Origin of the sequence: Gilliamella sp. G0441, assembly GCF_050589305.1 — a bacterium.
Taxonomy (GTDB): domain Bacteria; phylum Pseudomonadota; class Gammaproteobacteria; order Enterobacterales; family Orbaceae; genus Gilliamella.
This window is the reverse complement of record NZ_JBNRJF010000009.1, coordinates 1-57,671: the sequence shown is the minus strand read 5'-3', so window position 1 is coordinate 57,671 and position 57,671 is coordinate 1. Positions and strand designations below refer to the sequence as shown.

The following is a 57,671-nucleotide window of genomic DNA, read 5'->3' as shown; positions in this document are numbered from 1 at the left end:
TGGACAGCGGCATCAGCGGTTGAATGCTTGCTTTGTATACGAGAGATAACTTCTTGTTCTAAATCCTCATCTTCTAAAAGCATGATATGCCCTTCAAAGATAGCAGCTTTATCTTCGCCTAATGTGGATTTTGCTCGTTCCATTATCGCATTTAATTGCTCGCTGGATTTTTGACGAGCGTCCTTAAAACGTGCAATTTCAGCATCAATTTTGTTATCAAGAATTGGTCTACTGTTAACAACAATAGGTTCTTCTTTTAATAATAGCGCTTTTGCAAAAGCGATACCGGGGGAAACAAGTATACCTGATACCATAACATTTAATCCTTATTCAATTTTAAATCTGTTCTTTATCGCATTTTGAATCTAATTATTCCAACTCAGGGATTAATTTAACCAAATGATTTACTGCTTCTTTTTCATCTTCGCCTTCAGCTGAAATGGTAATGGTAGTACCTTGTGTTAGACCAAGTGTTTGTAATTTGAATAGACTTTTAGCACTAGCACTTTTTCCGTTAGAAGTTACAGTAATTTCAGCATTAAAATTTTTAGCTTCTTTTACAAATTGTGCGGCAGGGCGGGTATGGAGACCATTCGGTGCGGTAATGGTTACATCTTGTTTATACATAATAATTCTACTCCTAAAAAAATTTTCATTTACGCGACCAATATAAATAAAAACCGCCTGAATGGCTAGTAACATTTAATCGATCTTTGGAATTAGTTAAACTTTTTATATATCAATATATAGTTATGTCTATATTTATTAATAACGATAAATTCGAGTGATTCTATCACTACATTTTTTAAACTCTACTTCTCCACGTATACCACGCTTTATGTTTTCAAAGACAATTTCTTCGCTGCCATCAAGTTGTGATTTTTGTATTTCTTCACTACAAAATGTTTCAAATTGTTGAAGTTCGTGTTCACCATTACCTAGTTTATAGTAATGGGGCAAGTCTTGGCTTGTTACAAAAGTTTGGTTTTTATTTTGTACATCGAGAATAATGATACCTTTGTTAGAGAACCATGAACTACAAGCAGTTAATGATACAACAAAAGCTAAAATGAGAAGGGAAAATTTCACCACAAATCTTACAATATTCAAAATAATTCCTTTATAAAGCCCAGTAACCTGTTTATTATTTATAGCTAGCTGTGGATTATATACTAATAATTAATGAAAGTGCAGAGTGCTTTTTATTGATATGACAAAATCAGGGTGACATTAATGACCAAAACTGTAAATTATGATGAACTTAATCATGAATTAAACTTAAATAAAATGGGTATTACAGCTGCTGAATTACATGGTTTTATTTCGGGTATTTTAGCCGGAGGCAATCATGATGAAAGTTGGCGCCCTTTAGTTGAAGATATGCTCAATAATGGGCAAAAAATCCCAGAACCTTTAAATAAGAAAATGGTTGAGCTTTATTGTGTTACCAAGCAACAATTTTTGGATGATGATTTTGAATTCCAATTGTTACTTAACGAACATGATCTTTTTTCTCAAATTGATGATTTAGTCGGTTGGGTTAACCATTTTTTATTAGGTATTGGATTGGTTCAACCAAAATTAAATCATATTAAAGGCGATGTGGGTGAAGCAATTTATGATTTGAGACAAATTGCGAAGCTAGGCTACGATGAAAACGAAGATGAGCAAGAGTTAGGATTCGCATTTGAAGAAATTAAAGAGTATGTTCGCATGACTTCGATTCTCTGTTTTGATGAATTTAATGAGGCTGATATCACACCAACCATTCATTAATATTAACTTGTTTTAAAAAGGTTATCACTATGCAAAATATCGATACCAAAAAAGAGCTTTTTTCTCGTCGAGAAAAATTTCTTTCGCAAATGCAACCTAACAGCGTCGCACTTTTTTTTGCCTCACCCGAAGTCGTCAGAAGCAATGACACGCATTATCCTTATCGGCAAAATAGTGATTTTTGGTATTTTACCTGTTTTGATGAACCCGAAGCCGTATTAGTGATGATTAAACAACAAGATAATCATGTTCGATATGTGCTGTTTAATCGTAAAAAAGACCCTCTGGCTGAAACATGGACAGGCTATCGTTTAGGGCAGCAAGCTGCGTTAGAAACCCTTGCCGTTGATGAAGCGCATCCTTTTGATAAAATTGATACTATTTTGCCTGAGTTGTTGAATGGTAAGCAGGCAATTTATCATGCTGATCTGCAATATGATTATGCTGACACGATTGTCAAAAAAGCCCTTACGATTTTAAAACAAGGTGCAAGATTTAAGCTTTCAGCACCCAGTAGTGTGATTGATTGGCGTCCTATTGTGCATGAAATGCGGATGTTTAAATCTAATTTTGAAATAGACATTTTACGTCATGCGTGCAAAATTAGTGCCCAAGCCCACTGTCGAGCAATGCGTAGCTGTAAACCTTCGATGTATGAATATCAGTTAGAGGCAGAAATTTTACATGAATTTGCCTGGCTGGGTGCTCGTTCTCCTTCCTATAATACGATTGTAGGAGCCGGTAACAATGGTTGTATATTACATTATGAAAATAACAGTGCGCTTTTAAAAGACGGTGATTTGGTGTTAATCGATGCTGGCTGCGAATATCAATATTATGCAGGGGATATAACAAGGACTTTTCCTATCAATGGTCAATTTAGCCAAGCACAGCGCGATATTTATAACATTGTTTTAGCTGCTCAATATCAAGCAATTGATCTGTTAAAACCTGGAACATCGATTATGGAAGTAAATGATCATGTTGTGAAAACTATGGTGACGGGCTTAGTTAAATTAGGCATTATGCAAGGGGATGTCGATTCGCTCATTGCTGATAAAGCTTATACCGCATTTTATATGCATGGTTTAGGGCATTGGCTCGGTATTGATGTACATGATGTGGGGAGTGGTAGGGATCGTATTTTAGATCCGGGTATGGTATTGACTGTTGAGCCAGGGCTTTACATCAATCAAGATGCTGATGTGCCTGAGTGTTATAAAGGTATTGGTATTCGTATTGAAGATAATATTTTAATCACAGCATCGGGTAATGAAGTATTGACCAGTGATGTGCCTAAAGAACCAGAGCAAATTGAAAAATTAATGTTACTGGCTCGTTAATCTTTTCGATAAGGCAATAATCTTCTTATTGAGATTATTGCTTTTATTGTCATTATGGATAAAGCAATATTGTTCTAATGTGTTGAGAAATTAATAGGATGATTAATTATCTAAACTTATTGATTTATCACGATTAAAAATTATTTTTATTTTTAAATCTTTTGCTATTTTACGTTCATATTTCCACGTTTTCATCGCTGTGATAACTGAACGATTAAAAATATTGTTCGGTTTAGTTTCAATAATGCGAATATTCTCGACACGTCCATTACTGTTGATATCAAAGAGTGCAACGACATGACCTTCTAAGCGCATATCAAGCGCTCGACGAGGGTATTCAGGTTGATTACGACTGATTGGAGCTGGATTACCCGAATATTGACGGCTATCAGAAATAGAAGACGCTACCGCAGTTTTAGCAAAGTTATCCGATATCACTTCTTGTCTAACTTGCTGACGTGACTCTTTTTGAATTGGTTTTTGCTTCGTTTTAGGTTTGGGTTTCGGCTTTGGTTTCTGTTTTTGCTCTATGACAAGTTTATTTTCAGGAATGATCTCTGGTTTTTTTTCAGGAATGATTTGGGTTTCAGTAACAGGCTCAACTATTGGTTCATCTATTGGATTATTTTCAATAATATCACTTTCTTTAACACCTTTGATATCAGGCGCATTTTCAACTAATGATTGTTCAGGCGCTGCTATTTGTGTTACATCAATCATGATTGCCTTAATTGAGTTATCACCTTCGTTAACGACAACATTTTTAGCCAAGATCATTGGACTGAAAAGTAAAGCCAATAAAAATAGGTGCGATATGATCGAAAGTGAAGTTGAAATATATTCACTCTCTTGTTTGATAAGTATTGGCGATTGAGGTTCTTTTTCGTTACTAATGTCTATATCAAAATTGATTTTCATAACAATTATCATTTTTAACTTAAGGTGAATATTCTAAATGAAAATGCTTATCATTTGTAGTTTTTTTTGAAATAAGCTAATTCAATATCTTGTTGCATGGCAATATTTATCAGATAATAGCAGGCAACTATCTGTTATTTTTAGTGGTTTGGATGATGAAAAATCCTTCAATGAGTCAAATTCTTAATCTTGTAAAAGATGACTTAGTTAAAGTCAATGAGGCAATTCAGGCGGAGCTTAGCTCGGATGTTGTGCTAATTAATCAATTAGGTAATTATATTATTAGTAGTGGCGGTAAGCGAATTCGTCCTATTATTGCATTGCTAGTTGCCAAAGCCCTTAATTATCAAGGTGATAAGCACATCATTGCTGCTGCGTTTATTGAATTTATTCATACAGCTACATTATTACATGACGATGTTGTTGATGAATCTGATCTCAGGCGTGGTAAATCAACGGCTAATGCATTATTTGGTAATGCGGCAAGTGTTTTAGTTGGCGATTATATTTATACGCGTTCTTTTCAAATGATGGTACGGACTGAATCTTTCAAAGTTTTAACTATTATGTCGGCAGCAACAAATGTGATTGCTGAAGGTGAAGTGCAACAATTAATCAATTGTAATGATCCCGATATTACTAATGAACAGTATTTAGAAGTCATTTATCGTAAAACCGCTCGTTTATTTGAAGCAACTTCGCATTCGGCAGCGGTGTTAGCCGGCGCCAATGCAGAGCAAGAATTTGCCTTACAAGAATATGGAAAATATTTAGGTACGGCCTTCCAAATTATTGATGATTTATTAGATTATAGTGCTGATAGTAACCAAACCTTAGGTAAGAATTTGGGTGATGATCTTAATGAAGGCAAACCAACTTTACCTTTATTACATGCGATGCGTCATTGTCAAAATGCTGAGGAAGCTAAGTTGATTCGTCAAGCTATCGAGCAAGGGAATGGGCGACATTTGTTAGATCGTATTTTGCAGATCATGAATGAGTGTGGTTCACTTGAATATACTTTACAAATAGCACAGCAAGAAGCCCGAAAGGCTTTTGATGTGATTGCTATCCTGCCGGACTCTCCCTATAAAAAAGCATTGCAAGATCTCGCATTGCTCTCAGTAAAAAGAGAAAATTGACAGGAGTTAAATCGAAGTATGGATTGAAAACATTCCTACTCGTACTTATATGGACATTTTATATTAAATCATCATTAGCAATGATCAAAAATTGATTTCTTTATATTTCATCGTATGTTGTGAAATGACGAGCAATTTTTTCTGATTATATTAACAAGGTAATTAGGCATGTTTAAACGATCTTGGCCGGTCTTTATTATTTTTATTTCTATGATTTCGTTACAATCAAGTGCATCTATGGCCAAATATCTTTTTCCGGTATTAGGCCCTGAAGGGATGACCGCTTGGCGATTAACTTTTTCATCCTTGATGCTTATCATTATTTTCAAACCATGGCGTAAACCCATTACTAAACAAGCTTTTAAGTATGTGTTTTTATATGGCGTAGCAACCGGTTGCATGAATTTGGCTTTTTATAGTGCCATCGCCAGAATCCCACTTGGTATTACTGTGGCGATAGAACTTACTGGGCCGATAGTTGTCGCAATGTGTTATTCTCGTCGGTTAGTTGATTTTATTTGGTTAGGCGTTGCGGTTATCGGGCTTGCGATACTTTTACCGATTCATCAAGCTTCTGGTGATTTAGATCCCGTTGGCATATTGATGGCTTTATTAGCCGGTTCAGGTTGGGCATGTTATATTGTCTTTGGGCGTAAAGCTGGGGCATTATATGGTTCATCAAGTGTTGCGATAGGGTCTTTAATAGCATCTTTATTTGTATTTCCTATTGGTGTGTGGGATAGTGGGAGTGCTATGTTTTCTTTGGAACTTCTTCCTTTAGTGTTTGTGGTTTCATTATTGGCGTCGGCCATTCCTTATGGATTAGATATGATAGCGTTACCAAGATTACCCGCTCAAACATTTAGTACTTTAATGAGTTTGTCACCGGTTTTTGCTGCATTGTCTGGCTTCATAGTTTTACAAGAGCAATTAACACGTTATCAATGGTTGGCGATTACATTTATTATTGTTTCATCAATCGGTACGGTATTGACAATGAGCCGACCAACTAAAATAAAATCGGTTAACCCATAACTTGCTTGACTGTATTACGCAAATAAATGTAATACTTATATAAATGTCGCTAGTTATGCATTGTTCAAAGTATAACAATAATGCATAACAAGCTGATTGATTGTATCTTATTAACGATGAGGGAAGCCCATACCGCCACCCATTAGTCCTTTCATTTGGCGCATCATTTTCATCATGCCACCGCCTTTCATTTTTTTCATCATTTTTTGCATATCTTCAAACTGTTTAAGTAGTTTGTTGACGTCTTGTACTTGAGTACCTGAACCATTCGCAATTCGACGTTTTCGAGATCCTTTGATGATTTCAGGATTAGCTCTTTCTTTTAACGTCATTGAACTTATAATCGCTTCCATTTTAACGGTGATTTTATCGTCCATTTGTGCTTTAATGTGTTCAGGTAGTTGCCCTGCACCGGGTAGTTTTGCCAACATTGCTCCCATCCCACCCATATTTCGCATCTGTTGAAGTTGATCTTGGAAATCATTAAAATCGAACTTGTCACCTTTTTTTAACTTTTTGGCAATTTTTTCTGCTTTTTCACGATCAACATTTTGTTGCAACTCTTCGATTAAGGAAATGACATCTCCCATACCTAATATTCGTGAAGCAATACGATCTGGGAAGAATGGCTCTAAAGCATCTGTTTTTTCTCCCATTCCTAAGAATTTAATGGGCTTGCCAGTAATATGACGAATCGATAACGCCGCACCACCACGGGCATCACCATCAACTTTGGTTAAAATCACACCGGTAAGTGGCAAGGCATCATTGAAGGCTTTTGCAGTATTGGCGGCATCTTGCCCTGTCATTGCATCAACAACAAATAACGTTTCGATTGGGTTGATAGCCTGATGCAGTTCTTTGATTTCATCCATCATGTTGCTATCAATATGTAAGCGTCCCGCTGTATCGACAATTAACACATCGAAGAACTGAAGTTTGGCATGAGAAATGGCTTTATTAACAATATTCACTGGTTTTTCATGAATATCCGATGGGAAAAATTCCACATCAATGGCTTTTGCAAGCGTTTCTAATTGTTTAATTGCAGCCGGACGATAGACGTCAGCAGACACAACCAGCACTTTCTTTTTTTGCTTTTCTTTTAGAAATTTAGCTAATTTAGCAACGCTGGTGGTTTTACCTGCCCCTTGCAAACCAGCCATCAAAATAACAGCGGGGGGCTGTGTTGCCAGATTTAGGGTACTATTAACTTCACCCATAGCCGATGTAAGTTCAGCCTGCACTATTTTGATAAATTCTTGACCCGGTGTTAAGCTTTTAGAAACGTCCAGACCAACGGCTTTTTCTTTTACTTGATTAATAAATTCACGTACAACAGGAAGTGCTACGTCGGCTTCAAGTAAAGCCATACGTACATCACGTAGTGCTTCTTTAATATTATCTTCAGACAGTCGCCCTCGACCACTGATATTACGAAATGTCTGCGATAAACGGTCGGTTAAATTCTCAAACATATTAACTCTCAATAAACAAAAAAATTGTGATTATCATAACAGAAAATCTTAAGAAGTCCCATGATCATAATTTTGTTCTTACTTGACACCAAATAGTGTTCCTGTTCAAATGTTGAAAATTAACTTTGCATAATATTCCCCCTTATTATTTTTTAGCTAGGGAAGATGAATACAGGAGATATTGAGATGAAAAAAATCATTAATACAGATAACGCACCTGCTGCAATAGGCCCTTATGTACAAGGCGTTGATTTGGGTAATATGTTATTTGCATCAGGACAAATACCGTTAGATCCGGTTACTGGTAAAATGTCAGATTGTGTCAAAGAACAAGCTAAACAAAGTTTAGCAAATGTAAAAGCTATTATCACGGCAGCGGGTTATCAAGTTAGTGATATCGTTAAAACCACCATTTTTTTAGCTGATATGAATGATTTTGCGGCCGTTAATGCAATTTATGAAGCCTTTTTTACAGAACATCATGCTGGGTTTCCTGCTCGTTCTTGCGTACAAGTCGCCCGAATCCCCAAAGATGCTAAGGTTGAAATTGAAGTCATTGCTGTAAAGTAAACGCAATATTTAACAATGAGTTACTTTAAAAGTTTAAAGTTTTAAGCTCAATAGATCCTTTACCATTAAAGATTTTAGACTTATGCCTATTGCATCAAATTGAATTAGTGTAGTCACTTGGTGACTACTTTTTAATTGCATCAAATTTTGCCCTACATTTCTGCTTTTTTAGATAATCCTATAAAGTGGTAGTTATACTTGTCTAGGGAGGCTAACATCTTTTATTATCCGCAATATCTAAAAAATTATCGTTTAAGCCTTGCCATGTTTATCTTTTTTTACATTAATCATTCAAGTAAATGATTAATCATATCCAGAACGTGTAAACTTCTATTTAATGATTGATTGCCGATGGAGTTGATGCAATAATCTACAATTATTTATTATTAGTTGCCGTGTAATTAGGTTGCAAATATGTTTGAAAAAGTTGAGTCGTACGCAGGGGATCCTATTTTATCATTAGTTGCTGAGTTTAATCAGGATAACCGGATGAATAAAACAAATTTAAGTATCGGTTATTATTATGATGAAAACAGTATTGTACCTCAATTAGCATGTGTAAAAGCTGCACGTGATTTTATCTATCAGAATGATAAAACTGCATCACTTTATTTACCGATGAGTGGATTACCTGAGTATTGTCGAGCTATTCAATGTTTGCTATTTGGTGAAGCACACAGCGCGTTTAAAGATAAACGCATTGCAACCATTCAAACTTTAGGTGGTTCAGGTGCATTAAAAATAGGTGCTGATTTTTTGTTTCGCTATTTTCCGAAATCAGAAGTTTGGGTCAGTGATCCAACATGGGAAAATCATATAGACATTTTTCATGGTGCTGGATTTAAGGTAAATAAATATCCGTATTTTGATTCACAAACTTGTGGTGTTAAGTTTGATGCAATGCTTGAGACATTACATCAATTACCGGCTAAAACTATCGTTTTGCTACACCCTTGTTGTCATAATCCAACCGGTGCCGATTTAACACATGCACAGTGGGATCAGGTTATTGATATATTAAAAACACGCGATCTTATTCCCTTCATGGATATTGCTTATCAGGGATTTGGTAAGAGTATCGAAGATGATGCATATGCAATTAGACGAGTGGCAGAGTTAGGGATATGTGGTTTTGTGTGTAACTCTTTTTCAAAAACATTTTCGTTATATGGTGAAAGGGTGGGTGGTTTATCCGTTTTATGTGATAACAGTGAAGTGGCAAATCGTGTACTTGGTCAGCTTCAAGCAACCGTACGTCGAAATTATTCAAGTCCTGCGGCCTATGGTGCTCATATTGTTAGTCATGTTTTGAATAATGTTGAACTCAAAGCCCAATGGGTTGACGAAGTTACAGTTATGCGTGAACGTATTATCTCAATGCGAACTAAACTAGTAGAATTATTGAATAAGGCAGTACCTGAAAGTAATTTTGATTATTTAATCAAACAGCGAGGCATGTTTAGTTATACTGGGTTTTCTCAAGAACAAGTCGCACATTTAAAAAATAACTTTGCTGTTTATTTGGTGGGCAGTGGACGGATGTGTGTGGCGGGTTTAAATCACCATAATATCCATCGAGTAGCGGAAGCGTTTGCTACATTAAAATAACCATGTAATTAATAAGAGGAGTATTTAATATGTTCCGAAAAATGTTAATGTTAATGCTAGGGTTAGTTATGGCAACATTTGTTGTGGGTTGTAATACGGTCAGTGGTGTGGGTAAAGATGTTCAATCTGGTGGTAAAGCAATTACTCATACGGCTGATGAAGTAAGTGATAAATTATAAATGGAGCGTTGAGTCGAAATATAACTAATTTATTATCTACATTTACTTCAAAAATTAATCTATTTTTTTATAAAGGCATAGTTCGTCAAGTTGACGAGCTGTGCCTTTAATTAGGATAACATTTAACAATATTCAGTGATTCATATTACGTTGGATCTTAGATTTTTTCACAGTTTGAAATGAATATTTTCGCAAAAACAATTTATTAATTTGGGATAGGCTAATACAATGACAAATACAAATACAAAAAAATTGGAAGGATTAGGTGGCTGGTTAATTGTAGTCGCTATAGGTTTGTTTGTAACTTTTTTTTTGGTTGGTCGTCAAATTTATGATTTATTAGATATGATGTTTTTTAGTGGTACTCTGGAGGAATTTATTAATATAAATTCAGATTATTATATTCCGTATATTGATAAATTGTTTTTATTTGAACTAATTGGGAATACGCTGTTAATTAATGTAAATATCTATCTAACTTACTTATTTTTCAAAAAAGATTATAAATTTGTTAACACATTTATTTTTTTAGAGATTTTCAATATTATTATTATAGTATTCGATCAAATTCTATACCAAAAACTATTGGCTCAATTTTTTGGATCTAGTGATCTAAAAGATCTATTTAGAGCATTAATTCATGCAGGTATTTGGATACCTTATATGTTAAAGTCTGAAAGAGTTAAAAATACCTTTATTAATGGTCGTCCAACGGATGCAAATTATGATAGTATTAGCCGTTAAATTTTTTAAGGAATGATTATGTCATTTAATTTTGAAAATTCCCTAAAGGGTAAAGTAAAAAAAGCGGTTATCCCTGTTGCTGGTCTAGGAACACGCATGTTACCAGCAACGAAAGCAATTCCTAAAGAAATGTTGCCAGTTGTCGATAAACCGCTTATTCAATATGTCGTTAAAGAGTGTATTGCTGCAGGTATCACTGAAATTATTTTTGTCACACACTCATCAAAAAATTCAATTGAAAACCATTTTGATACCAGCTTTGAATTGGAAGCGATGTTAGAAGCACGAGTGAAGCGTCAATTGTTGCAAGAAGTACAAAGTATACTTCCTAAACATGTAACAATTACAAGTGTTCGTCAAGGTTTAGCCAAAGGGCTTGGTCACGCAGTTTTATGTGCCTATCCTTTAGTGGGTGATGAACCTTTTGCTGTGGTATTACCAGATGTGATTATTGATGAATATGAAAGTGATTTGACTTGTGACAATTTGGCAGCCATGATTCATAATTACCAAGAATCTAAACATAGTCAAATTATGGTTGAACCTGTGCCTAAAGAATTAGTTTCTTCATATGGTATTGTTGATTGCCGTGGAGAGGAGCTGTCAGCAGGAAATGTAGTACAAATGTATAGTGTGGTCGAAAAACCGTCGGTTGAGGATGCGCCATCAAATCAATCCGTGGTAGGGCGTTATGTATTATCTGAGAAAATTTGGCCATTACTTGCTAAAACGCCATTAGGTGCTGGCGGTGAAATTCAATTGACCGATGCTATTGCAATGTTACTTGAAGAAGAGCCGGTTGATGCCTATTGTATTAAAGGACAAAGTCATGACTGTGGCAATAAACTTGGATATGTACAGACTTTTGTTCAATATGCTATGCGTCATAAAACATTAGGTAAAGATGTTTCTGATTGGTTGAAAACACTTTAATTGGTTTAAGATGTTTTATTAACCTAAAAAGGACGCTTAATTGCGTCCTTTTTATCATTGAATATATATTGTTGTTACTTAAGCTTCGGCGTTGTCATTATCCAGAGTGACATTCGGATCGTTAAAGACATTCATATTCATCAATCCTACTTCACGATCTGTGGCAACCGCTGCGGTCATTGCACCCGATACGTTAGCTAAAGTTCGAGCCATATCAATAATTGGATCGACAGCGAGTACCATCCCAATTAATGGGAAGTATTCAACCATTCCCATTCCAGATAAAACCACCGTCGCAGCAACGGTTGCCGTCCCTGGAATACCTGCGATTCCTATTGATCCTATGACCACGACTATCACAAGCATAATATAAAATTGAATATTGGTATCTATCCCAACCATATGGGCGACCATTACCGCTAATAATGCAGGAAAAAATCCAGCACAACCATTCATACCCATGGTGCTGCCAAGTGAGCCAACTAAGTTTGCTGTACCGGTGTTGACGCCCATTCTGACGGTTAATGTTGAAATAGTCATCGGTAAGGTACCCACTGATGAGCGACTTGTGAAAGCTAATAGCCATGTACCTAATGCTTTTTTGATAAACATTACTGGTGAAATACCATGAATTAAGACAATTAATACATGTACAACAAGCATAACGAGAGTTGCAATATAAACCGCTGCAACAAAACTTGATACTTCAACAATTGCAGGAATACCATTAGATATAATTGTACGGGCGAGTAACGCAATGACGGCATACGGCATATATTTAATTACGGTCATTGCAATTGACATAACAATTTTATATAGCGCTTCAATGAATGTTTTAAACAAGGCAATTGGTTGAGGTTTTTTCTTTTCCATTCTATTGGCGGCAAGCCCCATTAATGCTGAAAAGATAACTAATCCTACAATATTTTCTTTTGCCATGGCACCGATAATATTGCTAGGAATCAGATTAACGAAGGTATCAATAATATTGGTATAATGTTTAGCTTGAGCTTGGTGTAATGATGTTGAGCTTATTTCACCGAGTTCAAAAACGTTAGCTAAAACAATGCCGACTATACAAGCGATTGCCGTTGTAAAAAGTAACCAAAAAATTCCACGGAATGCAATTTGAGGTAAATTCTTTTTTCCCGAAAAATCAATAATAACTTTAACTATTGAGACAAATACCAGTGGAATCACTAGCATACGTATAAAGGCAATAAAGGCACGCCCAAAAAGACCATACCATGTTGCAATCTCTTGCATCCAAACCATCGAACTTTTAGGAAAACCTGCCGACCATTGGATTCCCAGACCAAGAACTGCCCCAAGTATCAAGCCAACTAACATGCGAATTGAAAAATTAACTTTTTTGTCTTGTAATGGTTTCATTATGACAAAAAAACAAATAAGTAATAGCCCAAGACCAATTAATGTTTGGTAATGAGTAATGGATAGGAATTTTTCAAAAAAAATCCCGTGAAAAATGGCATCTGACATAATCGATCCTCGCCCTTTTAGAGGGTATATAATTAAATAATTATCAATAATGCTTTAATTTTATTTATTAATCAATTTGTTAAATGCTTTAAAAGTTTGTTTTAATACTGAAGCAATTGATTAACAAATTTAATTTTTTATTGACTATTTTTGAGTGATTAGTAAACACTCTTTTCATCATCTCTATTTGGCAATGGAACCTGCAATATTTAAAATATCCCAAGGCCGTGAAAAAGGTGGTGCATACAGAAAATCTAACATTGTAAGTTCGTCAATCTTCATTTGTGACCATATTGCTGTTGCTAATACATTTATTCTCAATGCAGAACCAGTGCCGCCGACTAATTGTCCCCCCAAAATCTTGCGTGTTTCAGCATGATAAATAAGTTTAGCCGTAACGGGTGATTGACCTTCGACATAATTACTGTGGTTTTTATCGTTTACTAAAACCGTTTTATAGGGGATACCTAATTTGATGGCTTCATTTTCAGTTATTCCTGTTCGTCCTGCTTCAATATTAAATACTCGGAGCGCTGATGTGCCTAACGTACCAGGAAATTGACAATTGCCACCTGCAATGTTTTCACCTGCAATTTTCCCCAATTTGTTTGCGCCAGTTGCTAATGGAATATAGACTTTAGTTTGGCTGACTTTATGGAACAGCGTGGCACAATCTCCAGCGGCATAAATATCAGTGATATTTGTTCTACCTAAATCATCGGTAATAATGGCACCATTATTTAGGGTATTAATGCCAATGTTTTTGTAGATTTGACTATTTGGTCTAACGCCGGTAGCGATAATAACCAGATCAGCAGGATATAGTCCTTTATTTGTAATAACCTGCGTCACTTTATCTTGACCAACAAAACCTTGGACACTTTCTTGTAGATGTAAGTCACAATGTTGCTCAAGATTTTCCTGAATAATGTCAGTGAGTTGCTCATCAAATGCTTCGACTAATACTCGATTATCTAATTGAATTAATTTTACTTTCTTTTTTAATGCAACCAATGATTCGGCTATTTCCAATCCAATATAACCAGCTCCAACAATAATAATATTTTTGCATTCCGGTTTTGACAGCGCTTCTTTGATTGCTAATCCATCATAAAGATTGCGTAACGTAAAAATATTTTCCAGCTGATCATTCGCCAGTGTTGGAATAATTGGACTTGCACCTACAGCAAATAGCAATTTGTCATAGCTATCTTCAATGTTTTCACCGTTACTTAAATCTTTAATAAGTAATTTTTTTTGTTTAACATCAACAGATATCACTTCATGTCGTGTTTTTATTTCAATACCATCTTTTTGAAATTGTTCAGGTGTTCGGGATATCATTTCATTAGCATCAGTAAAATGATTGCCAATATAATAAGGTAAGCCACACGCACCAAATGAAACAATATCCGATTTTTCATAGATACGAATTGTTGCATTAGGGTTTATTCTTTTGGCTTTAGCTGCAGCACTCGCCCCAGCTGCTTGAGCTCCAATAATGATTATTTTCATCTATTATTCTCCTTTGTGCGCCTATTTTGAACACTTATCTGCTCATTGTTCAAGGTAAAGTAACAAAGCATATCGATAAGTATTCATAATTGTCCATTTTAATTGTAATAAATGTACAATGATGTGTTAAATTTAACATTTCACTTGCAAATATAGTTTTAATCTTATTTTAAATCAAATTAATCGAAAAAAAAGTCGGATCGGTTTTTAAGATTCCGTCTGATGTATGAGATCGATGATAGTATTAATATGTTGTTGTGAATCATTTAATGCAGGGATGTAATGAAAGTGTTTTCCTCCTGAATTAAGGAATATTTCTCGATTTTCTTGATCTATTTCATAACAAGTTTCAATACAATCCGCAGAAAATCCTGGGCACATCACATGAACACGAGTCACGCCATTTAAAGCTAAATTTCTAAGTATGTCACTCGTGTTTGGTTCAACCCATTTTCCTTTTCCAAATTTTGATTGATAGGCCATTTGTATTGGCAGCGTGACGCCGTTCGCTAAACACTTTTCAATTAATAATAAGGTGGTGAGTTCACATCGCTCGATATAATCATCATGGCGTTTAATAATATAGCGCTCAGGCATACCATGATAAGAAAGGAGTAAAACATCAGGTTGTCCTTGCTCTAAAAAAGCCTGTTTTATCTGTAAATAGAGTGCATTAATGTAACTTGGGTGATCAGCATAGTCTCGAATATAGTGAATATTACTTCTTATAATATTGGTATCATTTAATTGTTTGATTTTATCCAGAACGGCAAGTGTTGTGGTTGTAGAATATTGCGGGAATAGGGGTAACAACGTAATTTTCTTACAGGATTTTAAGTTATTTAAGGCTGCTTGAAGACTCGGTTCACCATACGTCATGGCAAGCTCACATTTTATATTGGGTAAGTGTTGCTGCAATTTTTTGTGTAACAATTTACTGTAATGTAACAAGGGGGAACTACCCTCTATCCAGATTTTTTGGTAATGCTTGAGAATGTACGGAATACGTTTAGGTAAAATAAAATATTTTAAAATTGGATACCAAATAAAGCTGGGCAGATCAACAACATGTCGATCAAGCAAAAACTCTGTTAAATATTGTTTTATAGCTTCAGGCGTTGTTGCGCTTGGTGTACCTAAGTTAACTAATAATAAACCGTTTTTTTTATTCACAGCTAAGCCTCATTTGATATAAAGATAATGGTTTATGACTGTTAATAGTCTACTTAGTGCTCCTTGATTTTGTTTTAAAACGAGATAGGCATTTTCGCCAAGTTGGTTTCGGCTACTATTGTCATTTAATAAACAATCTATTGATGAATATAAATCATCTGCTGAGTTTGTGCAAACAATCATTCCTTGCGCTTCAATCAATTGTTCACAAATCACTTGGAAATTAAAAAAATATTCACCGGTAATAATAGCAATATGGTGCAGTGCAGGCTCTAAAGGATTATGTCCACCCTGTTTTACTAAGCTGCCACCAACAAAAGCGATATCTGCCATCGCATAAAGCTCTAGTAGTTCGCCCATTGTATCGCCCAAAACTATTTGTGTTTGTTCTGTAGGTATTTGATTTGTACTACGCTTTAGATAATTAAAACCACTATCACTAATGAGTTTTTCAACCGTTTTAAAACGTTCAGGATGACGTGGTACCAGAATTAACAATAAATTAGCATGTTTAAGTAGTAATTTTTTAAATGCAGTTAAAATAATTTCATCTTCGCCACTATGGGTACTTGCTGCAATTAACACAGGTCTATTTAATTGCCATTGTTGTTTTAACTGGTTTATTTTCTGTCGCTGCTCATTGGATAAGTTAATATCAAACTTGATGCTGCCGGTAATTGCTAAATGATCTGTAGGTAAACCAAGTGAAACAAATCGTTCACCATCATGCTGATTCTGAGCTGCCACCATACTAATTTTCGAAAATATTTGTTTGACCGCTTTACCTAATTTACCATAGCGAGCAGCTGATCGTTCAGATAATCTAGCATTTGCAATAATTAAAGGAATTTTTTGTTTATAACATTGGCTAATTAAATTAGGCCAAAGTTCAGTTTCCATAATAATGACAATTTTGGGCTTTGTGGTTTTCAAAAATCGTTTTATGGCACCAGGTAGATCATAGGGTAGATAAACATGACTGACACTGTCTTTTAATAACGTTTTTACTCGCTCAGAACCTGTCGGCGTCATGGTGGTAACAGTGATTGGTAACTGTGGATATTTTTGTTGCAATGCTTTAATTAGCGGAATCGCCGCTATTGTTTCACCTACGGATACGGCATGCACTAAAATACCATTTGGTTTGACTTTATTTTTGCAAAAACCATATCGTTCTAACCATCGCTGACGGTAGGCTGGCGCTTTACGACTGCGCCATAATAGTTTTAGCCAAACAAATGGCTGAATTAGATATAATAAAAGGGTATAGATAATTTGCATGCACGTTAATGATCTAGATTAAAAAAATGCTGACGATAATAGACAAGTTCTGAAATGGAATCACGAATATCGTCAAGTGCTTGATGGGTACCTTGTTTTGTAATGCCTTTCAGAATTTCGGGTTTCCAACGTTTTGCTAATTCTTTAATAGTACTGACATCTAAATAACGATAATGAAAATATTTTTCTAACTTCGGCATATAGTTAAAAAGAAAACGACGATCTTGACCAATCGTATTGCCACATATTGGTGAACAGTTTTCAGGTACCCATTGTTGTAAAAATGCTAATGTTATCTCTTCAGCTTGCTGTTCTGAGAAAGAACTTTGTCGAACGCGTTCAATTAATCCTGATTTGCCATGGGTATTTTGATTCCATTCATCCATGAGTGCTAATTGTTCATCTGATTGATGAACAGCAATAACTGGACCTTCAGCAAGAATATTTAGGTCAGAATCAGTTACAATGGTTGCAATTTCAATGATACGATCAGTTTTTGGATCGAGACCCGTCATTTCGAGATCAATCCAAATAAGATTACTACTATTAATTTTAGTGTGTGTGATCATAATTTGCTGTAGAAATTTTCTTTTTGATGCTGAGTAGTGTAGCATATCTGACAAATTGTATAGTAAAAAATTCTTAATTGTGGCAAAAAATAAACTATCCCAAAATCAAAAAAGGCGTGTAGCTGCTAAACATCAGCAACGATTAGAGACAAGACACGATGATAACTTGTCAAATTTTTCGTTACCGCGTGAAGGTGTCGTCGTGAGTCGTTATGGTAAATCTGCCGACGTCGAAGATGATACTGGACTAATTTATCGTTGCAGTATTCGCCGTACATTACCGTCGTTGGTTACCGGTGATAAAGTAATATGGCGAGAGAGTTTGGAATCCAATACTAATGGTATTATTGAGGCGGTGCACCCTCGACATTCAGAATTGGTACGTCCGGATTTTTATGATGGTGTAAAACCCGTCGCAGCTAATGTTGATCAGATTGTTATCATATCGGCAGTTTTACCAGAATTATCCTTGAATATTATTGATCGTTATTTAGTGGCTTGTGAGGCAACCAATATTCATCCCATTATTGTGCTAAATAAAATTGATTTACTTAACCCTGATCAGCGTGTTGAGATTGAAAAGCAGCTATCAATTTATCGGGATATTGGTTATCAGCTATTGTTTGTTTCTTGCCAAAATCAACAAGGGCTGGCCCCTTTGCAAGATGCATTACAAGGAAAGGTGTCTATTTTGGTTGGTCAGTCTGGTGTAGGTAAATCAAGCATTATTAATCTGTTATTGCCTGAACAGGCACAATCAGCTTTAACGGGCGATATCTCTGAATTATCGGGTCTTGGTCAACATACCACAACATCTACACGGCTCTATCATTTACCCAATGGTGGCGATATTATTGATTCGCCGGGGATTCGTGAATTTGGATTATGGCATCTTGAACCTGAACAGGTTATTCATGGCTTTATAGAGTTCGGTGATTATTTAGGCGGGTGCCAATTCCGTGACTGCAATCACTTAAATACACCAGGGTGCTTGTTACAAAAAGCGGTACAAGAAGGAAAAATAGCACCATCGAGACTTGATAATTATCATCGTATTTTACAATCCATGAAGGATGTGAAAGCTAAAACAAATAAAAGCTATAAATAGCCTGATTTTCAATACGTTCAGAAAATGACAGTGAGCTTGAATGAGTTAGAAAACATTGCTCATAATCTCAAAACACATGATTATGAGCAATCAGATTAGCTATTTTAACTATTGGCGTTTTTTTAGTGCAAAACCGATAGCGACATACGCCCAACCTTGGAAAATAAGGTCAATTCCTAAAAACATGCCCAATACCCATAGGCTATCGTATGGCCAGCCGGCAATAATCATTAAACCTAAAATTAGCGTAATAATCCCCGATGCTAAAATCCATCCCCAACGTGGTATTTCTCGGTTATTTAATGATGCAAATATTTGCGTAAACCCACTGATAACCAGTAAGAGTGAAATTAGTAATGTAAATGCAGAAGAAACGGCAATAGGTTGGAAATACGCCATTAATCCAATAAAGATATACAAAATCCCCATCACTGCCCATAAGGCTGTTTGACCAAAACCTTTAATATTAAAGGCATGTATTATTTGCGCAATACCTGCAATTAAAAGTAATGAACCGATAAAGTAAACAGAAAAGACAGTTGCAATAAACTGGTAGCCTAATGCTAAGCATCCCAAAATAATTAAAATCACACCGATAAAAATAAACCAGCCTGTTTTTTGTTTAAGATCTTGAGTATTATTTTCAGTAGATATCATATTAAATTCCTATTTTATATGGTTAACTTTCGGTTGTAATCAACATAGCCTTTCAATTCAAACTTGCCAGACGTTTTTAGCGAGCGAAAAGAAGGCATGACGGAGGTAATGCTAAATATGCAAAGAAAATGCGTACCATTTCCTTTGCGTATAATAATTAATCAATATAATAAAACTAATTGTCCTTTTAATTTTTATCTTTCAGTGCTTCGTCTAATGTTGAATAAAACATTAATTTATTCGAAATCGGTATAAACTTGGCTCTGGCTAATGTTTTCAATGGTTGGAATTGTAATTCACAAATAGATAAATCTACTTGTTCTGGCAATTCATCAACAAAATGGCGTAATGCATTAAGCCCACCCGCATCAAGAATAGGCACCGCATCCCACTGTAATACGATGTGCTCATAGCCATTTATTTTCTGATAGATTTCAGAAAAGGTACGTTCAGCGGCGGCAAAAAATAGTGGTCCATTAATGCGAAGTACTAATGTTTTTTCACTGCTTCGATTGAGTTCAACCAATCGTGTCATGTGTGCAATACGACGCATAAATAGGATTGAAGCTAAGACTATGCCAAGTGTTATAGCAATAACCATATCAAATAATACGGTTAAAGACATGCAAATAAGCATGATTAAAATATCATCTTTAGGTGCACATTTAATTATATATATCACTCGTTGCACAGCGCTCATATTCCATGCCACAATTAATAACAAGGCTGCCATTGCTGATAAAGGGATATAGGATAATAATGGTGCAAAACAAATGAGTGCAAGCAATACTACAATCGAATGCAGCACGGCAGCAATAGGTGATGTTGCGCCTGCTTTGACATTAGCAGCGGAACGGGCTATAGCGGCTGTTGCTGAAATCCCTCCAAAAAACGGCGCAATGATATTGCCTAATCCTTGTCCGATAAGTTCACTATTTGAGTGATGTTTTGTATGGGTCATTTCATCTAATACGACGGCACATAATAATGATTCAATCGCGCATAGCATTGCCATTGTAAGCGAAATTGGAAGCAGAGCGGATAACATTGACCAATCCCATTTAAAATCAGCGTGCTGCCAAGGTAAGATAAATTCGGGTAAAACGGACGGGATACCATGACCGATGCTATTATCAGGTAAAATATAGGTAAATCGAGAACCGATAGTTTCAATTTCATAGCCAAATTGATTCAAAATAAACATGACCAAAATACCCGTTATTAATGCAGGTAAATGCCCGGATACTTTTATTCGAAGTTTCGGCCACACAATCAGTACTATCAGTGTTACAATCCCTACTAAAGTATCGGCAAAATTAATAGTTGGAAAGGTTTTAACTAAAGCGGTTACCTTGCTAATATAGCTTTCCGGCATGTGTTCAAGTGTTAAACCAAAAAAATCTTTGATTTGCATGGTGGCGATAGTTATTGCAATGCCAGAGGTAAAGCCTAAAACAACAGGTAAAGGAATATATTCAATTAATCGACCAAGTCGAATTACTCCCATAATAATTAGAAAGACACCGGATAATAAGGTCGCAACAAGTAATCCAGACAAACCAAATTGTAATGAAACGGGATATAAAATCACGACAAATGCCGCTGTTGGGCCCGATACGCTGAAGCGTGAACCTCCGGTTAATGCAATGACAAAACCTGCAATTATTGCGGTGTAAAGCCCATGTTGTGGTGGAACACCACTCGCTATTGCTAAAGCCATGGCTAATGGTATAGCAATAATACCAACCGTAATACCAGCAATTAAATCCTTAAAAAAACGGGTAGATGTGTAACGATCTTTTATGCACGCTGCGATAAAAGCGCAACAAATTTTGGTGCCAGTTATGCCATATAATTTCATTATTTTTATTCGACTAATAGAAGTTTTTTGAAATGCTTACTAAGATAATCTTTTTTACAAAAATTAAAAGAGTGTTATCAAAATAATTTATATCGTCATTAAATTGCGTTAGGCAATTTTCCAATTGCGGTATAATGAATTTATCAAAGATGATTCTATAAATTGTTGCTAATATGCTTTTTCTATTGATTTGATACCGGTAACGTTTAAAAATAATGTCGTAGACCCATTCGCTTTTCTTGATATGGTATGATTAGCAGGAGCAATGTATGGTAGTAATTAATCAAAACGTGTTTATTCATTCTTTTAGGGGAATAGGTGCAATTATGTTACTTGCTTTCTCTTCATTTTGTTTTGCATTACCACAACTAGCAGGCTCAAAAACCGCCTATCATTATGATACTAAGCAAACCATTACCCCTGCTCCAAAAGGCTATCAAGCATTTTATATTAATCATATTGGTCGTCATGGTTCTCGCTATATTAGTAAATCAAAATATGAAGAGATTGCCTATCAAACATTATTATTAGCCGACAAAGATAATCAACTCACTGATGAAGGAAAATCGTTACTCAAGCAAGTTTTGTATATTAAACAGTTGAATAATAATCACTATGGAGAGTTAACCGATTTAGGGCGTCAAGATATTGGTCTCATCAGTCAGCGAATGTTAAAAAATAATCCAACGGTCTTTAAAGGACATAACATTGCGGTGATTTCATCTACGTCGCCTAGAGCTAAAGAGACGGCTGAAATTTTTGTTCAACCCTTTAAAGCAAAATATCCTCATATTCAAGTCACCACCCAGCCCGAAAATGGACAAACATTGTTACGCTTTTTTAACTATTCGCCTGCTTATGATAAATATAAACAGAGTAAAGTGGTTAAAAATGCTTTAAAAGAAATTAAATTTTCACCTAAAACTATCGCACTGAGTCAAACAGTTGCTATGAAATTTTTTACCCTTGATTTTATTGAAAAATTAAATGTTGGAATGGATATTGGTGAATATAATTCGATTAAAACCGAAGATTTTAGTCTGGCCGTTTATCAACTCTATCAAGAGTTACAGGCATTACCTACTGAGGTATTAGTTAATCATCAACTTAATTTTGATGATTATTTTTCAGAGGAAGCAAATGCGTGGTTTAATACAGTTGTCACCGCCAAAAATTATTTACAAATCGGTCCGGCATTTGATGCCAATGGTATTCAAATTAAAATCGCTGCACCCTTATTAAGGGATATGCTAATGACAGCCGATAACGCAATTACCAATAATAATGTTGATGCTAATTTGCGTTTTGCTCATGCAGAGACGCTTTCTCCGTTTGCAACGCTAATGGAAATAGAGGGTACAACAAAAGTTGCTAAGACGCTATTTGATTATCCGACTGTCTGGCATGCAGAAAAAATTATTCCTATGGGCGCCAATATACAATGGATTTTTTATAAAAGTGAACAACCACATCATCCGATACTAGTTAAAATCTTATTAAATGAACAAGAAGTCCATCTACCAATTAGCACCCAACAATATCCTTATTATCGTTGGCAGGATGTTAAACAGTTTTATACCAATAAATTAAATCAATTAGGTTTAAATGAAAATCAACCCGATATCGATATGCTTAAAAAATTAAAATGATTTTAGATTGAGCATATTGTAAATGACTGTATTGCTGAATTAGGGGAAGTAGAAACTATTCCTGCATAAGACTATGATCCGTTAAATGACTAAACCTGAAGCCAGAAGGTTACCGGTCCATCATTAATTAATGATACTTGCATATCTGCTGCAAACTGACCGGTTTGCGTCTTAATATTTTTTTTGCATTGCTCAACAAAGAATTGATACAGTCTATTGGCATCTTCTGGTTTAGCTCCTTTGGTAAAGCTTGGACGCATTCCTTTTTGGGTATCTGCAACTAAAGTAAATTGGGATACAACAAGAACTTCTCCTTGAGCTTGATTAACATTAAGGTTCATCTTACCGTCGCTGTCACTGAAAATACGGTAGCCAAGAACTTTTTCACATAATCGAATTGCTTTTTGTTCATCATCATCTTGCTCGACGCCGAGTAATATCAACAACCCATGATTAATTTTTCCAATAATCTGATCTTCAACAGTGACAGAAGCTTTTTTAACACGTTGGATTAAGGCAATCATAAAAATATTACTCCGGTTGAGTTTGGTTATCCGATATTCGTTTTTTAGTGCGGTTAAATTCGGTTAATGTTGCTGCAAATTCAGCGCCAAATAAGACAATACACCAAGAACAGTAAATCCAAACAAGCATGATTGGAATGGAAGATACTACGCCATAGATTAACTGATAAGTTGGAAATGAACTTACATAAAACGCAAAGGCACGTTTACCTATTTCAAACAATATTGCTGCAACAATGGCACCAATGAATGATTCTTTAAAAGGAACGGATTCAGTAGGTATAATACTGTAGAGTAGCCAAAATCCAACGACAGAAATAATAAACGGTAAACTACTCAACATAATATTTCCTGTTGTGCCAGTTGATAACCAGTTTAACGAAAATATATATGAACTGACCGCTACACTTGAGCCCGCTAAAATAGGTCCCAAAGTCAATATTGTCCAGTACATGGTTAGATTATACATAAATGAGCGTTTACGTTTCGTTCTCCAAATATGATTAAGCGCACTATTAATTGAGTTAATAAGCAATAATGAGGTAACGATTAATCCAACTATGCCTACTACCGTCATCTTCTTCGTATTGGCAATGAATTGTTCTAAGTAATTTTGGATGGTATCACTTGCGGTAGGAACAAGATTACTGTAAATGAGCTGTTTTAGCGATAGGCTAATTTCATCAAACATTGGAAAAGCGGATAATAATGAAAAAATAACAGTAATAAGCGGAACGAGTGCCAGTATTGTGGTATAGGCAAGGCTGGCAGAGGATGTGGTCAACTGATCTTGATTGATTTTAGCCCACAACATTTTTAAGAACAACGTTATCTGCTGAAATGTTTTCATGGTTTTTTCTATTTGTTAGAAAGAATACAATTATTGATCCCACTATTTTTTAGTGAGCTCAACGCTTTATCAGCTTCGCTTTTGCTAGTATAGGGTCCAGCTGTAACACGATATAACTGACCAGAAGAAATATTACCATTTATACCTACCATAGCAAGTTGAGCTTTTAGAGTGTCTGCATTGGCTTTTTCCTTAAAAGCACCACATTGTAATGTCCATTTTGTTGTTGTCGATGATGTTTGATTGGCATTCGATCGTGTATTGGTGTTATTCGCAAAACTGTCTAAAATTTGTTGTCGTTCACTTGCAACTGAATTCGATGTTGCGTTTGAACTGGCATTGGGCGTTTCTAACGCTTTAAGGTATGTCCAACGTTCCTGAGGCTGCTCTGGCAAGGTAACGGCAGGTGGAGGCGTTTTGACTTTTGGTTGTTCAGCGGGTTTGTTAGGTTTATTATTGGTAATAAAATAAAGAATGGCAGAAAATAAGACAATAAGGGCAATTGCCATAAATATCATAAATTTTGGCATAAAGCTTGATTTGTTTTTTTTCGGTCGACTTTTTCTTCTTACATAATCACGCTGAACCACAATATACTCTCTTGTTTTTTTTATTGATATGGAATAACTGATTAGTATACAAATAAAAAAAGTGGCTTACACCACTTTTTAGCATTTTTTAACTATATAGTTAACAGATGAGGGCATTAAGCCAATGCTTTAATCTGTTTAATTAAATTTGCTTTATGACGTGCAGCTTTATTTTTGTGGATTAAGCCACGAGCCGCTTGACGGTCAACAACTGCTTGCATGTCTTTGAATGCTACTTCAGCTGTTTGTTTATCACCAGCTGCAACAGCTGCGTAAACTTTTTTGATATAAGTACGCATCATTGAACGGTTACTAGCATTATGTTTACGGCGTTTTTCGGATTGAACCGCACGTTTTTTAGCTGATTTGATATTAGCCAAAGTCAACTCCCAAGTTTAAATAAAATTACATATTAATAAGGCGGCAAAATATGCCTGATTTTCTGCCAGTTGTCAATGCCGTTACATAAAAAATTTGCAATTTATAAATTACACATTGATGACAAACGTTTACTATTTGAACAATAATCGCTATAACCTAAAAAGAATTTTTATGTTAGAATACATGAAGTTTATTTTTATTTATATTTTTTTATTAAGAGGAAGTCTCATGTCTGTTATTAGAATGCAAGATCTTGATCTAAAAGGGAAACGTTTATTTATTCGTTCAGATCTTAATGTACCAGTCAAAAATGGTAAAGTCACTTCTGATGCACGTATCAAGGCATCATTACCGACAATTGAAGAAGCAATCAAAAAAGGCGCTAAAGTGATGGTGACTTCTCACATTGGTCGTCCAACAGAGGGAGAATATAACCCTGAATTCTCATTGCAACCAGTCGTTGATTACTTAAAAGAACATGTTTCATTTCCTGTCCGTCTTGTTAAAGATTACCTTGATGGCGTAGATGTTAAAGAAGGCGAATTAGTGGTTCTTGAAAATGTACGTTTCAATGTAGGTGAAGGTAAAGATGATGAAACGTTATCTAAAAAGTATGCCGCACTTTGTGATATCTATGTAATGGATGCATTTGGAACAGCTCACCGTGCTCAAGCTTCAACGCATGGTGTGGGTAAATTTGCACCTATCGCATGTGCTGGTCCTTTATTAGCTGCGGAACTTGATGCATTAGGAAAAGCACTTGATAACCCAGCTCGTCCAATGGTTGCGATTGTTGCGGGTTCTAAAGTATCAACTAAACTTACTGTACTTGATTCGCTTTCAAAAATCGCTGATCAAATTATTGTCGGTGGCGGTATTGCTAATACTTTCATTGCGGCTGAAGGTTATAATGTAGGTAAATCGCTATATGAAGCGGATTTAATCCCGGAAGCGAAAAAATTGATGGCTAACTGCCATATTCCTGTTCCAACTGATGTACGTGTTGCGACTGAATTCAGTGAAACAGCAACGGCTACAGAAAAATCAGTTTCTGATGTTAAAGAAAATGAACAAATTCTTGATTTAGGTGATAAATCAGCTGAAGCATTAGCTGATATTATTAAAAAAGCGAAAACCATATTATGGAATGGTCCAGTTGGTGTATTTGAATTCCCTAATTTCCGTCGTGGGACTGAAATTGTTGCTAAAGCAATTGCTGATAGTGAAGGTTTTTCAATTGCCGGTGGTGGTGATACGTTAGCTGCAATTGACTTATTTGGAATTGAAGATAAAATTTCTTACATCTCAACTGGTGGAGGTGCCTTCCTTGAGTTTGTTGAAGGTAAAAAACTTCCTGCTGTTGCAATGTTAGAAGCGAGAGCAAAAGCATAATATAGATTCAGTAAAAAGGATGAGATGATTACTCATCCTTTATTTTTTATAATAATTAAATCATAGGTAATAAAATGGCTACAAAGATTTCTGATGTCGTTAAACCCGGTGTTGTAACTGGTGATGATGTTCAAAAAGTATTTCAAATCGCTCGTGAAAATAACTTTGCTTTACCAGCAGTTAACTGTGTTGATACCAACACAATTAATGCGGTAATTGAAACAGCGGCAAAAGTAGGTTCTCCTGTTATTGTTCAATTCTCAAATGGTGGTGCACAGTTCATCGCTGGTAAAGGTCTTAAATTAGAAGGACAAGAATGTGCAGTACTAGGCGCTATCTCTGGTGCAAAACATGTTCATTTAATGGCTGAAAAATATGGTGTACCAGTGATTGTTCACACTGACCACTGTGCAAGAAAATTACTTCCATGGGTTGATGGCTTACTTGATGCTGGTGAAACTCACTTTGCTAAAACTGGTAAACCACTATTTTCTTCACATATGATCGACCTGTCAGAAGAAACATTAAAAGATAACATTGATATTTGTTGTCAGTATCTTGCTCGTATGTCTGCAATGAAAATGACATTAGAGTTAGAATTAGGTTGTACTGGTGGTGAAGAAGATGGTGTGGATAACAGCCATATGGATAGTTCAGCACTTTATACTCAACCTGAAGATGTAGCTTATGCTTATGAGCGTTTAAGCGAAATTAGCCCTCGTTTCACTATCGCAGCATCATTTGGTAACGTGCATGGTGTTTACAAACCAGGTAATGTTAAATTAACACCAAAAATTTTAGATAACTCACAAAAATACGTATCAGAAAAATTCAACTTACCTGAAAAATCACTGAATTTTGTATTCCATGGTGGTTCAGGCTCAACACCTGAAGAAATTGCAGAAGCAGTTAGTTATGGTGTTATCAAAATGAATATCGATACCGATACTCAATGGGCTAACTGGGCGGGTATTTTAGATTACTACAAAGCTAATGAAGCTTATTTACAAGGTCAATTAGGTAATCCTGAAGGACCTGATGCGCCAAACAAAAAATACTATGATCCACGTGTTTGGTTACGTAAAGGTCAAGATTCTTTAGTTGCTCGTTTAGAACTTGCATTTAAAGAACTTAACGCTGTTAACGTACTTTAATTAACATTTTCATTTTTAATACAAAGTGGGGAATCTCCTACTTTGTATTAATTGTTCATAAAATAAATCTTGCATTTGTATATCAATTGTAGGATAATTCTGCCCTCATTTAACTTAGGGGAGCTGTCTATTTATATAATAGAAGCGTTTGCACCCGAGAGAAGGAAACCAAAAAATGGCAAAAAAAGTACAGGCTTACATCAAGTTGCAAGTTGCAGCTGGTGCAGCAAATCCTAGTCCACCAGTTGGTCCAGCACTTGGTCAACATGGTGTTAATATCATGGAATTCTGTAAAGCATTTAATGCGAAAACAGAAAGCATGGAAAAAGGTCTACCTATTCCAGTTGTTATTTCAGTCTATTCAGACCGTTCATTCACCTTTGTTACTAAGACTCCTCCTGCGGCAGTACTATTGAAGAAAGCTGCTAAAATCAAGTCTGGTTCAGGTGAGCCTAACAAGAAAAAAGTAGGTAAAGTAACGAGTGCTCAAATTCGCGAAATCGCTGAATTAAAAGCTGCAGATATGAATGGTGCTACCATTGAATCAATGATGCGTTCTATTGAAGGAACTGCTCGTTCAATGGGCTTGGAAGTGGAGGGTTAATCGATGGCTAAATTATCTAAGAAAGCTAAACTTATCCGCGAAAAAGTGAATGCAACTAAACAATATGAAATCAACGAAGCAATTGCTTTATTAAAAGAGCTTGCGACTGCTAAATTTACTGAAAGCGTTGATGTTGCTGTAAATTTAGGTATTGATTCACGTAAATCAGACCAAAATGTTCGTGGTGCAATTGTATTGCCTCATGGTACTGGTCGTAGCGTTCGTGTAGCTGTGTTTACACAAGGTGCAAATGCAGAAGCAGCTAAAGAAGCGGGTGCTGAATTAGTTGGTATGGACGATCTTGCGGATCAAATCAAAAAAGGCGAAATGAATTTTGATGTCGTTATCGCATCGCCAGACGCTATGCGTGTAGTTGGTCAATTAGGTCAAATTTTAGGACCACGTGGTTTAATGCCAAACCCTAAAGTTGGTACTGTAACGCCTAACGTTGCTGAAGCAGTAAAAAATGCGAAAGCAGGTCAAATCCGTTACCGTAACGATAAAAATGGTATTATCCATACTACTATCGGTAAAGCTGATTTTGATGCAGCTAAACTTAAAGAAAATTTAGAAGCATTACTTGTTGCGTTAAAACGTGCAAAACCAGCATCTTCTAAAGGTGTCTTTGTGAAGAAAGTAAGTCTTTCTACTACTATGGGCGCTGGTGTTGCTATCGATCAAACAACATTGAATGCATCTGTTTAATTAAACATATTAATTAAACAAAAAAATCGGTTGGTGTCTGGCCTTAACCAGACCCCGTCCAAGACCGTAGGTGTAATTGACGTTTAATTACTTAATTTTCCTACGTAGACGGTGACAGAACCTGATAAGATATAATACAGGAATTCTGCTCATCGTGGTTGTGCTAACTATATTGTTATAGTTAGTTTAAATAAGTCTAGGCTTTGCCTAGTTTTAATCCAGGAGCAAAACCAATGGCACTAAATCTTCAAAATAAACAAGAAATTGTTGCTGAAGTTAATGAAATCGCCAAAGGTGCGCTATCTGCAGTTGTTGCCGATTCTCGTGGCGTAACTGTAGAAAAAATGACTGCATTACGTAAATCTGCTCGTGAAGCGGGTGTTTATATGCGTGTTGTTCGTAATACGCTATTACGCCGTGTTGTAGAGGGCACTCAATATGAGTGTTTAAAAGATACGTTTGTTGGTCCTACTCTAATTGCGTTTTCAAACGAGCACCCAGGTGCTGCTGCGCGTATTTTTAAAGCGTTTGCAAAAGAAAACGATAAATTTGAGATTAAAGCCGCAGCCTTTGAAGGTGAGTTAATTACTGCAGCGAACATTGATCGCTTAGCAACATTACCTACTTATGAAGAAGCATTAGCTCGCTTGATGTCAACCATGAAAGAAGCCGCAGCTGGCAAATTGGTTCGTACTCTTGCAGCTGTTCGTGATCAAAAAGAAGCTGCTTAATTAGCAGTATGATGACGAATTTTATTAATTAAAAATTGTAAATTTGGGAAACTATATTATGTCTATCACTAAAGAACAAATTTTAGATGCAGTTGCTGAAATGTCTGTAATGGACGTTGTTGAACTAGTATCTATGATGGAAGAAAAATTCGGTGTTTCTGCAGCAGCAGCTGTTGCAGTTGCAGCAGCAGGTCCAGCTGAAGCAGCTGAAGAGAAAACTGAATTTGATGTAATCTTAAAAGATGTTGGTGCAAATAAAGTAGCTGTTATCAAAGCAGTTCGTGGTGCAACTGGTTTAGGCTTAAAAGAAGCTAAAGATCTTGTTGAATCAGCTCCTGCAACAGTTAAAGAAGGTGTTAGCAAAGCTGATGCTGAAGAACTTAAAAAGGCACTTGAAGAATCTGGTGCAGCTGTCGAACTTAAATAAGTTAATCGATAGCAAGCTAAATGGCTGGGGGTTTTACCTCCAGCCTTTTTGCGCTGTAAAAAGTCGAAGAATTTTATTTGAAGACTATCAATAAAAAGCAATAAAGAAATAGTATATTTATTAAGCCTAATCAATTGATATTTATAGATATTTTCGATGAGGTGTCAGGCGTTATTATTCGATTGAAGTGCTCCTGATGAATATTTAATCATGCTAAAATAGCAGATAAGCAAGTTGAGGAACTAATGGTTTACTCTTATACCGAGAAAAAACGAATTCGTAAGAATTTTGGTAAGCGTCCACAAGTCTTGGATATACCGTATCTTCTTTCTATTCAACTTGATTCGTTCCAGAAATTTATTGAGCAAGATCCAGAAGGTCAGTATGGTTTAGAAGCCGCTTTTCGTTCAATATTTCCGATAAAAAGTTATAGTGGTAATGCTGAGTTACAATACGTGAGCTTTAAGATGGGCGAACCTGTGTTTGATGTAAAAGAATGTCAAATTAGAGGGATCACTTACTCAGCACCGTTGCGCGTAAAATTACGTTTAGTTATTTATGATAAAGATGCACCAGAAGGAACTGTAAAAGATATTAAAGAGCAAGACGTCTACATGGGCGAAATTCCTTTAATGACGGACAATGGAACATTTGTAATCAATGGTACCGAACGGGTAATCGTTTCACAATTACATCGTAGTCCAGGTGTGTTCTTTGATAGTGATAAAGGTAAAACACACTCTTCTGGTAAAGTTTTATATAATGCTCGGATTATTCCTTATCGTGGCTCTTGGCTTGATTTCGAATTTGATCCAAAAGACAATCTTTTTGCTCGTATTGACCGTCGTCGTAAACTTCCAGCAACAATTATTTTGCGCGCATTAGGTTATGAAACAGAAGAAATTTTAAATATCTTCTTTGAGAAAACCATTTTTGAAGTTGGCAAATCCAAATTAAAAATGGATTTAGTCCCAGAGCGTTTACGTGGTGAAACAGCCTTATTTGATATTGAATCAAAAGGTAAAGTGTACGCTGAAAAAGGTCGCCGTATTACTGCACGTCATATTCGTGAATTAGAAAAAGATAAAGTAAGCAAAATTGATGTACCTGTTGAATACATCGTTAATAAAGTGCTTGCTAAAAACTATGTCAATGACGCGACAGGTGAAGTCATTGCATTTGCTAATACACCAATTTCATTAGAATTGTTATTAGAATTAACGAATGCAGGCTACAAAAAAATTGAAACATTATTCACCAATGATCTTGATCATGGGGCGTTTATCTCTGAAACATTAAATGTTGATTCAACGCGCGATCGTTTAGGTGCATTAGTTGAAATTTATCGCATGATGCGACCAGGTGAGCCACCAACAAAAGAAGCTGCAGAAGCGTTATTTGACAACTTATTCTTCTCTGATGAACGTTATGATTTATCAGCGGTTGGTCGAATGAAATTTAATCGTTCTTTAGGTCGTGATGATATTGAAGGTCAAAGCGTCTTAACTAAAGATGATATCGTTGACGTTATGAAGAAATTAATCAGTATTCGTAATGGTCATGGTGATGTTGATGATATCGACCACTTAGGTAATCGTCGTATTCGTAGCGTTGGTGAAATGGCAGAAAACCAATTCCGTATTGGTTTAGTGCGTGTTGAAAGAGCCGTAAAAGAGCGTTTATCTTTAGGTGATCTTGATTCATTAATGCCACAAGATATGATTAATGCTAAACCAATTTCAGCGGCAATCCGTGAGTTCTTTGGTTCTAGCCAGTTATCTCAGTTTATGGATCAAAACAATCCATTATCTGAAATTACGCATAAACGTCGTATTTCTGCATTAGGTCCGGGTGGTTTAACTCGTGAGCGAGCAGGCTTTGAAGTCCGTGACGTACATCCAACTCATTATGGTCGTGTATGTCCGATTGAAACGCCTGAAGGTCCAAACATCGGTTTGATTAACTCGTTAGCGGTCTATTCTCGTACTAATGAGTATGGTTTCTTAGAAACACCATATCGTCGAGTGATTGACGGTGTTGTGACTGATGAAATTAATTATTTATCAGCAATTGACGAAAGTGAATTTGTTATTGCACAGGCGAACTCAAACCTTGATGAGGAAGGTCGCTTTAAAGAAGATTTAGTGACTTGTCGTTTAAATGGTGAGTCGGGCTTATATAGTCCTGAACAAGTTCATTATATGGACGTTTCAACACAACAAATCGTGTCAGTTGGTGCGTCATTAATTCCATTCTTGGAACATGACGATGCGAACCGTGCTTTGATGGGTGCAAACATGCAACGTCAAGCAGTTCCGACATTAAAAGCGGAAAAACCATTTGTTGGTACCGGTATGGAACGTGCGGTAGCTGTTGACTCAGGTGTAACAGCCGTTGCTCGTCGTGGTGGTACTGTTCAATATGTTGATGCGTCACGTATCGTAGTCAATGTAAATGCCGATGAAATGTATGCGGGTGAAACAGGGATTGATATTTATAACTTAACTAAATATACCCGTTCTAACCAAAATACCTGTATCAATCAAATTCCATGTGTGGAATTAGGCGAAAAAGTTGAACGAGGTGATGTACTTGCAGATGGTCCATCAACTGATTTAGGTGAACTTGCATTAGGTCAAAACATGCGCGTGGCATTTATGCCATGGAATGGTTATAACTTTGAGGATTCTATTTTAGTTTCTGAAAAAGTGGTACAAGATGATCGTTTCACCTCGATCCATATTCAAGAGTTATCTTGTGTATCTCGTGATACTAAATTAGGTGCTGAAGAAATCACTGCTGATATTCCAAATGTGGGTGAAGCTGCGCTTTCTAAATTAGATGAATCAGGTATTGTTTATATCGGTGCTGAAGTTAAAGGTGGTGATATTCTTGTTGGTAAAGTGACGCCTAAAGGTGAAACACAATTAACACCAGAAGAAAAATTACTACGTGCAATTTTTGGTGAAAAAGCATCTGACGTTAAAGATACGTCTTTACGTGTACCAAATGGTGTTTCTGGTACGGTTATTGATGTCCAAGTCTTCACTCGTGATGGTGTACAAAAAGATAAACGTGCACTTGAAATTGAAGAGATGCAACTTAAACAAGCAAGAAAAGATTTAACTGAAGAGCTTAAAATCTTAGAAGCAGCTTTATTTGCGCGTATTCGTGATGTGTTAATTTCTGGTGGTATTAAAGCTGATAAATTAGATGCCTTACCACGAGAAAAATGGTTAACAATCGGTATTTCAAACGAAAGCAAACAAGCACAGTTAGAGCAACTTGCTGAACAGCACGAAGAAATTAAACTTGAGTTTAACAAAAAGCTTGAAGCTAAACGCATGAAGATTACCCAAGGTGATGATTTACAACCTGGTGTGCTCAAAATTGTTAAAGTTTACTTAGCGGTTAAACGTCAAATTCAGCCTGGTGATAAAATGGCGGGTCGTCATGGTAACAAAGGGGTTATCTCTAAGATTAATCCAATTGAAGATATGCCATATGATGACAAAGGTCGTCCAGTCGATATCGTGTTAAACCCACTAGGGGTTCCGTCTCGTATGAACATTGGACAGATCCTAGAAACCCACTTAGGTATGGCGGCTAAAGGTATTGGTCAAAAAATTGATACAATGCTTAAAGAACAGCAAGAACTTGCTAAATTACGTGAGTTTATCCAAAAAGCATACGATCTTGGTTTAGGTGCTGCACAAAAAGTAAATGTTGCAGAATTTACCGATCAAGAAGTCATGACATTGGCACAAAATTTACGTAATGGTATGCCACTTGCTACACCAGTGTTTGATGGTGCAAAAGAGCAAGAAATCAAGTCATTACTAGAATTGGGTGAGTTGCCGACTTCAGGTCAAATTACATTGTATGATGGTCGTACAGGTGAGCAGTTTGAACGTCCGGTAACAGTAGGTTATATGTACATGCTGAAATTAAATCACTTAGTTGATGATAAGATGCATGCACGTTCTACAGGTTCATATAGTCTGGTTACTCAACAGCCATTGGGTGGTAAAGCTCAATTTGGTGGTCAGCGTTTCGGTGAGATGGAAGTATGGGCACTTGAAGCTTATGGTGCTGCTTACACACTACAAGAAATGCTAACGGTTAAATCAGATGACGTAAACGGCCGTACTAAGATGTATAAAAATATTGTAGATGGTGATCATCGTATGGAACCTGCGATTCCAGAATCATTTAATGTATTGTTAAAAGAGATTCGTTCGCTAGGTATTAATATCGAGTTAGATGAAGAGTAATCTTCACTAACTAAAAATGATTTCTATTTATAGGGATAACTTATTAGCGATAATAAGTTATCTAATTGGTTTAACTCCATAGGAGCCAATTGTGAAAGACTTACTAAAGTTTCTAAAAGCACAGACAAAAACAGAAGATTTTGATGCTATCAAGATAGGTCTTGCCTCTCCTGATATGATTCGCTCATGGTCTTTTGGTGAAGTTAAAAAACCTGAAACAATCAACTATCGAACGTTCAAACCAGAGCGTGATGGATTGTTTTGTGCGCGTATTTTTGGACCAGTTAAAGACTATGAATGTTTATGTGGAAAATATAAACGTTTAAAACACCGTGGTGTGATCTGTGAAAAATGTGGCGTTGAAGTAACACAAGCGAAAGTACGTCGTGAACGTATGGGGCATATTGAACTTGCATCGCCAACTGCACACATCTGGTTTTTAAAATCATTACCATCTCGTATTGGTTTATTGTTAGATATGCCACTTCGTGATATCGAACGTGTTCTTTATTTTGAATCATTTATGGTTCTTGATGGTGGTATGACCAACTTAGAGCGTGGTCAAATCTTAACAGAAGAGCAATATTTAGATGCGTTAGAAGAGTTTGGTGATGAATTTGATGCTCGCATGGGTGCCGAAGCTATCCAAGAGTTGTTGCGTAATATTGATGTACAAGCGGAATGTGAAGCACTACGTGACGAACTTTCAACAACAAACTCTGAAACAAAACGGAAGAAAATCACTAAACGCATTAAGATTATTGAAGCATTCATTCAATCAGAAAATAAACCTGAATGGATGATCTTAAACGTATTGCCTGTGTTGCCACCAGATTTACGTCCATTAGTACCACTTGATGGCGGACGTTTTGCAACATCAGATTTGAATGATCTTTATCGTCGAGTGATCAACCGTAATAACCGTTTAAAACGTTTATTAGACTTAGCTGCGCCAGATATTATTGTACGTAATGAAAAACGTATGTTACAAGAATCTGTCGACGCATTATTAGATAATGGTCGCCGTGGTCGTGCTATTACCGGTTCAAACAAACGTCCATTAAAATCACTTGCCGATATGATTAAAGGTAAGCAAGGTCGTTTCCGTCAAAACTTATTAGGTAAACGTGTTGACTACTCAGGTCGTTCTGTAATTACAGTGGGACCATACTTGCGTTTACACCAATGTGGTTTACCGAAAAAAATGGCACTTGAGCTTTTCAAACCATTTATCTACGGTAAATTAGAGCGTCGTGGCTATGCAACAACCATCAAAGCTGCGAAGAAAATGGTTGAACGTGAAGATGCGATTGTTTGGGATATCTTAGATGAAGTTATCCGTGAACATCCAGTATTACTAAACCGTGCACCAACACTTCACAGATTAGGTATTCAAGCATTTGAACCTATCTTAATTGAAGGTAAAGCGATTCAGTTACATCCATTAGTTTGTGCGGCATTCAATGCTGACTTCGATGGTGACCAAATGGCGGTTCACGTACCATTAACCTTAGAAGCGCAATTAGAAGCGCGTGCGTTAATGATGTCAACCAACAACATTCTTTCGCCTGCGAGTGGTGAGCCTATTATTGTTCCTTCACAGGACGTGGTATTAGGTCTTTACTATATGACTCGTGATAAAGTCAATGCGAAAGGTGAAGGCATGATTTTAACCGGTCCTAAAGAAGCAGAAAAACTGTATCGTTTAGGTCTTGTTGAGCTACATGCTAAAGTTAAAGTGCGTATTACTGAAAGCCAACGTAATAGTGTTGGTGAGTGGGAAGAAACAACGTCAGTTATTGATACTACTGTTGGGCGTGCTATTTTATGGTTGATTATGCCAAAAGGGATGAGTTACTCAGTGATTAACCAACCACTTGGCAAAAAAGCAATTTCACGTATTTTGAATATTTGCTATCGTCAACTAGGTATGAAAGAAACCGTTATTTTGGCTGACCAAGTGATGTATACCGGTTTTGCTTATGCTGCACGTTCTGGTGTTTCAGTTGGTATTGATGATATGGAAATTCCGGCTAAGAAATTACAAATCATCAACGAAGCTGAAATTGAAGTTGCTGAAATTCAAGAGCAATTCCAATCAGGTTTAGTCACAGCAGGTGAACGTTATAATAAAGTTATCGATATCTGGGCAGCAGCCAATGAACGTGTTGCAAAAGCCATGATGGATAACTTATCAACTGAAAAAGTGATTAATCGTGAAGGTAAAGAAGAAGTACAATCTTCTTTCAATAGTATTTATATGATGGCCGACTCAGGTGCGCGGGGTTCTGCGGCACAGATTCGTCAGTTAGCAGGTATGCGTGGTTTGATGGCAAAACCAGATGGTTCTATTATCGAAACACCAATTACGGCAAACTTCCGTGAAGGATTAAACGTACTTCAGTACTTTATTTCTACCCATGGTGCTCGTAAAGGTCTTGCTGATACAGCGTTAAAAACAGCGAACTCTGGTTATTTGACTCGTCGTTTAGTTGATGTTGCACAAGATTTAGTTGTTATTGAAGACGATTGTGGCACATTAGAAGGCGTAGTGATGACACCGGTTATCGAAGGTGGAGATGTTAAAGAGCCACTTCGTGAACGTGTATTAGGTCGTGTAACGGCTGAAGATGTGTTAAAACCAGGCAGTGCCGATATATTGATTCCACGTAACACATTACTTGATGAAAGCTATTGTGATTTACTAGAAGCTGAATCGGTTGATAGTGTTAAAGTTCGTTCTGTTGTTTCGTGTGATACTGATTTTGGTGTTTGTGCGAAATGTTATGGTCGTGACTTAGCACGTGGTCACTTAGTGAATAAAGGTGAAGCAATCGGTGTTATCGCAGCTCAATCAATCGGTGAGCCAGGTACACAGTTAACCATGCGTACGTTCCATATCGGTGGTGCGGCATCAAGAGCGGCAGCAGAATCAAGTGTTCAAGTTAAAAACAAAGGTAGTATTAAATTAACTAATGCTAAATTTGTGACTAACCCAGACAAGAAATTGGTTATTACATCACGTAATGCTGAGTTAACGATTATCGATGATTTAGGTCGAATGAAAGAGACTTACAAAGTTCCTTATGGTTCGATTTTAACAAAAGGTAATGGTGCAGCAGTCGATGCTGGTGAAACAGTTGCTAACTGGGATCCGCATACAATGCCAGTTATCTCTGAAGCGAAAGGCTTTGTTAAATTTGTTGATATGGTTGATGGTCAAACTATTACCCGTCAAACCGACGAATTAACAGGTTTATCATCGATTGTTATTTTAGATGTCGCTGAGCGAACAGGTGTAGGTAAAGATTTACGTCCAGCAATCAAGATTGTTGATGCTAAAGGTAAAGATATCTATGTTGCAGGTACTGAAATGCTTGCACAATACTTCTTACCAGGTAAAGCATTAGTTCAATTAGAAGATGGTGCAGAAATCAATGTGGGTGATACACTTGCACGTATTCCACAAGCCTCTGTAGGGACTAAAGATATTACCGGTGGTTTACCACGCGTAGCTGACTTATTTGAAGCTCGTAAACCGAAAGAATCAGCTATTCTTGCTGAAATTGATGGTATTATTTCGTTTGGTAAAGAGACCAAAGGTAAACGTCGCTTGATCATCACGCCATTAGATGGCAGTGAACCATATGAAGAGATGATTCCTAAATGGCGTCAACTTAACGTATTTGAAGGTGAACAAGTTGGACGTGGTGATGTGATTTCCGATGGGCCTGAATCAGCACATGATATCTTACGTCTACGTGGCGTAAATGCGGTAACACGTTACATTGTTAACGAAGTTCAAGAAGTTTATCGCCTGCAAGGTGTAAAAATCAATGATAAGCACATTGAAGTTATCGTTCGTCAGATGCTGCGTAAAGCAACGGTTATTCATCCGGGTGGTTCTCGTCTACTTGACGGTGAACAACTTGAAGTTTCACGCTTGAAGATTATTAATCGTGAACTTGAAGCACAAGGTAAAGAACCAATTGTTTATTTACACGATCTACTTGGTATTACTAAAGCATCATTAACAACTGAATCGTTTATTTCTGCGGCATCGTTCCAAGAAACGACTCGCGTATTAACCGAAGCAGCAGTTGCTGGTAAAAACGACGAATTACGTGGCTTAAAAGAAAACGTCATTGTTGGTCGATTGATTCCGGCTGGTACTGGTTATGCTTACCATAAAGAGCGTTTACGTAAACGTGCAGTACCATCAAGTGATGATATTCAAACAACAATTTCTGCTGAAGAAGCAACAGCTAACTTAGCTGAGTTACTTAATTCTGCAGAAGAAAACCAATAGTCAGTAGGACGAGTTATTAAAATAGCACGTGATCGCACGTGCTATTTTTTTATCTCAAATGAAATGAAAGGAGTTTTATATGTATATTGTTATGAACCGTTTTAAAATAAAACGAGGTAGTGAAGAGACTTTTATTGACATATGGCGTAATCGTGATAGTCATTTGAAAGAGATGAAAGGATTTAATCGCTTTTACTTTCTACAAGGAAAAACTGAACAGGATTATACTTTATTTTCTTCATTTGCCGAGTGGGAATCAAAGGCTGATTTTGAAGCTTGGGTAAATTCAGATCACTTCAAACATACTCATCGTAATACGAATAATCGACCGAATAATAGTGATATCTATTTTGAACCGGCACAATTAGAGTGTTTTGATGTTTTACTAAAATAATAAATTTGATGAAACAAGCAAAAATCTAATATTCCGATTCATCATTAATTCATTAAGGTTATGTGAGCAATAATCCAATAGTGACATAATGGAATTTAATAATAAGTTATGATTATACTTCGCAAAGTTTATAAAAATAGCTATAATACAATCTAACTATTATAAAAATGTTGGTGTGATTAGCGTATATTTATTCTAAAAAAATACAAAACTAATGAAAAATTAAGCTAATCCACATTGAATTACTTTTTTCCTGACTATCTTTTCTTTATTACTTATAGTGTTCTTTTTTGGTTCTGATTTAATTCATGTTTATATATTAATGATATTCAGTGCTCATTTCAAATATTGATCTATATTTTGATGTCCTTAGTTTAATTGTTAATGGTTTCAATTAGTTGTGTTTTTCTAAATTACCTATTAATTAGACAATTTTATAAGGGGTTTACGATGAAATCAAAACTTGTGTTACTCATTATTGCGTTACTTATTGTTGCCGGATTCATTTTTTTTAAAAACTACAATAGTATTCAAACTCAAGATGAAAAAGTGGCAGCTTCATGGTCAGAAGTTATTAACCAGTATAAACGTCGAGCAGATTTAGTCCCTAATTTGGTTAATACTGTTAAAGGATACGCGACACACGAGAAAGAGGTGTTTACACAAGTCACTGACGCCCGAGCCAAAGTTGGTTCAATACAATTAAATGCAGATCAACTTACCGATCCTGCTTTATTTTCTAAATTTCAACAAGCACAATCTGAGTTGAGTTCTGCATTAAGTCGTTTGATAGCAGTTAGTGAAAATTATCCAGAGCTTAAAGCTAATACATTATATCAAGATTTAATGAGCCAACTTGAAGGTACTGAGAACCGTATTGCTGTTGCTCGAGGACGCTACATTGAAGCAGTGCAAAATTTCAATATTTATATCCGTCAATTACCCACAAAATGGGTAGCAGATGTTTTAGGTGTGAAACCAAAACAACAGTTTAGTGTTGAAAATGAAAAACAGATTTCTAATGCACCTGCAGTTAATTTTGGGTAGTGAATATAATGAAGAGATACTTTCCAGTTAGCTTATTGTTAATATTCAGTTGGTTTTGTTTTGGGCTGACTGAAATTCCACAATTTACTCGGCGGGTGATTGATACGACAAATACACTGACACCATCACAAATTGATGATTTAGAATCAAGCCTAATTGAATTTGAAAAACCAAGAACTGACGGTGCACAAATTATCATTTTAATGATTGCAAAGCTTGAAGATGAAACCATTGAACAATGTGCAACTCGAGTTTTTGCTCAATGGGGAATAGGAAAAAAAGGACAAGATAATGGTATTTTATTATTAATCGCTAAAGACGATAGACGTATGCATATTGAAGTTGGTTATGGGTTAGAGGGAACCATAACCGATTTAATTGCTAGCCATATTATACGTGAACAATTAACACCGGAATTCAAACAAAATAACTATTATCAAGGTATCAAAAATGCTATATCTGTCTTGAAACAAAAAATAGATAACTCAGAACCCCTAGGTAATGAAAATAGCAATGAATCCGATATTGGTACGCTTCTTGCTGGTGAATTTGGTGCTAAATTATTTAATTATGGTTTGGTCTCTTTTTTCATTTGCTTTGTTATCAATAGTATTATTCCGCTAGGATCGTCTAAACGCTCTGCCAGTCGAAATTTGGGTACAGGGCTACTTAATGGATTATCAGTAGGTGGGTTTACCTTATGGAGTGGTCATTCTATATCCATTGCTTTTATCTTATTATTCTTGGCGTTTGTCATGAGTACGATTGCGAGTGGATTTTTACGAATAAATGGTAGCAGTGGTTCAGGTGGCGGCGGATTCCGGGGAGGAGGTTTTGGCGGTGGAGGGTTTGGAGGCGGCTCAGGAGGATTTAGCGGTGGCGGAGGTGGTCGTAGTGGTGGTGGTGGCGCTTCTGGTAGCTGGTAAATTGATTAGAAATCGTTTTAATTTGTTTGTCTAAAATTGGCTTATAATTATTAAATAAAAATCTCAAATTTGATGTTTTTTATATTATTGAAATAATGGAGTAATAAAAATATCAAGCCAATAATCAACGACTAAAACAAATTATCTTATACGATCCCATTGACGAAACCTTGATTTAAAGGTAATATGCGCGCCTTACGGCATCGTGTAGTTTTTAACTATACTAAATAATTTTTTAAGGTAGATGCGCATATTTTATGCAAAATAAATTGCCATTAACGATCGACCCTATTAAAGCTGCACAGAAACGACTTGATTATGTTGGATATTATCCAGCAAAAAGTGCAACAAGGGTTGAAAGTCCAAAAAGTGATATCGAGTGCCGCTTATCCTTTGATTATGATGAGCAAAAACTCTGTGTTATCAACATTGATGCGAAGATAACGTTGGAACTGATTTGCCAACGTTGTTTTAAACCTTTTATCACTGAAATTCATGTGATGAATAAATTTAGTCCTGTAAAGAGCGATGCTCAAGCAGAGACACTACCGGAACATTATGAACCTGTTCTGATGAACGAGTTCGGTGAAGTGGATATATTAGCGTTACTTGAGGACGAAATTATTCTCTCGTTACCAATTGCGCCGGTACATGATAGTAAACACTGCGAAGTGTCAGAGGCAGATATGGTATTTGGTGATATTCCAAAAGAGAATGAAAAGCCAAATCCATTTGCAATTTTAGTTAGTTTAAAGAATAAGGGGTAAATCCATGGCTGTTCAACAGAATCGTAAAACTCGTGCAAAACGTGGTATGCGTCGTTCACATGATGCATTAACTGTTGCTAATATCTCAGTTGATGAATCAGGTAAAACACATTTACGTCATCACGTAACCGCTGATGGTTATTATCGTGGTCGTAAAGTGATTTCGAAATAATTACTGCGAATTTAGAAATCCTCAGGTGACATTTTGGATAATCTAACCATCGCGTTAGATGCTATGAGCGGGGACTTCGGTCCTCGTATTGTTGTTCCTGCTGCAATACAAGCACTAAATCGTTATCCAAATCTTTCTATCTTTCTGGTAGGTAATCTAACAGAAATAAGCTCCTTTTTGTCTAAAGAAAATACCAAACTTATTGCACAGTATCAAAACGATAGTCGATTGATATTGATAGAATCAACCACTGTGATTACGAATGACATGAAGCCATCTTACGCAATTCGCCATAGTCAAGGCTCTTCAATGAGAATTGCATTGGAACTTGTCAAAGAAAACTCTGCTCAAGCATGTGTTAGTGCAGGTAATACAGGGGCTTTGATGGGGTTATCTAAACTTTTATTACATTCTCTAACCGGTATTGACCGTCCCGCTTTGGTTGCGACTATACCAGCCTTAAATAATCAAGATACAGTTGTTTTGGATCTCGGGGCTAATGCTGAATGTGATAGCGATATGTTAGTACAATTTGCGATAATGGGTGAGATTCTTGCTAAGACTGTACTTAAGATCGAAACTCCACGAGTTGCATTACTTAACATTGGTGAAGAGGATATTAAAGGATTAGATAAAATTCGTGCAGCTGCGGCTGTATTAAAATCGAATGATCAAATTAATTATATCGGTTATTTAGAAGGCAATGATCTTTTAACTGGTAAAACCGATGTATTAGTCTGTGATGGGTTCGTAGGTAATGTAACACTAAAAACGGTCGAAGGCTTAATCAAAATCTTTATGTCTTCGTTTAAGTTATCTTTGAATCATAATTCTTTTTTAATGAAATTACTGAGCAAATGGGTACAAAGAAAGATTGCAAAAAATTTTTGTTATTTGGATCCTGGGCGATATAATGGAGCCTGTTTACTTGGACTTCAAAGTATTGTGATCAAAAGTCACGGTAGTGCCAATCAAAAATCTTTTTTTGCAGCAATAGAACAAGCTATTTTGGCTATCCAAACAAATATACCAGAGAAGATTGCAACTAGTCTTTCTTCCGCACTACCTAAGAGCGAATAATTAGATGTATACAAAGATATTAGGAACAGGAAGTTATCTTCCAAAACAGATTCGAACCAACGCAGATCTTGAAAAAATGGTTGATACTAGTGACGAATGGATTACAACTCGCACTGGTATCAAAGAAAGACGTATTGCCGCTCCTGATGAAACAGTAACAACAATGGCTTATGAAGCGGCAATTAATGCTATTGACATGGCTGGTATCGATAAAAATGATATTGGTTTAATTATTGTTGCAACAGCTACTTCAATTAATGCTTTTCCAAGTTCTGCAACTGAACTACAAGCTAAACTTGAGATAGGCGATGTGATTGCCTTTGATGTATCAGCAGCATGCTCAGGATTTGTTTATGCATTAGATATTGCGGATAAATATGTAAAAAGTGGTGCAATCAAATATGCTTTAGTGGTTGGATCCGACATGTTAACACGTGGTGTTGATCCGGCTGACCGTGGGACTGTAATTATTTTTGGTGATGGAGCAGGTGCTGTTGTTGTCGGAGCTTCAGAAGAGCCCGGCATTATTGCTTCACATCTACATGCTGACGGACGTTATGGCGATCTATTAAAATATCCCTATGTCGATCGCCGTAATATGAATGATCCTGTCTATATGACGATGCATGGTAATGAAGTGTTTAAAATAGCAGTTAAAGAACTCTCAAATTTAGTTGATGAGCTTTTAACTGAAAATGCTTTTAATAAAGCCGATTTAGATTGGTTGGTGCCTCATCAAGCAAATTTAAGAATTATTTCTGCGACAGCTAAACGTTTAGATATGGATATGAGTAAAGTCATTGTAACGTTGGATAAACAAGGAAATACTTCAGCTGCATCGGTACCTTGTGCATTAGATGCTGGTGTCCGAGATGGACGCATTAAACGTGGCCAATTAATTCTATTAGAGGCATTTGGTGGCGGTTTTGTATGGGGCTCTGCGCTCGTTAGATTTTAACTAATCAATTATTTTAAGTGATCAAGGATTTTAAAATGACCAAATTTGCAATGGTATTTCCAGGACAAGGTTCACAAGCGGTAGGTATGCTAAAAGATCTTGCTGATAATTATCCAATTGTGAAATCAACTTTTGATGAAGCTTCACAGGTATTAGGCTATGACTTATGGACACTAGTACAAGACGGTCCAGTAGAAGAATTAAATAAAACTTGGCAAACACAACCTGCGTTACTTGCTGCATCTGAAGCAATTTATCGGGTATGGCAGAGTGTAAATGGTGCACAACCAGAATTTATGGCAGGTCATAGTTTAGGTGAATATTCGGCATTAGTTTGTGCAGGTGTTATTGATTTTAAAGACGCTATCAAATTAGTTGAATTACGTGGACAACTAATGCAAGAAGCTGTACCAACAGGTACAGGTGCCATGTATGCAATCATCGGGCTCGATAATGAGTCAATTCGTAAAGCATGTGAACAAGCCGCTCAAGGCCAAGTTGTTGCACCCGTTAATTTCAATTCACCGGGTCAAGTTGTTATTGCTGGTAATAAAGAAGCGGTTGAACGTGCTGGTGCTTTGTGTAAAGAAGCGGGTGCGAAACGCGCATTACCTCTTGCTGTCAGTGTTCCTTCTCATTGTGCATTAATGAAACCAGCGGCAGATAAATTAGCAATAGCATTAGAAAACATTACTTTTAATACGCCAAAATTTGCGGTAATTAATAATGTTGATGTTAAAGTTGAATCATCTGCAGATCAAATTAAAGCAGCACTTATTGCTCAGCTTTATAGTCCTGTTCGATGGACTGAAACAGTTGAAGAAATGGCAAAACAAGGTATAACACTTTTAGTTGAAATGGGACCAGGTAAAGTATTAACAGGATTGACTAAACGTATTGTTGATTCATTATCTGCTTGTGCAGTCAATGATAAAGCTTCTTTGGATGTTGCATTAGAAAATACTAAATAAAAATTTAAAAGAGGTAGTTATGAACCTATCAGGAAAAATTGCTTTAGTTACAGGTGCAAGTCGCGGAATAGGTAAAGCAATTGCAGAAAAATTAGTTGCATGTGGTGCAACAGTTATTGGTACAGCAACAACAGAAAAAGGTGCTGAAGCAATAAGCCAATATTTAGGCTCACACGGTAAAGGTTATGCTTTGAATGTGACAGATGAATCATCGATTGAATCGGTTATTGGCGCAATTAAAACAGAATTTGGTGATATCGATATTTTAGTTAATAATGCAGGTATTACTCGTGATAATCTATTAATGAGAATGAAAGAAGATGAGTGGCAAGATATTTTAAATACCAACTTAACTTCGGTTTTTCGTCTATCAAAAGCTTTGATGCGAACAATGATGAAAAAACGTTATGGTAGAATTATTACTATTGGTTCTGTTGTGGGAACGATGGGTAACGCCGGTCAAGCGAATTATGCTGCAGCAAAAGCAGGTTTGATTGGTTTTAGTAAATCGTTAGCTCGTGAAGTTGCGTCTCGAGGAATTACAGTAAATGTTGTAGCACCAGGATTTATTGCAACTGATATGACAGAAGCACTTACCGAGGAACAGAAAGCTTTAACATTAGCACAAGTCCCTGCGGGGCGTTTAGGTGAACCTGTTGAAATTGCTAATGCTGTTGCATTTTTGGCATCTGATGAAGCATCTTACATTACAGGCGAAACTTTGCATGTCAATGGTGGCATGTATATGGTGTAATTGATTTGAATAGTGTAAAATAAGTTAATATTTTGACGATTCGAACAAAAATTAAACAATTGGGTTGAAAAATGGTTTGCATCTTTTTCAACATTTTATAAACTTACATTCACCGCCACTTTCGGCGATTTTTATAGGAAAAAAAAGAGTATGAGCACTATTGAAGAGCGAGTTAAAAGTATTATTGTTGAGCAACTTGGTGTAAAAGAAGACGAAGTAAGAAACGAATCTTCTTTTGTAGAAGATCTTGGCGCTGACTCTCTTGATACAGTTGAACTTGTTATGGCTTTAGAAGAAGAATTCGATACAGCGATTCCTGACGAAGAAGCTGAAAAAATCACAACTGTTCAATCAGCAATTGATTATATTACTGCAAATCAATAATTTTAGCTGAGTTTTCGTGATAGGCGGTCAACTGATCGCCTAGTTCGTATTTATGTTTTTAACTTGTTGAAACATAATCGGCTTGGTATTCATTTTTAGAAAACTCAATGTAAAATTATCATTGATTCAAATTTCATCTCAATCCTTTTCTGGAGGACAATGTGTCTAAACGCAGAGTTGTTGTTACTGGAATGGGCATGATATCTCCAGTTGGTAATACAGTTGAATCCACTTGGCAAGCTTTATTAGCCGGTCAAAGTGGTGTTGAACTCATCGAACACTTTGATACAGCCCCTTTTGCAACGCGCTTCGCCGCGATGGTTAAAAACTTTAATGGCGAAGATTATAATATTTCACGTAAAGATGCACGTAAAATGGATTATTTTATCCAATATGGCATAGCCGCTGGTATTCAAGCAATGCAAGATGCTGGCATCGAAATTACGGAAGAAAATTCAGAACGTATTGGTTGTGCTATTGGTTCAGGTATTGGTGGTCTTGGATTAATTGAGGAAAACCATAGCGCGCTAATTAATGGCGGGCCACGTAAAATTAGCCCATTTTTTGTCCCATCTACTATTGTAAATATGATTGCTGGTCATTTATCTATCATTTATGGATTAAAAGGCCCAAGTATTACTATAGCTACCGCTTGTTCTTCTGGTGTCCATAATATCGGGCATGCAGCAAGAATGATTGCTTATGGTGATGCAGATGGTATGCTTGCCGGTGGCGGCGAAAAAGCAAGTACACCACTTGGTATTGGCGGATTTGGTGCGGCACGTGCATTATCAACTAATAATGAAAATCCTAAAGCTGCAAGTCGACCTTGGGATAAAGATCGTGATGGTTTTGTACTTGGTGATGGCGCAGGAATCATGTTCTTAGAAGAGTATGAACATGCTAAAAAACGTGGTGCAAAAATTTACGCAGAAGTTGTCGGTTTTGGAATGAGTGGCGATGCTTATCATATGACTTCACCTCCAGAAGATGGCAGTGGTGCGGCCTTAGCGATGAAATGTGCAATCCGTGATGCTGGTATTACACCTGAACAAGTTGGTTATATCAATGCGCATGGTACATCAACTCCTGCTGGTGATAAAGCTGAAACTCAAGCAGTGAAAAGCGTTTTTAAAGAAAATTCAAGCAAAGTAATGGTCAGTTCAACAAAATCAATGATTGGTCATTTACTGGGTGCAGCTGGTGCTGTTGAATCAATCTTTACTGTACTAGCATTGCGTGATCAAGCTGTACCGCCAACTATTAATTTAGATAATCCTGATGACGGATGTGATCTCGATTATGTACCTCATACAGCTCGTCAAGTTAAGAATTTAGAGTATGCACTGTGTAACTCGTTTGGTTTCGGTGGAACTAATGGTTCAGTGTTATTCAAAAAAATCTAATTTCTTATTCTGAAATTATTCGTCGGTAATTTTTATTATCGACGAAAGCCTTCCTGAAAATTATTTTAGATGTGTTAAATCTTATCGATAAAGAGAATAAGAATATTTATATAGCATGTGTTATAATCTGAAATAAATTTTAAAGCAATATCATTACTGGAAATTATGGCAGAACCTCAATTTATTCATCTCCATTTACATAGCGATTTCTCAATGATCGATGGAATTGCTAAAGTTGGTACATTAGTAAATGAAGTGAGCAAGTTACAGATGCCAGCCTTTGCAATTACGGATTTCACTAATCTTTGTGGGCTAGTAAAATTTTATGGTACAGCAATGTCAAAAGGTATTAAGCCTATAATTGGCGCTGATCTTGCTATAAAAAATCAACAAATGCCAGATGATATTTTTCGCTTAACTTTACTAGCAGCCAATAATGATGGATATAAAAATCTTACCTTATTGATTTCCAAAGCTTATGAAAGAGGTTACATCGGTGATATTCCGGTTGTTGATCAAGAATGGTTAACAGAGTACCGATCAGGATTGATTGTTCTAGCTGGTCGTGAAAGTGACGTAGGTATTGGTGTTATCCGTAATAATCAAGCAATAATTGACAGTGCTGTCCAATTTTATTGTGAAAACTTTAAAGACCATTTTTATTTTGAATTAGTACGCACAAAGCGTGCTAATGAAGAGCTTTTTATTCATAGTGCAGTTAAACTTGCTGAACAATATACATTACCTGTTGTGGCAACTAATGATGTAAGATTTTTAGTTCCTTCTGATTTTGAAGCTCACGAAATTCGTGTTGCCATTCACGATGGTAACACCCTTGAAGATCCTAATAGACCAAAACACTACTCAGCTGAACAATATTTACGTTCAGAACAAGAAATGTGCGAACTGTTTTCTGACATTCCAGAAGCATTAGAAAATAGTGTTGAAATAGCCAAACGTTGTAATGTGTCGATTCGATTAGGGGAGTATTTTTTACCTAAGTTCCCAACAGGGAATATGTCTACAGAAGATTTTTTAGTTCACAAATCACGTGAAGGTTTGGAAGAAAGATTAGAACTTTTATTTCCTGATCCTAACGTTAGACAACAAAAACGACCAGAATATGATGAACGTTTAGAAACCGAATTAAACGTAATCAACCAAATGGGGTTTCCTGGCTATTTCCTGATCGTTATGGAATTTATTCAGTGGTCTAAAGATAATGATATTCCTGTCGGTCCGGGTCGTGGTTCAGGGGCTGGTTCTCTTGTTGCTTATGCACTTAAAATAACGGATTTAGATCCGTTAGCCTTTGATTTACTTTTTGAACGTTTTTTAAATCCTGAACGGGTATCAATGCCAGATTTTGATGTTGATTTCTGTATGGAAAAACGTGATTTAGTGATTGATCATGTTGCTGACATGTACGGTCGAGATGCGGTTTCACAAATTATTACATTTGGTACAATGGCTGCTAAAGCCGTTATTCGCGATGTGGGGCGAGTGCTTGGGCACCCTTACGGATTTGTTGACCGTATCGCAAAGCTCATACCTCTTGACCCCGGAATGACCCTAGCAAAAGCGTTTGAACTCGAACCTCAATTGCAAGAAATTTATGATAATAATGAAGATGTCAAATCGTTAATTGATATTGCCAGACAATTAGAGGGGGTGACACGAAACGCAGGTAAACATGCTGGTGGGGTCGTGATTTCACCAACTAAAATTACTGATTTCTCGCCGATCTATTGTGATTCTGAAGGTCATCATCCTGTTACACAATTTGATAAAAATGATGTCGAATATGCTGGACTAGTCAAATTCGACTTTTTAGGTTTACGCACATTAACCATTATCGATTGGGCAATCAAAATGATTAATGAGCGTCAAGCTAGAGAAGGTTTAGAAACGGTTGATATTACACGCATTCCGCTTGATGATCAGAAATCGTTTGATTTACTGTTAAATGCTGAAACAACCGCGGTTTTCCAGCTTGAATCGCGTGGTATGAAAGATCTCATCAGACGTTTAAAGCCTGACTGCTTTGAAGACATGATTGCATTAGTCGCATTATTCCGACCTGGACCTTTACAATCGGGCATGGTGGATAATTTTATCGATCGTAAACATGGTCGTGAAGAGGTGTCTTACCCCGATATTAATCATCAGCACGAATCTTTAAAACCTATATTAGAACCTACCTATGGTATTATTCTCTATCAAGAACAGGTCATGCAAATAGCACAAACGTTATCTGGTTATACCTTAGGTGGTGCGGATTTATTACGTCGAGCTATGGGTAAGAAAAAGCCAGAAGAAATGGCTAAGCAACGTTCTGTATTTAAAGAAGGCGCTGAAAAGCAAGGCGTTGATGGTGAACTGGCTATGCGAATTTTTGATTTAGTTGAAAAATTCGCAGGTTATGGTTTTAACAAATCGCATTCGGCAGCTTATGCACTTGTTTCTTATCAAACTCTCTGGCTAAAAACACACTATCCGGCAGAGTTTATGGCAGCAGTTATGACGGCTGATATGGACAATACAGATAAAATCGTTGGTCTGGTCGATGAATGTCTACGCATGGGACTCAAAATTAATCCGCCCGATATTAACAGTGGCTTGTATCATTTTCATGTGAATGATAAAGGTGAAATTGTTTACGGTATTGGTGCAATAAAAGGTGTGGGTGAAGGTCCGATTGAGGCAATAGTTGAAGCGCGTAATAGTGGTGGATATTTCAAAAATATTTTTGAATTATGTGCCCGAACCGATATGAAAAAAATTAACCGTCGTGTTTTGGAAAAACTCACCATGGCAGGCGCTTTTGACAAATTAGGACCCCATCGAGCAGCGATTTTAAATAGTATTAACGATGCTATGCAAGCAGCGGATCAATATGCTAAAGCACAAGATATTGGTCAAGAAGATATGTTTGGGGTTTTAGCTGAAGAGCCAGAACAAGTTGAACATGCTTATGCTGCTGTTCCAGAATTGCCAGAGCAAGTTTTACTTGATGGTGAACGTGATACTTTAGGACTTTATTTAACTGGGCATCCAGTTACACAATACTTGAAAGAGTTAAATCGTTATGCTGGAGGTTTACGGATCAGTGAAGCTTCTCCAACGGGTTGGGGAAAAATGGTTACTTTTGCCGGTATTGTTGTTGATGCAAGGGTTCGCATTACCAAGAAAGGGAATAAAATCGGTTTATTTACCTTGGATGACCGCTCAGGTCGTATTGACGGTATGCTTTTTACTGATGCACTGGAAAAATTTGAGCATCTATTGGTTAAAGATAAAATTTTAATTGTTACCGGTCAAGTCAGCCATGATGATTTTAATGGTGGATTCAAAATGACGGTACGTGATATGGTCGACTTAAAGGATGCTCGGGCGAAGTATGTTAAAGGTTTGGCCGTGACATTAACGGACAGTGAAGCTGATAGAGCTATGTTGCAGCGTTTACAACAACTATTTGAACCCTATCGGCATGGAAGTGTACCTGTAAATCTTTACTATCATAGGGATGATTCTATAGTAAGAATACAATTTGGTACGACTTGGCGAGTTATTCCAGAGGATGCCCTAATTGTAGAGCTTAAAACCTTGCTAGGTAATGATCGTATTGAATTTGAATTTTAGGAAAATTATAAAAAAATTCTTTTTTCTAAGAAATAAAGCAAAGATATAAATCTACATTTAAAGATAAAAATAAGTTGTTTATTATTAATGATGCTGTCGATAGCTTATAAATGTAGATGACTTTAATTAGTATTACATAGTAAAATTGACTTAATTTTATTTTAAGAATTAGTCTTTATACTATATTACGTAATGTATTTATAAGAAATACAAAATAAATTAAGAGGCAATCATAAGCGTTATGAACAATTTTTTGGAATTTGAAAAGCCGATAGCGGAATTAGAAGCAAAAATTAATTCCTTAAAGAATATTGATTCACAACAAGTTGAATTAGATATCAATTTAGATAAAGAGATCAAACAATTAAATAAAAAAAGTCGTGAACTGACAAAAAAAATATTTGCAAATTTATCCCCTTGGGAAATTGCTCAATTAGCCAGACATCCAAATAGACCTTACACGTTAGATTATATCAAAGAAATTTTTACCGATTTTGATGAGCTAGCTGGTGATCGTGCTTATGCTGACGATAAAGCAATTGTTGGTGGTATTGCTCGTATTGATGATCGACCAGTAATGGTTATTGGTCATCAAAAAGGTCGTGAAACAAAACAAAAAATATATCGTAACTTTGGTATGCCTGCGCCTGAAGGTTATCGAAAAGCATTACGTTTGATGCAATTAGCTGAGCGTTTTAAGTTACCCATTATTACTTTTATTGATACACCAGGAGCATACCCGGGTATTGGTGCTGAAGAACGGGGACAAGCTGAAGCGATAGCTAGAAATTTACGCGAAATGTCTCGTCTTAAAGTACCTACTATTTGTACTGTTATTGGTGAAGGCGGTTCTGGTGGAGCGCTTGCGATTGGTGTTGCTGATAAAGTGAATATGTTGCAGTACAGTACTTATTCGGTTATTTCTCCTGAAGGGTGTGCTTCCATATTATGGAAAAGTGCAGACAAAGCTCCTGTTGCTGCTGAAGCAATGAATATGACCGCAGATAAATTGTTAAAATTGAATTTAATCGATTCAGTTGTACCTGAACCTCTTGGTAGTGCTCATCGTGATTATGTAGCTGTATCAGCTTCTCTAAAAAAACAGTTGATAAATGATCTTGATGAACTTGAAGCAATGGATTTATCCGTTTTACTTGAAAGAAGATTTCAACGCCTAATGAACTATGGTTATGCTAGATAATCATATTGGAATATTATTATTATGGAAAAAAAGACAGGTTTAAAACGTTTAATTAATGCAACAAAATACTCTTTTAAAGGGTTTAAATCAGCGATAAAATATGAAACCGCATTTCGTCAAGAATTATTGTCGCTGATTGTGGCTTATATCGTGGTCATGTTAATTGATTTTACTATATATGAACGTATTTTATTATTGGGTTCAATTGGTGTTGTGATGATTGTTGAGCTTATTAACAGTGCTATTGAATGTGTGGTAGATAGAATCGGTAGTGAAAGACATGAGTTATCTGGTCGAGCTAAGGATTATGGATCTGCGGCCGTATTTTTATCGTTATTATTGACGGTAATTTTATGGATTTACTTATTTTCCTGCCACTTTTTTCCCTAAACTACTTCTAAATCATTAATAATTGAATGATAAAAATGCGAGTTAAATACTCGCATTTAGTTCAGTTTTTTATTCCGATACTAGCTCTTTAATGGTGAAGTTCCCTGTTTTTTCTATATCCAACGTCTCTTTTAACCATGGCATAATTGATTGCATTTGCTCGTGTAGCTTCCAGGGGGGATTAATTACAATCATGCCAGATGCCGTCATTCCTTTTTGATTGTTATCAGGTTTTAATGCAAGCTCAAATTGTGAAATTCGTTTAATACCTAAATTCACAATTCCATCAATCATTTTTTGTGTTTGTGTTCGAGATACAACAGGATACCAGATGAGATAAATACCAGTTGCAAATCGTTTGTAAGCTTCATATATTGCCGTTGGTATTTTTTGATAATCATCTTTGATCTCATATGAAGGATCAATTAATATTAGTCCTCGGCGTGAATCGGGAGGTAACTTTGATTTTAATTGTGCAAAGCCATCTTCACGTAATACTCTTGCGCGTTTATCCTTATTAAATTCCTGCCTTAACAAAGGATAATCGGTTGGATGTAATTCTGTAAGATTAAGTTTGTCTTGTTCCCGAAGTAGTTGTTTAGCAATGAGAGGTGAACCAGGATAATACTTTAAAGTATCAAATGGATTGTAGCGCTTAAGAATTGATAGATAAGTATTAATTTGTTCTGGAAGATCTGGTTGTTGCCATAATAAATTAATCCCAGATAAATATTCTCCCGTTTTTTCAGCATGTTCACTTTTTAATAGATATCGTCCTGCACCACTGTGAGTATCTAAATATATAAAGGGCTTTTCCTTTTCTTTCAATGATTCAATGCATAGTGTTAATACAATATGTTTTAAAACATCGGCGTGATTGCCGGCATGATAGCTATGACGATAACTTAACATGACAAATTTAACCTCTTTTGTTCATTATTCTGCATATAAAATGTTGTTAATGCTAAACACAATAAGCATGGTACCTCCATCAATTCTTCAATAAGATCTTTTCGCTCTTTATAAATGACTAAAAATTGATGACCTATTCGGTAATGTTCGGCTATATCTGCTATTCCTAAGAAAAGAAAAGCTAAAAATATATGCCAAAAAGGGATTTTTTCAAATTTATAACGACGAGCGATTTCACGACGAATTGTTGGCAAAAATAGAGTAAGTAAAGGCATCGCAATAATAATAGTTGCAATAATTTTGTAATAAAATCGAGGAACTCCTGGAAAAAAATCACGTCCCCAACTAATGCCACGCCCAAAAAGCATAAACCACCAAAATATAGTCCAAATCCAAAACATATGAATATCGGGGGTGCTAGTGACTCGTTTAGCATAATGCCAAGTATATAAACACATTGATAATAAAAATAGTGATTGAATGTGTTCTATCAAGGTGACTGCTAATCCGTTGTATAAAGGTATGTAATAATTACCAATAATGTAGAAAAAAATGCCAAGAATAATAATAAATATTGAGCTTTTATAAAAATGAAAATCGAGTTTGCACATATAGTGTCTTATTCTGAAAATAACATTTTAAGTTTGAGTATAGTACCGCATTTGCGACACAAATAACTAATTTTATTATATTGAATTTTATTGTGCCTTATTTTTGATAGATGATGTTCTTGGCACTCACAAAAATATAAATAATATTCACGTTTTACCTCAAAATTGTGAGTGGTTTTTGGTCTTTTACCCAATACATTTGACATAACATGTTGCCATTCTTTCCCATGGGGTTTTACTTTGCCAAATTTCTTAAAAACAATCAGATGCGCTAGCTCATGGGGCAAAACTTCTTCTATAAATACTTGTCCATTGTCGGCAAGCATTGTTGAATTCAATTGGATTTCCCAACGCATTAGAAAAGCACTTCCAGCTACACTTCCTTTAGGTTTGTAGATTATTTTAGGTTCTGAAAATTGAGTATTTAGCAATTGATTAGCTTGCGCTAAGTGTTTTCTTAGGCAAGCTATTACTTGGTTATGCAAATTTATGGGGATACGTTTAAAGTCCGGCTGCATCTCGTAATAGAGCCGCTTTATCTGTTTGTTCCCAAGGGAAAATATCTCGTCCAAAGTGACCATAACTTGCTGTTTTTTGGTAAATTGGTTGAATTAAATTCAACATTTTAATCAGTCCATAAGGTCTTAAATCAAAAAATTCCTTAATTAATGCAACAATTTTATCATGCGCAATTTTTTCCGTGCCAAATGTATTAACATAAATTGAAGTTGGATTTGCAATACCAATTGCATAAGATAGTTGTAATTCACATCTATCAGCTAATCCTGCAGCAACAATATTTTTTGCAACATAACGTGCGGCATAAGCAGCTGAACGGTCCACTTTTGAAGGATCTTTACCAGAAAAAGCACCACCACCATGACGAGCGGCTCCACCATAAGTATCCACAATTATTTTACGTCCAGTTAACCCACAATCCCCCATAGGTCCGCCAATAACAAAGCGCCCAGTTGGATTGATGAAATATTTAGTTCTGGAAGTTAACCACTCAGCTGGTAAGGTTGGTTTGATGATCTCTTCCATTACCGCTTCATGTAATGCATTTTGTTCAATATCTTCTGCGTGTTGGGTGGATAAAACAATTGTATCAACACCTTTAATTATGCCATTTTCATAAATTAATGTTACTTGACTTTTGGCATCAGGTCTTAACCATGGAAGTATTCCTTTTTTTCTAACTTCAGCTTGTCGATGCATAAGATCATGAGCATAACTGATTGCAGCTGGCATAAAGTTTGGCATTTCATTAGTTGCATAACCAAACATTATTCCCTGATCACCTGCACCTTGCTCTAAAGGATCCTCACGATCAACACCTTGGTTAATATCGGGCGATTGTTTTCCAATTGCATTTAAAACAGCACAAGAATTAGCATCAAATCCCATTTCTGAACTGGTATATCCAATATCACTAATTGTTTTTCGGGTTAATTCTTCTATATCTACCCATGCTGAAGTTGTAATCTCGCCACCAACTAATGCCATACCTGTTTTTACATAGGTTTCACATGCAACACGAGCTTTCGGATCTTGCTTTAAAATAGCATCAAGTACCGCATCCGAGATTTGATCGGCAATTTTATCTGGATGACCTTCTGAAACAGATTCAGAAGTGAATAGAAATTCTGACATTTAATACCTTCTTAAATTCATTCGTACGAATAATATATAAACTCAAAATAAAATTTATTTTAGCAGTTTTACCATCTAGACGTCTAGTTAAAAAATCTTTCCAATATAGCAATGACACTATTAGCTAGTAAATTTACTTGCATTAATTTTTAATCAATTTACGATAGTCCTCGTTTTTATTTATCTGTTAGCTAAACATCATAAAAAATATGAAAATAAAAAATACAACACCTACAGTGCTAGTGTTTGATTCCGGTATTGGTGGATTATCGGTATATAATGAAATTTATAAGCAGATGCCGAATCTACATTATATTTATGCATTTGATAATGAAATGTTTCCCTACGGCGATAAGTCGTCCGAATTTCTTATTGATAGAGTCAACTCTATTATAGAACATATTTCAAACAATTATTTAATAGATATAGCTGTGATTGCATGCAATACTGCAAGTACTATTTGTTTACCAAGCTTAAGATCAAAATTTTCTTTTCCTATTGTTGGCGTTGTTCCTGCGATTAAACCAGCTTGCCAAATTACCCAAAACAAATGTATTGGCCTTTTGGCAACGAAGGCAACCATTGAACGCGCCTACACTACAAATCTAATTCAAGAATTTGCAACTGACTGTACAGTTAAACTACTTGGATTATCTGAACTTGCAATAATTGCAGAAAATAAATTACAAGGTATCGGCGTAGATATAAATCAATTACAGACATTACTCGCTCCGTGGCTTTCTGGCCCTGTTATACCCGACACCATTGTATTAGGTTGTACGCATTATCCATTTATTAAAGAAGAGTTAGAAATACTTTTTCCTAATACCACTTTTATTGATTCAGGAAATGCTATTGCTGCGAGAGTTTATAATTTACTAAACGAACAATTTGATTTAGATACGATAAACACTCAATCTAATGAGAATATTGTAATAAGTACTAACTATAATAAACATGTTGAAAAATTAGCTGATAATTTAGTCAAATATAATCTTAATAAATATCAATCCATTAATATTTTATGTGCTTAAAGCTTGCTCGAACGGTGTAAAGATCGTTTTTTTTCGCTTGTAAAAAAAAATGAAGTGCCTATAATGCGCATCCACTGACACGGCGTCAGCGAAAGCAGGCGGAACAAGAGGTTAGTGAGCAGGATCAAAAATTTTGAAAAAAGATCTTGACGAATAAAAAGGTGTAGCGTAGTATACGCAGCCCTTGAGACAGTAAAAGCGAAAGCGAAAAAAATACTGTCAGCTCTTTAAAAAGAAGAAACAGACAATCTGTGTGGGCACTTGCGAGACGAAAAATTAAAAGTCTACGGACTCAAAAAATTAAGTCTTGATAAGTGACACTGAAGATTCATTTGAATATGTCAGAAACAGTTATTGAGCATCAAACTTTAAATTGAAGAGTTTGATCA

General features: G+C 36.1%; 54 protein-coding genes (1 of these 54 running past the window's edge). 34 read left to right on the top strand and 20 right to left on the bottom strand.

What is annotated here, in order from left to right; genetic code table 11:
* From ptsI to ACKJXD_RS08735, 3 genes are all read right to left on the bottom strand, one after another.
* Positions 1-314 carry the beginning of a phosphoenolpyruvate-protein phosphotransferase PtsI gene (gene ptsI, locus ACKJXD_RS08745; protein ID WP_430876083.1) on the bottom strand. 1,414 nt of this gene lie to the left of the window's left edge, so only the first 314 of its 1,728 coding nucleotides appear in the window; its start codon is at positions 312-314; its stop codon lies beyond the left edge, outside the window.
* Between the two features lie 55 nt (positions 315-369).
* The gene (ptsH, locus tag ACKJXD_RS08740) at positions 370-627 is read right to left on the bottom strand and encodes a phosphocarrier protein Hpr (protein WP_065559773.1); all 258 of its coding nucleotides are present in this window, start codon (positions 625-627) and stop codon (positions 370-372) included.
* A 138-nt stretch (positions 628-765) separates the two neighbouring features.
* Complete coding sequence (locus ACKJXD_RS08735) at positions 766-1,089, bottom strand: hypothetical protein (protein WP_430876082.1); 324 nt, start codon at positions 1,087-1,089, stop codon at positions 766-768.
* 144 nt (positions 1,090-1,233) lie between these two features.
* Between ACKJXD_RS08735 and ACKJXD_RS08730 the strand changes: the two genes are divergently transcribed.
* Both ACKJXD_RS08730 and pepP read left to right on the top strand, forming a co-directional pair.
* Entirely contained in the window at positions 1,234-1,776 is a 543-nt protein-coding gene (locus tag ACKJXD_RS08730; RefSeq protein ID WP_430876081.1) for a UPF0149 family protein, read from the top strand.
* Between the two features lie 29 nt (positions 1,777-1,805).
* Positions 1,806-3,119 (top strand): Xaa-Pro aminopeptidase, encoded by a 1,314-nt coding sequence (gene pepP, locus ACKJXD_RS08725; RefSeq protein WP_430876080.1) that lies wholly within the window; start codon positions 1,806-1,808, stop codon positions 3,117-3,119.
* Between the two features lie 102 nt (positions 3,120-3,221).
* On the opposite strand, the gene ACKJXD_RS08720 is transcribed toward pepP, so the two are convergent.
* Entirely contained in the window at positions 3,222-4,037 is an 816-nt protein-coding gene (locus ACKJXD_RS08720; protein WP_430876079.1) for a TonB family protein, read from the bottom strand.
* A 155-nt stretch (positions 4,038-4,192) separates the two neighbouring features.
* Here ACKJXD_RS08720 and ispB point away from each other — a divergent pair, with 155 nt between their 5' ends.
* Positions 4,193-5,179 (top strand): octaprenyl diphosphate synthase, encoded by a 987-nt coding sequence (ispB, locus tag ACKJXD_RS08715; protein WP_430876103.1) that lies wholly within the window; start codon positions 4,193-4,195, stop codon positions 5,177-5,179.
* Between the two features lie 168 nt (positions 5,180-5,347).
* Positions 5,348-6,214, top strand: a complete 867-nt coding sequence (locus ACKJXD_RS08710; RefSeq protein WP_220215998.1) for an EamA family transporter — start codon at positions 5,348-5,350, stop codon at positions 6,212-6,214.
* A 110-nt stretch (positions 6,215-6,324) separates the two neighbouring features.
* Here ACKJXD_RS08710 and ffh read toward each other — a convergent pair whose 3' ends face one another.
* Positions 6,325-7,692 (bottom strand): signal recognition particle protein, encoded by a 1,368-nt coding sequence (gene ffh / locus ACKJXD_RS08705; protein ID WP_220215997.1) that lies wholly within the window; start codon positions 7,690-7,692, stop codon positions 6,325-6,327.
* A gap of 186 nt (positions 7,693-7,878) precedes the next feature.
* Here ffh and ACKJXD_RS08700 point away from each other — a divergent pair, with 186 nt between their 5' ends.
* The 5 genes from ACKJXD_RS08700 (at position 7,879) to galU (ending at position 11,726) form a co-directional block, all read left to right on the top strand.
* Entirely contained in the window at positions 7,879-8,262 is a 384-nt protein-coding gene (locus ACKJXD_RS08700; RefSeq protein WP_065559821.1) for a RidA family protein, read from the top strand.
* Positions 8,263-8,676: 414 nt separating this feature from the next.
* Positions 8,677-9,870, top strand: a complete 1,194-nt coding sequence (locus tag ACKJXD_RS08695; RefSeq protein WP_430876078.1) for an aromatic amino acid transaminase — start codon at positions 8,677-8,679, stop codon at positions 9,868-9,870.
* 29 nt (positions 9,871-9,899) lie between these two features.
* Entirely contained in the window at positions 9,900-10,049 is a 150-nt protein-coding gene (locus ACKJXD_RS08690; RefSeq protein WP_255556771.1) for an entericidin A/B family lipoprotein, read from the top strand.
* Between the two features lie 228 nt (positions 10,050-10,277).
* Positions 10,278-10,793 carry a DUF2569 domain-containing protein gene (locus ACKJXD_RS08685; protein ID WP_430876077.1) on the top strand — a complete coding sequence of 172 codons (516 nt, stop codon included), beginning with the start codon at positions 10,278-10,280 and terminating at the stop codon, positions 10,791-10,793.
* Between the two features lie 18 nt (positions 10,794-10,811).
* Complete coding sequence (gene galU, locus ACKJXD_RS08680) at positions 10,812-11,726, top strand: UTP--glucose-1-phosphate uridylyltransferase GalU (protein WP_220215993.1); 915 nt, start codon at positions 10,812-10,814, stop codon at positions 11,724-11,726.
* A 78-nt stretch (positions 11,727-11,804) separates the two neighbouring features.
* On the opposite strand, the gene ACKJXD_RS08675 is transcribed toward galU, so the two are convergent.
* From ACKJXD_RS08675 to orn, 5 genes are all read right to left on the bottom strand, one after another.
* Positions 11,805-13,226 (bottom strand): cation:dicarboxylate symporter family transporter, encoded by a 1,422-nt coding sequence (locus ACKJXD_RS08675; RefSeq protein WP_430876076.1) that lies wholly within the window; start codon positions 13,224-13,226, stop codon positions 11,805-11,807.
* A gap of 183 nt (positions 13,227-13,409) precedes the next feature.
* Positions 13,410-14,741: a CoA-disulfide reductase gene (locus tag ACKJXD_RS08670; RefSeq protein ID WP_430876075.1), complete on the bottom strand. Its 1,332-nt coding sequence runs from the start codon at positions 14,739-14,741 to the stop codon at positions 13,410-13,412.
* A 207-nt stretch (positions 14,742-14,948) separates the two neighbouring features.
* Entirely contained in the window at positions 14,949-15,914 is a 966-nt protein-coding gene (gene hemH / locus ACKJXD_RS08665) for a ferrochelatase (RefSeq protein ID WP_430876074.1), read from the bottom strand.
* A 9-nt stretch (positions 15,915-15,923) separates the two neighbouring features.
* Positions 15,924-17,195, bottom strand: coding sequence for a lipid IV(A) 3-deoxy-D-manno-octulosonic acid transferase (gene waaA, locus ACKJXD_RS08660; RefSeq protein ID WP_430876073.1), 1,272 nt, complete (start codon positions 17,193-17,195; stop codon positions 15,924-15,926).
* A gap of 5 nt (positions 17,196-17,200) precedes the next feature.
* A complete protein-coding gene (gene orn, locus ACKJXD_RS08655; protein ID WP_220217314.1) occupies positions 17,201-17,764 on the bottom strand; it encodes an oligoribonuclease in 564 nt (187 codons plus the stop codon).
* Positions 17,765-17,843: 79 nt separating this feature from the next.
* Between orn and rsgA the strand changes: the two genes are divergently transcribed.
* The gene (gene rsgA / locus ACKJXD_RS08650) at positions 17,844-18,872 is read left to right on the top strand and encodes a small ribosomal subunit biogenesis GTPase RsgA (RefSeq protein WP_294825703.1); all 1,029 of its coding nucleotides are present in this window, start codon (positions 17,844-17,846) and stop codon (positions 18,870-18,872) included.
* A 108-nt stretch (positions 18,873-18,980) separates the two neighbouring features.
* Here rsgA and ACKJXD_RS08645 read toward each other — a convergent pair whose 3' ends face one another.
* Together ACKJXD_RS08645 and dauA are read right to left on the bottom strand one after the other, a co-directional pair.
* On the bottom strand, positions 18,981-19,529 hold the full coding sequence (locus ACKJXD_RS08645) for an HdeD family acid-resistance protein (RefSeq protein WP_220215987.1): 549 nt from the start codon (positions 19,527-19,529) through the stop codon (positions 18,981-18,983).
* A 187-nt stretch (positions 19,530-19,716) separates the two neighbouring features.
* Positions 19,717-21,390, bottom strand: a complete 1,674-nt coding sequence (dauA, locus tag ACKJXD_RS08640; protein ID WP_430876072.1) for a C4-dicarboxylic acid transporter DauA — start codon at positions 21,388-21,390, stop codon at positions 19,717-19,719.
* A gap of 269 nt (positions 21,391-21,659) precedes the next feature.
* Between dauA and ACKJXD_RS08635 the strand changes: the two genes are divergently transcribed.
* The gene (locus tag ACKJXD_RS08635) at positions 21,660-23,039 is read left to right on the top strand and encodes a histidine-type phosphatase (protein WP_430876071.1); all 1,380 of its coding nucleotides are present in this window, start codon (positions 21,660-21,662) and stop codon (positions 23,037-23,039) included.
* 89 nt (positions 23,040-23,128) lie between these two features.
* Here ACKJXD_RS08635 and dtd read toward each other — a convergent pair whose 3' ends face one another.
* The 4 genes from dtd to rpsT all read right to left on the bottom strand — a co-directional run bounded on the left by dtd (position 23,129) and on the right by rpsT (position 25,383).
* Complete coding sequence (dtd, locus tag ACKJXD_RS08630; RefSeq protein WP_430876070.1) at positions 23,129-23,563, bottom strand: D-aminoacyl-tRNA deacylase; 435 nt, start codon at positions 23,561-23,563, stop codon at positions 23,129-23,131.
* 7 nt (positions 23,564-23,570) lie between these two features.
* The gene (locus ACKJXD_RS08625) at positions 23,571-24,413 is read right to left on the bottom strand and encodes a virulence factor BrkB family protein (RefSeq protein ID WP_220215983.1); all 843 of its coding nucleotides are present in this window, start codon (positions 24,411-24,413) and stop codon (positions 23,571-23,573) included.
* An 8-nt stretch (positions 24,414-24,421) separates the two neighbouring features.
* A complete protein-coding gene (locus ACKJXD_RS08620) occupies positions 24,422-25,003 on the bottom strand; it encodes an SPOR domain-containing protein (protein WP_430876069.1) in 582 nt (193 codons plus the stop codon).
* 116 nt (positions 25,004-25,119) lie between these two features.
* Positions 25,120-25,383 carry a 30S ribosomal protein S20 gene (rpsT, locus tag ACKJXD_RS08615; protein ID WP_025316521.1) on the bottom strand — a complete coding sequence of 88 codons (264 nt, stop codon included), beginning with the start codon at positions 25,381-25,383 and terminating at the stop codon, positions 25,120-25,122.
* 229 nt (positions 25,384-25,612) lie between these two features.
* On the opposite strand from rpsT, the gene pgk reads away from it, so the two are divergent.
* The 22 genes from pgk to ACKJXD_RS08505 all read left to right on the top strand — a co-directional run bounded on the left by pgk (position 25,613) and on the right by ACKJXD_RS08505 (position 53,072).
* On the top strand, positions 25,613-26,776 hold the full coding sequence (pgk, locus tag ACKJXD_RS08610; RefSeq protein ID WP_065559751.1) for a phosphoglycerate kinase: 1,164 nt from the start codon (positions 25,613-25,615) through the stop codon (positions 26,774-26,776).
* A 74-nt stretch (positions 26,777-26,850) separates the two neighbouring features.
* The gene (gene fbaA / locus ACKJXD_RS08605; protein ID WP_065559750.1) at positions 26,851-27,930 is read left to right on the top strand and encodes a class II fructose-bisphosphate aldolase; all 1,080 of its coding nucleotides are present in this window, start codon (positions 26,851-26,853) and stop codon (positions 27,928-27,930) included.
* Positions 27,931-28,105: 175 nt separating this feature from the next.
* Positions 28,106-28,534 carry a 50S ribosomal protein L11 gene (rplK, locus tag ACKJXD_RS08600; protein WP_065559749.1) on the top strand — a complete coding sequence of 143 codons (429 nt, stop codon included), beginning with the start codon at positions 28,106-28,108 and terminating at the stop codon, positions 28,532-28,534.
* Between the two features lie 3 nt (positions 28,535-28,537).
* Positions 28,538-29,239, top strand: a complete 702-nt coding sequence (gene rplA, locus ACKJXD_RS08595; RefSeq protein ID WP_065559748.1) for a 50S ribosomal protein L1 — start codon at positions 28,538-28,540, stop codon at positions 29,237-29,239.
* A gap of 233 nt (positions 29,240-29,472) precedes the next feature.
* On the top strand, positions 29,473-29,970 hold the full coding sequence (rplJ, locus tag ACKJXD_RS08590) for a 50S ribosomal protein L10 (protein WP_025316516.1): 498 nt from the start codon (positions 29,473-29,475) through the stop codon (positions 29,968-29,970).
* Between the two features lie 58 nt (positions 29,971-30,028).
* Positions 30,029-30,397, top strand: coding sequence for a 50S ribosomal protein L7/L12 (gene rplL / locus ACKJXD_RS08585; protein ID WP_065559747.1), 369 nt, complete (start codon positions 30,029-30,031; stop codon positions 30,395-30,397).
* Positions 30,398-30,642: 245 nt separating this feature from the next.
* On the top strand, positions 30,643-34,671 hold the full coding sequence (gene rpoB, locus ACKJXD_RS08580; RefSeq protein WP_430876068.1) for a DNA-directed RNA polymerase subunit beta: 4,029 nt from the start codon (positions 30,643-30,645) through the stop codon (positions 34,669-34,671).
* Positions 34,672-34,762: 91 nt separating this feature from the next.
* On the top strand, positions 34,763-38,980 hold the full coding sequence (gene rpoC / locus ACKJXD_RS08575; protein ID WP_294825694.1) for a DNA-directed RNA polymerase subunit beta': 4,218 nt from the start codon (positions 34,763-34,765) through the stop codon (positions 38,978-38,980).
* A 79-nt stretch (positions 38,981-39,059) separates the two neighbouring features.
* Entirely contained in the window at positions 39,060-39,374 is a 315-nt protein-coding gene (locus tag ACKJXD_RS08570) for an antibiotic biosynthesis monooxygenase family protein (RefSeq protein ID WP_065559744.1), read from the top strand.
* Positions 39,375-39,824: 450 nt separating this feature from the next.
* On the top strand, positions 39,825-40,421 hold the full coding sequence (locus tag ACKJXD_RS08565; RefSeq protein ID WP_220215979.1) for a LemA family protein: 597 nt from the start codon (positions 39,825-39,827) through the stop codon (positions 40,419-40,421).
* An 8-nt stretch (positions 40,422-40,429) separates the two neighbouring features.
* Positions 40,430-41,347, top strand: coding sequence for a TPM domain-containing protein (locus tag ACKJXD_RS08560; RefSeq protein WP_430876067.1), 918 nt, complete (start codon positions 40,430-40,432; stop codon positions 41,345-41,347).
* 257 nt (positions 41,348-41,604) lie between these two features.
* Positions 41,605-42,114 (top strand): 23S rRNA accumulation protein YceD, encoded by a 510-nt coding sequence (gene yceD / locus ACKJXD_RS08555; RefSeq protein WP_411605524.1) that lies wholly within the window; start codon positions 41,605-41,607, stop codon positions 42,112-42,114.
* 4 nt (positions 42,115-42,118) lie between these two features.
* Positions 42,119-42,286, top strand: coding sequence for a 50S ribosomal protein L32 (gene rpmF / locus ACKJXD_RS08550; RefSeq protein WP_025316508.1), 168 nt, complete (start codon positions 42,119-42,121; stop codon positions 42,284-42,286).
* Between the two features lie 33 nt (positions 42,287-42,319).
* Complete coding sequence (gene plsX / locus ACKJXD_RS08545; protein WP_430876066.1) at positions 42,320-43,366, top strand: phosphate acyltransferase PlsX; 1,047 nt, start codon at positions 42,320-42,322, stop codon at positions 43,364-43,366.
* A 4-nt stretch (positions 43,367-43,370) separates the two neighbouring features.
* Complete coding sequence (locus ACKJXD_RS08540) at positions 43,371-44,324, top strand: beta-ketoacyl-ACP synthase III (RefSeq protein WP_430876065.1); 954 nt, start codon at positions 43,371-43,373, stop codon at positions 44,322-44,324.
* Between the two features lie 35 nt (positions 44,325-44,359).
* Positions 44,360-45,295: an ACP S-malonyltransferase gene (fabD, locus tag ACKJXD_RS08535; protein WP_430876064.1), complete on the top strand. Its 936-nt coding sequence runs from the start codon at positions 44,360-44,362 to the stop codon at positions 45,293-45,295.
* Positions 45,296-45,314: 19 nt separating this feature from the next.
* Positions 45,315-46,049, top strand: a complete 735-nt coding sequence (fabG, locus tag ACKJXD_RS08530) for a 3-oxoacyl-ACP reductase FabG (protein ID WP_220215973.1) — start codon at positions 45,315-45,317, stop codon at positions 46,047-46,049.
* Between the two features lie 150 nt (positions 46,050-46,199).
* The gene (gene acpP / locus ACKJXD_RS08525; protein ID WP_220215972.1) at positions 46,200-46,433 is read left to right on the top strand and encodes an acyl carrier protein; all 234 of its coding nucleotides are present in this window, start codon (positions 46,200-46,202) and stop codon (positions 46,431-46,433) included.
* 161 nt (positions 46,434-46,594) lie between these two features.
* The gene (fabF, locus tag ACKJXD_RS08520) at positions 46,595-47,839 is read left to right on the top strand and encodes a beta-ketoacyl-ACP synthase II (protein WP_255556769.1); all 1,245 of its coding nucleotides are present in this window, start codon (positions 46,595-46,597) and stop codon (positions 47,837-47,839) included.
* A 165-nt stretch (positions 47,840-48,004) separates the two neighbouring features.
* The gene (gene dnaE, locus ACKJXD_RS08515; protein ID WP_430876063.1) at positions 48,005-51,481 is read left to right on the top strand and encodes a DNA polymerase III subunit alpha; all 3,477 of its coding nucleotides are present in this window, start codon (positions 48,005-48,007) and stop codon (positions 51,479-51,481) included.
* A gap of 241 nt (positions 51,482-51,722) precedes the next feature.
* Positions 51,723-52,682, top strand: a complete 960-nt coding sequence (gene accA / locus ACKJXD_RS08510; RefSeq protein WP_220215970.1) for an acetyl-CoA carboxylase carboxyl transferase subunit alpha — start codon at positions 51,723-51,725, stop codon at positions 52,680-52,682.
* A gap of 21 nt (positions 52,683-52,703) precedes the next feature.
* On the top strand, positions 52,704-53,072 hold the full coding sequence (locus tag ACKJXD_RS08505; RefSeq protein WP_430876062.1) for a diacylglycerol kinase: 369 nt from the start codon (positions 52,704-52,706) through the stop codon (positions 53,070-53,072).
* Positions 53,073-53,141: 69 nt separating this feature from the next.
* On the opposite strand, the gene ACKJXD_RS08500 is transcribed toward ACKJXD_RS08505, so the two are convergent.
* Genes ACKJXD_RS08500 through metK form a run of 4 tightly spaced genes read right to left on the bottom strand, consistent with a single transcriptional unit; the run spans position 53,142 to position 56,248 of the window.
* Positions 53,142-53,984: a 23S rRNA (adenine(2030)-N(6))-methyltransferase RlmJ gene (locus tag ACKJXD_RS08500; RefSeq protein ID WP_220215968.1), complete on the bottom strand. Its 843-nt coding sequence runs from the start codon at positions 53,982-53,984 to the stop codon at positions 53,142-53,144.
* Complete coding sequence (locus ACKJXD_RS08495; RefSeq protein ID WP_430876061.1) at positions 53,978-54,595, bottom strand: hypothetical protein; 618 nt, start codon at positions 54,593-54,595, stop codon at positions 53,978-53,980. Before ACKJXD_RS08495 ends, ACKJXD_RS08500 begins: the two co-directional genes overlap by 7 nt.
* Before the next feature lie 8 nt (positions 54,596-54,603).
* The gene (locus tag ACKJXD_RS08490; RefSeq protein ID WP_430876060.1) at positions 54,604-55,113 is read right to left on the bottom strand and encodes a SprT family zinc-dependent metalloprotease; all 510 of its coding nucleotides are present in this window, start codon (positions 55,111-55,113) and stop codon (positions 54,604-54,606) included.
* Entirely contained in the window at positions 55,097-56,248 is a 1,152-nt protein-coding gene (gene metK, locus ACKJXD_RS08485) for a methionine adenosyltransferase (protein ID WP_220215965.1), read from the bottom strand. Before metK ends, ACKJXD_RS08490 begins: the two co-directional genes overlap by 17 nt.
* A gap of 209 nt (positions 56,249-56,457) precedes the next feature.
* Here metK and murI point away from each other — a divergent pair, with 209 nt between their 5' ends.
* Positions 56,458-57,282, top strand: coding sequence for a glutamate racemase (murI, locus tag ACKJXD_RS08480; protein ID WP_430876059.1), 825 nt, complete (start codon positions 56,458-56,460; stop codon positions 57,280-57,282).
* Positions 57,283-57,671: the final 389 nt, after the last annotated feature.

What these genes read in the sequence shown, in the direction of transcription:
- ptsH (WP_065559773.1), bottom strand. Translation starts at nt 627, where the DNA reads ATGTATAAACAAGATGTAACCATTACCGCACCGAATGGTCTCCATACC.
- ACKJXD_RS08730 (WP_430876081.1), top strand. Translation starts at nt 1,234, where the DNA reads ATGACCAAAACTGTAAATTATGATGAACTTAATCATGAATTAAACTTA.
- pepP (WP_430876080.1), top strand. Translation starts at nt 1,806, where the DNA reads ATGCAAAATATCGATACCAAAAAAGAGCTTTTTTCTCGTCGAGAAAAA.
- ACKJXD_RS08720 (WP_430876079.1), bottom strand. Translation starts at nt 4,037, where the DNA reads ATGAAAATCAATTTTGATATAGACATTAGTAACGAAAAAGAACCTCAA.
- ispB (WP_430876103.1), top strand. Translation starts at nt 4,193, where the DNA reads ATGAAAAATCCTTCAATGAGTCAAATTCTTAATCTTGTAAAAGATGAC.
- ACKJXD_RS08710 (WP_220215998.1), top strand. Translation starts at nt 5,348, where the DNA reads ATGTTTAAACGATCTTGGCCGGTCTTTATTATTTTTATTTCTATGATT.
- ffh (WP_220215997.1), bottom strand. Translation starts at nt 7,692, where the DNA reads ATGTTTGAGAATTTAACCGACCGTTTATCGCAGACATTTCGTAATATC.
- ACKJXD_RS08700 (WP_065559821.1), top strand. Translation starts at nt 7,879, where the DNA reads ATGAAAAAAATCATTAATACAGATAACGCACCTGCTGCAATAGGCCCT.
- ACKJXD_RS08695 (WP_430876078.1), top strand. Translation starts at nt 8,677, where the DNA reads ATGTTTGAAAAAGTTGAGTCGTACGCAGGGGATCCTATTTTATCATTA.
- ACKJXD_RS08690 (WP_255556771.1), top strand. Translation starts at nt 9,900, where the DNA reads ATGTTCCGAAAAATGTTAATGTTAATGCTAGGGTTAGTTATGGCAACA.
- ACKJXD_RS08685 (WP_430876077.1), top strand. Translation starts at nt 10,278, where the DNA reads ATGACAAATACAAATACAAAAAAATTGGAAGGATTAGGTGGCTGGTTA.
- galU (WP_220215993.1), top strand. Translation starts at nt 10,812, where the DNA reads ATGTCATTTAATTTTGAAAATTCCCTAAAGGGTAAAGTAAAAAAAGCG.
- ACKJXD_RS08675 (WP_430876076.1), bottom strand. Translation starts at nt 13,226, where the DNA reads ATGTCAGATGCCATTTTTCACGGGATTTTTTTTGAAAAATTCCTATCC.
- ACKJXD_RS08670 (WP_430876075.1), bottom strand. Translation starts at nt 14,741, where the DNA reads ATGAAAATAATCATTATTGGAGCTCAAGCAGCTGGGGCGAGTGCTGCA.
- waaA (WP_430876073.1), bottom strand. Translation starts at nt 17,195, where the DNA reads ATGCAAATTATCTATACCCTTTTATTATATCTAATTCAGCCATTTGTT.
- orn (WP_220217314.1), bottom strand. Translation starts at nt 17,764, where the DNA reads ATGATCACACACACTAAAATTAATAGTAGTAATCTTATTTGGATTGAT.
- ACKJXD_RS08645 (WP_220215987.1), bottom strand. Translation starts at nt 19,529, where the DNA reads ATGATATCTACTGAAAATAATACTCAAGATCTTAAACAAAAAACAGGC.
- dauA (WP_430876072.1), bottom strand. Translation starts at nt 21,390, where the DNA reads ATGAAATTATATGGCATAACTGGCACCAAAATTTGTTGCGCTTTTATC.
- ACKJXD_RS08635 (WP_430876071.1), top strand. Translation starts at nt 21,660, where the DNA reads ATGGTAGTAATTAATCAAAACGTGTTTATTCATTCTTTTAGGGGAATA.
- dtd (WP_430876070.1), bottom strand. Translation starts at nt 23,563, where the DNA reads ATGATTGCCTTAATCCAACGTGTTAAAAAAGCTTCTGTCACTGTTGAA.
- ACKJXD_RS08625 (WP_220215983.1), bottom strand. Translation starts at nt 24,413, where the DNA reads ATGAAAACATTTCAGCAGATAACGTTGTTCTTAAAAATGTTGTGGGCT.
- pgk (WP_065559751.1), top strand. Translation starts at nt 25,613, where the DNA reads ATGTCTGTTATTAGAATGCAAGATCTTGATCTAAAAGGGAAACGTTTA.
- fbaA (WP_065559750.1), top strand. Translation starts at nt 26,851, where the DNA reads ATGGCTACAAAGATTTCTGATGTCGTTAAACCCGGTGTTGTAACTGGT.
- rplK (WP_065559749.1), top strand. Translation starts at nt 28,106, where the DNA reads ATGGCAAAAAAAGTACAGGCTTACATCAAGTTGCAAGTTGCAGCTGGT.
- rplA (WP_065559748.1), top strand. Translation starts at nt 28,538, where the DNA reads ATGGCTAAATTATCTAAGAAAGCTAAACTTATCCGCGAAAAAGTGAAT.
- rplJ (WP_025316516.1), top strand. Translation starts at nt 29,473, where the DNA reads ATGGCACTAAATCTTCAAAATAAACAAGAAATTGTTGCTGAAGTTAAT.
- rplL (WP_065559747.1), top strand. Translation starts at nt 30,029, where the DNA reads ATGTCTATCACTAAAGAACAAATTTTAGATGCAGTTGCTGAAATGTCT.
- rpoB (WP_430876068.1), top strand. Translation starts at nt 30,643, where the DNA reads ATGGTTTACTCTTATACCGAGAAAAAACGAATTCGTAAGAATTTTGGT.
- ACKJXD_RS08570 (WP_065559744.1), top strand. Translation starts at nt 39,060, where the DNA reads ATGTATATTGTTATGAACCGTTTTAAAATAAAACGAGGTAGTGAAGAG.
- ACKJXD_RS08565 (WP_220215979.1), top strand. Translation starts at nt 39,825, where the DNA reads ATGAAATCAAAACTTGTGTTACTCATTATTGCGTTACTTATTGTTGCC.
- ACKJXD_RS08560 (WP_430876067.1), top strand. Translation starts at nt 40,430, where the DNA reads ATGAAGAGATACTTTCCAGTTAGCTTATTGTTAATATTCAGTTGGTTT.
- yceD (WP_411605524.1), top strand. Translation starts at nt 41,605, where the DNA reads ATGCAAAATAAATTGCCATTAACGATCGACCCTATTAAAGCTGCACAG.
- rpmF (WP_025316508.1), top strand. Translation starts at nt 42,119, where the DNA reads ATGGCTGTTCAACAGAATCGTAAAACTCGTGCAAAACGTGGTATGCGT.
- ACKJXD_RS08540 (WP_430876065.1), top strand. Translation starts at nt 43,371, where the DNA reads ATGTATACAAAGATATTAGGAACAGGAAGTTATCTTCCAAAACAGATT.
- fabD (WP_430876064.1), top strand. Translation starts at nt 44,360, where the DNA reads ATGACCAAATTTGCAATGGTATTTCCAGGACAAGGTTCACAAGCGGTA.
- fabG (WP_220215973.1), top strand. Translation starts at nt 45,315, where the DNA reads ATGAACCTATCAGGAAAAATTGCTTTAGTTACAGGTGCAAGTCGCGGA.
- acpP (WP_220215972.1), top strand. Translation starts at nt 46,200, where the DNA reads ATGAGCACTATTGAAGAGCGAGTTAAAAGTATTATTGTTGAGCAACTT.
- dnaE (WP_430876063.1), top strand. Translation starts at nt 48,005, where the DNA reads ATGGCAGAACCTCAATTTATTCATCTCCATTTACATAGCGATTTCTCA.
- accA (WP_220215970.1), top strand. Translation starts at nt 51,723, where the DNA reads ATGAACAATTTTTTGGAATTTGAAAAGCCGATAGCGGAATTAGAAGCA.
- ACKJXD_RS08505 (WP_430876062.1), top strand. Translation starts at nt 52,704, where the DNA reads ATGGAAAAAAAGACAGGTTTAAAACGTTTAATTAATGCAACAAAATAC.
- ACKJXD_RS08500 (WP_220215968.1), bottom strand. Translation starts at nt 53,984, where the DNA reads ATGTTAAGTTATCGTCATAGCTATCATGCCGGCAATCACGCCGATGTT.
- ACKJXD_RS08495 (WP_430876061.1), bottom strand. Translation starts at nt 54,595, where the DNA reads ATGTGCAAACTCGATTTTCATTTTTATAAAAGCTCAATATTTATTATT.
- ACKJXD_RS08490 (WP_430876060.1), bottom strand. Translation starts at nt 55,113, where the DNA reads ATGCAGCCGGACTTTAAACGTATCCCCATAAATTTGCATAACCAAGTA.
- metK (WP_220215965.1), bottom strand. Translation starts at nt 56,248, where the DNA reads ATGTCAGAATTTCTATTCACTTCTGAATCTGTTTCAGAAGGTCATCCA.
- murI (WP_430876059.1), top strand. Translation starts at nt 56,458, where the DNA reads ATGAAAATAAAAAATACAACACCTACAGTGCTAGTGTTTGATTCCGGT.